At 42.3% G+C, this 57,671-nt stretch carries 52 protein-coding genes and 1 pseudogene (2 of these 53 only partly in view); 39 read left to right on the top strand and 14 right to left on the bottom strand.

Annotation, left to right across the window (positions count from 1 at the left end; genetic code table 11):
- Both MHH46_RS20025 and MHH46_RS20020 read left to right on the top strand, forming a co-directional pair.
- On the top strand, window positions 1–3,012 hold the 3' portion of the coding sequence (locus MHH46_RS20025) for a GNAT family N-acetyltransferase (RefSeq protein ID WP_076190693.1). Its footprint begins 159 nt before the window's first position; the window shows 3,012 of its 3,171 coding nt (coding positions 160–3,171); its start codon lies beyond the left edge, outside the window; its stop codon occupies window positions 3,010–3,012.
- Entirely contained in the window at window positions 2,999–3,874 is an 876-nt protein-coding gene (locus tag MHH46_RS20020) for an amidohydrolase family protein (protein ID WP_076104960.1), read from the top strand. Before MHH46_RS20025 ends, MHH46_RS20020 begins: the two co-directional genes overlap by 14 nt.
- 137 nt (window positions 3,875–4,011) lie before the next feature.
- Here MHH46_RS20020 and MHH46_RS20015 read toward each other — a convergent pair whose 3' ends face one another.
- The gene (locus MHH46_RS20015) at window positions 4,012–4,401 is read right to left on the bottom strand and encodes a hypothetical protein (protein ID WP_076127262.1); all 390 of its coding nucleotides are present in this window, start codon (window positions 4,399–4,401) and stop codon (window positions 4,012–4,014) included.
- 273 nt (window positions 4,402–4,674) lie between these two features.
- Between MHH46_RS20015 and MHH46_RS20010 the strand changes: the two genes are divergently transcribed.
- Complete coding sequence (locus tag MHH46_RS20010) at window positions 4,675–5,064, top strand: BlaI/MecI/CopY family transcriptional regulator (protein ID WP_076143756.1); 390 nt, start codon at window positions 4,675–4,677, stop codon at window positions 5,062–5,064.
- Window positions 5,064–6,890, top strand: coding sequence for a M56 family metallopeptidase (locus MHH46_RS20005; protein WP_076190695.1), 1,827 nt, complete (start codon window positions 5,064–5,066; stop codon window positions 6,888–6,890). Before MHH46_RS20010 ends, MHH46_RS20005 begins: the two co-directional genes overlap by 1 nt.
- Before the next feature lie 668 nt (window positions 6,891–7,558).
- On the opposite strand, the gene MHH46_RS20000 is transcribed toward MHH46_RS20005, so the two are convergent.
- Window positions 7,559–8,185 carry a glycoside hydrolase domain-containing protein gene (locus tag MHH46_RS20000; protein WP_076190697.1) on the bottom strand — a complete coding sequence of 209 codons (627 nt, stop codon included), beginning with the start codon at window positions 8,183–8,185 and terminating at the stop codon, window positions 7,559–7,561.
- A 254-nt stretch (window positions 8,186–8,439) separates the two neighbouring features.
- On the opposite strand from MHH46_RS20000, the gene MHH46_RS19995 reads away from it, so the two are divergent.
- Both MHH46_RS19995 and MHH46_RS19990 read left to right on the top strand, forming a co-directional pair.
- Window positions 8,440–9,129, top strand: coding sequence for a copper amine oxidase N-terminal domain-containing protein (locus MHH46_RS19995; RefSeq protein ID WP_076190699.1), 690 nt, complete (start codon window positions 8,440–8,442; stop codon window positions 9,127–9,129).
- Window positions 9,113–9,319 carry a hypothetical protein gene (locus tag MHH46_RS19990; protein ID WP_076190702.1) on the top strand — a complete coding sequence of 69 codons (207 nt, stop codon included), beginning with the start codon at window positions 9,113–9,115 and terminating at the stop codon, window positions 9,317–9,319. Before MHH46_RS19995 ends, MHH46_RS19990 begins: the two co-directional genes overlap by 17 nt.
- Before the next feature lie 77 nt (window positions 9,320–9,396).
- On the opposite strand, the gene MHH46_RS19985 is transcribed toward MHH46_RS19990, so the two are convergent.
- On the bottom strand, window positions 9,397–9,951 hold the full coding sequence (locus MHH46_RS19985; protein WP_076190704.1) for a helix-turn-helix domain-containing protein: 555 nt from the start codon (window positions 9,949–9,951) through the stop codon (window positions 9,397–9,399).
- Window positions 9,952–10,065: 114 nt separating this feature from the next.
- Here MHH46_RS19985 and MHH46_RS19980 point away from each other — a divergent pair, with 114 nt between their 5' ends.
- Complete coding sequence (locus MHH46_RS19980; RefSeq protein WP_076190707.1) at window positions 10,066–10,647, top strand: LysE family transporter; 582 nt, start codon at window positions 10,066–10,068, stop codon at window positions 10,645–10,647.
- A 25-nt stretch (window positions 10,648–10,672) separates the two neighbouring features.
- Here MHH46_RS19980 and MHH46_RS19975 read toward each other — a convergent pair whose 3' ends face one another.
- Entirely contained in the window at window positions 10,673–11,662 is a 990-nt protein-coding gene (locus MHH46_RS19975; RefSeq protein ID WP_076127253.1) for a ketoacyl-ACP synthase III, read from the bottom strand.
- A gap of 240 nt (window positions 11,663–11,902) precedes the next feature.
- On the opposite strand from MHH46_RS19975, the gene MHH46_RS19970 reads away from it, so the two are divergent.
- A complete protein-coding gene (locus MHH46_RS19970; protein ID WP_305953988.1) occupies window positions 11,903–12,763 on the top strand; it encodes a CAP domain-containing protein in 861 nt (286 codons plus the stop codon).
- A 423-nt stretch (window positions 12,764–13,186) separates the two neighbouring features.
- Here MHH46_RS19970 and MHH46_RS19965 read toward each other — a convergent pair whose 3' ends face one another.
- The 3 genes from MHH46_RS19965 to MHH46_RS19955 form a co-directional block, all read right to left on the bottom strand.
- Window positions 13,187–14,293 (bottom strand): endospore germination permease, encoded by a 1,107-nt coding sequence (locus MHH46_RS19965; RefSeq protein WP_076190710.1) that lies wholly within the window; start codon window positions 14,291–14,293, stop codon window positions 13,187–13,189.
- A 268-nt stretch (window positions 14,294–14,561) separates the two neighbouring features.
- Entirely contained in the window at window positions 14,562–15,731 is a 1,170-nt protein-coding gene (locus MHH46_RS19960) for a Ger(x)C family spore germination protein (RefSeq protein WP_175623572.1), read from the bottom strand.
- Between the two features lie 5 nt (window positions 15,732–15,736).
- Window positions 15,737–17,317, bottom strand: a complete 1,581-nt coding sequence (locus MHH46_RS19955; RefSeq protein WP_256717179.1) for a spore germination protein — start codon at window positions 17,315–17,317, stop codon at window positions 15,737–15,739.
- 336 nt (window positions 17,318–17,653) lie between these two features.
- Here MHH46_RS19955 and MHH46_RS19950 point away from each other — a divergent pair, with 336 nt between their 5' ends.
- The 7 genes from MHH46_RS19950 to hcp all read left to right on the top strand — a co-directional run bounded on the left by MHH46_RS19950 (window position 17,654) and on the right by hcp (window position 25,499).
- Entirely contained in the window at window positions 17,654–18,868 is a 1,215-nt protein-coding gene (locus MHH46_RS19950) for an MFS transporter (protein WP_076127246.1), read from the top strand.
- Between the two features lie 129 nt (window positions 18,869–18,997).
- Complete coding sequence (locus MHH46_RS19945; RefSeq protein WP_076190714.1) at window positions 18,998–19,723, top strand: LytTR family DNA-binding domain-containing protein; 726 nt, start codon at window positions 18,998–19,000, stop codon at window positions 19,721–19,723.
- Window positions 19,724–21,046 (top strand): sensor histidine kinase, encoded by a 1,323-nt coding sequence (locus MHH46_RS19940; protein WP_076190717.1) that lies wholly within the window; start codon window positions 19,724–19,726, stop codon window positions 21,044–21,046.
- 110 nt (window positions 21,047–21,156) lie between these two features.
- Window positions 21,157–21,765, top strand: coding sequence for a CPBP family intramembrane glutamic endopeptidase (locus tag MHH46_RS19935; protein WP_076190720.1), 609 nt, complete (start codon window positions 21,157–21,159; stop codon window positions 21,763–21,765).
- Between the two features lie 201 nt (window positions 21,766–21,966).
- On the top strand, window positions 21,967–22,524 hold the full coding sequence (locus tag MHH46_RS19930) for a cysteine hydrolase family protein (protein WP_076127240.1): 558 nt from the start codon (window positions 21,967–21,969) through the stop codon (window positions 22,522–22,524).
- A 188-nt stretch (window positions 22,525–22,712) separates the two neighbouring features.
- On the top strand, window positions 22,713–24,113 hold the full coding sequence (locus tag MHH46_RS19925) for an MFS transporter (RefSeq protein ID WP_143762721.1): 1,401 nt from the start codon (window positions 22,713–22,715) through the stop codon (window positions 24,111–24,113).
- 93 nt (window positions 24,114–24,206) lie between these two features.
- On the top strand, window positions 24,207–25,499 hold the full coding sequence (hcp, locus tag MHH46_RS19920; protein WP_076182902.1) for a hydroxylamine reductase: 1,293 nt from the start codon (window positions 24,207–24,209) through the stop codon (window positions 25,497–25,499).
- A 137-nt stretch (window positions 25,500–25,636) separates the two neighbouring features.
- On the opposite strand, the gene MHH46_RS19915 is transcribed toward hcp, so the two are convergent.
- Window positions 25,637–26,395 carry an SDR family oxidoreductase gene (locus MHH46_RS19915; RefSeq protein WP_076190723.1) on the bottom strand — a complete coding sequence of 253 codons (759 nt, stop codon included), beginning with the start codon at window positions 26,393–26,395 and terminating at the stop codon, window positions 25,637–25,639.
- Window positions 26,396–26,530: 135 nt separating this feature from the next.
- On the opposite strand from MHH46_RS19915, the gene MHH46_RS19910 reads away from it, so the two are divergent.
- The 9 genes from MHH46_RS19910 to MHH46_RS19870 all read left to right on the top strand — a co-directional run bounded on the left by MHH46_RS19910 (window position 26,531) and on the right by MHH46_RS19870 (window position 35,639).
- Window positions 26,531–26,902, top strand: a complete 372-nt coding sequence (locus tag MHH46_RS19910; protein ID WP_076190725.1) for a MerR family transcriptional regulator — start codon at window positions 26,531–26,533, stop codon at window positions 26,900–26,902.
- A 288-nt stretch (window positions 26,903–27,190) separates the two neighbouring features.
- The gene (locus MHH46_RS19905; protein ID WP_076190728.1) at window positions 27,191–29,122 is read left to right on the top strand and encodes an AraC family transcriptional regulator; all 1,932 of its coding nucleotides are present in this window, start codon (window positions 27,191–27,193) and stop codon (window positions 29,120–29,122) included.
- Window positions 29,123–29,532: 410 nt separating this feature from the next.
- The gene (locus MHH46_RS19900) at window positions 29,533–30,105 is read left to right on the top strand and encodes a hypothetical protein (protein ID WP_076190730.1); all 573 of its coding nucleotides are present in this window, start codon (window positions 29,533–29,535) and stop codon (window positions 30,103–30,105) included.
- A 68-nt stretch (window positions 30,106–30,173) separates the two neighbouring features.
- Window positions 30,174–30,791: a hypothetical protein gene (locus MHH46_RS19895; protein WP_076190732.1), complete on the top strand. Its 618-nt coding sequence runs from the start codon at window positions 30,174–30,176 to the stop codon at window positions 30,789–30,791.
- A 180-nt stretch (window positions 30,792–30,971) separates the two neighbouring features.
- Entirely contained in the window at window positions 30,972–31,721 is a 750-nt protein-coding gene (locus MHH46_RS19890) for a hypothetical protein (RefSeq protein WP_076190734.1), read from the top strand.
- Between the two features lie 37 nt (window positions 31,722–31,758).
- Window positions 31,759–32,325: a hypothetical protein gene (locus MHH46_RS19885; RefSeq protein ID WP_076127226.1), complete on the top strand. Its 567-nt coding sequence runs from the start codon at window positions 31,759–31,761 to the stop codon at window positions 32,323–32,325.
- Window positions 32,326–32,388: 63 nt separating this feature from the next.
- The gene (locus tag MHH46_RS19880; RefSeq protein ID WP_076190736.1) at window positions 32,389–32,940 is read left to right on the top strand and encodes a DUF4303 domain-containing protein; all 552 of its coding nucleotides are present in this window, start codon (window positions 32,389–32,391) and stop codon (window positions 32,938–32,940) included.
- Window positions 32,941–33,001: 61 nt separating this feature from the next.
- Entirely contained in the window at window positions 33,002–34,396 is a 1,395-nt protein-coding gene (locus tag MHH46_RS19875) for a hypothetical protein (RefSeq protein ID WP_076190738.1), read from the top strand.
- Window positions 34,397–34,430: 34 nt separating this feature from the next.
- Window positions 34,431–35,639 (top strand): hypothetical protein, encoded by a 1,209-nt coding sequence (locus MHH46_RS19870; protein ID WP_076190740.1) that lies wholly within the window; start codon window positions 34,431–34,433, stop codon window positions 35,637–35,639.
- 102 nt (window positions 35,640–35,741) lie between these two features.
- Here MHH46_RS19870 and MHH46_RS19865 read toward each other — a convergent pair whose 3' ends face one another.
- Window positions 35,742–36,215, bottom strand: a complete 474-nt coding sequence (locus MHH46_RS19865) for a hypothetical protein (RefSeq protein ID WP_076190742.1) — start codon at window positions 36,213–36,215, stop codon at window positions 35,742–35,744.
- 41 nt (window positions 36,216–36,256) lie between these two features.
- Entirely contained in the window at window positions 36,257–36,427 is a 171-nt protein-coding gene (locus MHH46_RS19860; RefSeq protein WP_175619925.1) for a hypothetical protein, read from the bottom strand.
- Between the two features lie 55 nt (window positions 36,428–36,482).
- Between MHH46_RS19860 and MHH46_RS19855 the strand changes: the two genes are divergently transcribed.
- From MHH46_RS19855 to MHH46_RS19845, 3 genes are all read left to right on the top strand, one after another.
- Window positions 36,483–37,751: a hypothetical protein gene (locus MHH46_RS19855; RefSeq protein WP_076190744.1), complete on the top strand. Its 1,269-nt coding sequence runs from the start codon at window positions 36,483–36,485 to the stop codon at window positions 37,749–37,751.
- A gap of 289 nt (window positions 37,752–38,040) precedes the next feature.
- Window positions 38,041–38,646 (top strand): YkoP family protein, encoded by a 606-nt coding sequence (locus MHH46_RS19850; RefSeq protein ID WP_339281159.1) that lies wholly within the window; start codon window positions 38,041–38,043, stop codon window positions 38,644–38,646.
- A 78-nt stretch (window positions 38,647–38,724) separates the two neighbouring features.
- Window positions 38,725–39,375 (top strand): polysaccharide deacetylase family protein, encoded by a 651-nt coding sequence (locus MHH46_RS19845; protein ID WP_175618995.1) that lies wholly within the window; start codon window positions 38,725–38,727, stop codon window positions 39,373–39,375.
- A 20-nt stretch (window positions 39,376–39,395) separates the two neighbouring features.
- Here the strand turns inward: MHH46_RS19845 and MHH46_RS19840 are convergent, their stop codons facing one another.
- A complete protein-coding gene (locus tag MHH46_RS19840; protein ID WP_076190747.1) occupies window positions 39,396–40,235 on the bottom strand; it encodes an AraC family transcriptional regulator in 840 nt (279 codons plus the stop codon).
- Between the two features lie 271 nt (window positions 40,236–40,506).
- Between MHH46_RS19840 and MHH46_RS19835 the strand changes: the two genes are divergently transcribed.
- The 4 genes from MHH46_RS19835 (at window position 40,507) to MHH46_RS19820 (ending at window position 46,764) form a co-directional block, all read left to right on the top strand.
- The gene (locus tag MHH46_RS19835) at window positions 40,507–41,379 is read left to right on the top strand and encodes a chitosanase (protein ID WP_076127377.1); all 873 of its coding nucleotides are present in this window, start codon (window positions 40,507–40,509) and stop codon (window positions 41,377–41,379) included.
- An 88-nt stretch (window positions 41,380–41,467) separates the two neighbouring features.
- On the top strand, window positions 41,468–44,056 hold the full coding sequence (locus MHH46_RS19830) for a metallophosphoesterase (protein ID WP_076190749.1): 2,589 nt from the start codon (window positions 41,468–41,470) through the stop codon (window positions 44,054–44,056).
- 529 nt (window positions 44,057–44,585) lie between these two features.
- Window positions 44,586–44,960 (top strand): hypothetical protein, encoded by a 375-nt coding sequence (locus tag MHH46_RS19825; protein WP_076182861.1) that lies wholly within the window; start codon window positions 44,586–44,588, stop codon window positions 44,958–44,960.
- A 172-nt stretch (window positions 44,961–45,132) separates the two neighbouring features.
- The gene (locus tag MHH46_RS19820) at window positions 45,133–46,764 is read left to right on the top strand and encodes an alkaline phosphatase (RefSeq protein ID WP_076127207.1); all 1,632 of its coding nucleotides are present in this window, start codon (window positions 45,133–45,135) and stop codon (window positions 46,762–46,764) included.
- A 131-nt stretch (window positions 46,765–46,895) separates the two neighbouring features.
- Here the strand turns inward: MHH46_RS19820 and MHH46_RS19815 are convergent, their stop codons facing one another.
- Window positions 46,896–47,942, bottom strand: coding sequence for a DUF418 domain-containing protein (locus tag MHH46_RS19815; protein ID WP_076190754.1), 1,047 nt, complete (start codon window positions 47,940–47,942; stop codon window positions 46,896–46,898).
- Between the two features lie 184 nt (window positions 47,943–48,126).
- Here MHH46_RS19815 and MHH46_RS19810 point away from each other — a divergent pair, with 184 nt between their 5' ends.
- The 4 genes from MHH46_RS19810 to MHH46_RS19795 all read left to right on the top strand — a co-directional run bounded on the left by MHH46_RS19810 (window position 48,127) and on the right by MHH46_RS19795 (window position 52,461).
- Window positions 48,127–49,275: a VanZ family protein gene (locus tag MHH46_RS19810; RefSeq protein WP_076190757.1), complete on the top strand. Its 1,149-nt coding sequence runs from the start codon at window positions 48,127–48,129 to the stop codon at window positions 49,273–49,275.
- Window positions 49,276–49,428: 153 nt separating this feature from the next.
- Window positions 49,429–50,196: an ABC transporter ATP-binding protein gene (locus MHH46_RS19805; protein WP_076190760.1), complete on the top strand. Its 768-nt coding sequence runs from the start codon at window positions 49,429–49,431 to the stop codon at window positions 50,194–50,196.
- Window positions 50,183–52,102, top strand: a complete 1,920-nt coding sequence (locus MHH46_RS19800; RefSeq protein WP_076190763.1) for an ABC transporter permease — start codon at window positions 50,183–50,185, stop codon at window positions 52,100–52,102. Before MHH46_RS19805 ends, MHH46_RS19800 begins: the two co-directional genes overlap by 14 nt.
- 5 nt (window positions 52,103–52,107) lie before the next feature.
- Window positions 52,108–52,461: a YxeA family protein gene (locus MHH46_RS19795; protein ID WP_036688737.1), complete on the top strand. Its 354-nt coding sequence runs from the start codon at window positions 52,108–52,110 to the stop codon at window positions 52,459–52,461.
- Between the two features lie 81 nt (window positions 52,462–52,542).
- Here MHH46_RS19795 and MHH46_RS19790 read toward each other — a convergent pair whose 3' ends face one another.
- Together MHH46_RS19790 and MHH46_RS19785 are read right to left on the bottom strand one after the other, a co-directional pair.
- Window positions 52,543–53,934 (bottom strand): sensor histidine kinase KdpD, encoded by a 1,392-nt coding sequence (locus MHH46_RS19790; protein ID WP_076190765.1) that lies wholly within the window; start codon window positions 53,932–53,934, stop codon window positions 52,543–52,545.
- Between the two features lie 6 nt (window positions 53,935–53,940).
- The gene (locus MHH46_RS19785; protein WP_076127196.1) at window positions 53,941–54,642 is read right to left on the bottom strand and encodes a response regulator transcription factor; all 702 of its coding nucleotides are present in this window, start codon (window positions 54,640–54,642) and stop codon (window positions 53,941–53,943) included.
- Between MHH46_RS19785 and MHH46_RS19780 the strand changes: the two genes are divergently transcribed.
- The 4 genes and pseudogenes from MHH46_RS19780 to murQ all read left to right on the top strand — a co-directional run.
- Entirely contained in the window at window positions 54,614–55,006 is a 393-nt protein-coding gene (locus MHH46_RS19780) for a hypothetical protein (RefSeq protein WP_081387783.1), read from the top strand. The two genes, MHH46_RS19785 and MHH46_RS19780, sit on opposite strands and share 29 nt — an antisense overlap.
- Window positions 54,984–55,232 (top strand): annotated as a pseudogene (locus MHH46_RS19775) (hypothetical protein); the annotation flags it as partial. The gene MHH46_RS19780 and the pseudogene MHH46_RS19775, both read left to right, overlap by 23 nt.
- Before the next feature lie 327 nt (window positions 55,233–55,559).
- A complete protein-coding gene (locus MHH46_RS19770) occupies window positions 55,560–56,423 on the top strand; it encodes a MurR/RpiR family transcriptional regulator (RefSeq protein WP_042129113.1) in 864 nt (287 codons plus the stop codon).
- A gap of 573 nt (window positions 56,424–56,996) precedes the next feature.
- On the top strand, window positions 56,997–57,671 hold the 5' portion of the coding sequence (gene murQ, locus MHH46_RS19765) for an N-acetylmuramic acid 6-phosphate etherase (protein ID WP_076182833.1). It continues 231 nt past the right edge of the window; the window shows 675 of its 906 coding nt (coding positions 1–675); its start codon is at window positions 56,997–56,999; the stop codon falls past the right edge of the window.

The following is a 57,671-nucleotide window of genomic DNA, read 5'->3' as shown; positions in this document are numbered from 1 at the left end:
TCCAATCTTAATGCCTTTCTTGCCGTTGATGGCAAAGAGGTAGTCGGCTTCTGCAGCTTCGCCCACTACCGTCAAGATGAAGGGGCTTTGTATGTCCCGCTATTGAATGTACGCCCCGATTATCACGGATACAAGGTTGGCCGCAATCTGATTCTGAACGCTGTTCGCCAAACAATAGAAGCGGGCTGGCCACGTCTTGATCTGTTCACTTGGGCAGGTAATACGAAAGCCGTACCGATGTATAAGAAATGCGGATTTTTTTGGGAGAAAAATGAAGATTACGTCCATCTGATGAATTTCATTCCAACAGTACTGCAAACGGAAGCACTTGCTCCTTATTTTGAAGAACTGGATTGGTATGCAGACAGTACCCGTGAACTTCCCATTCAGCCAGATGGCCGGCAGGAGCGTGGCTTTGATTTCTTTGATTACACTTGGCAAAAGGGAGAACTCTCCTTGCGGGCGGAATTCGAGAAGACTGGCCGCGGTCTGACCGCTCTTGATACACCAGACTATGAAATCTCTACGGAAATTGATGATCATGATCTTGTGTTTGGTTCGACCTACAAGATTCGCTATCGCATCAAGAATCGTTCGACGTCTGAGCTGGCCATTGAGATCGAAGGCCAGAACGATAAAAATATCCGTTTTGCTCTATCTGCTGCGCGAATACTCGCTCCAGGTGAAACGGTTATCGTGGAAGGTGATTTTGAGCTTGATTCAGTTCGGGAAGAGCAGAACGATAAGAAGACACACCCCGTTGTTATGAGCAAGTGGATCATCGGTGGCAAGCGTGCGGAATTCCGCATTGGCGTTGCTCCTAAATTTCCACTCAAAATGAAGATAGCGCTGCCACACCGGGAACTGTATCTGGGTCTTCCTTCGGAACTGTACCTTAATGTGGAGAATAATTTTGCTGCAGAAGCAGAATTTTCTTTTGATTTGCCCGAAGACGAATTCCTGATGTGGGCGGATCGTACAGTAAGCTTTACTGTTCCAGCTAAGAGTAAGGCTTCTATTCAAGTACCCTTTGCCCTAAATTCATACGGTCTTTATTCACAGGCTATTGAGGTAACGGCCGTTCCGGTTGGAGAGAAGGCAGTCACCTTTATCAGCAAGCTATCCGTTCTAATGAAGGGAACGAATGGCCGCTTTGGTGGGGAAAACGGGGATCAGTGGGTGGCGGTGAATGGCGCCTACTCTATTCATCTTAATAATACCGACAATGGAATGTGGATTGAATATCCCGGCTCGAGCCATAATTTCTGGTTGACCCATCCGAAGTTAGGCAAGCCATTCGCAGAAGAATTCTCTAAGAAACAGGCCAAAGAGGTAAAGATCTATTCTGAAGGGGAGAGTCAGGTTCTCGAAGCTCTTTACGAGTCGGAAGAATTTCCGGGTCTTGAGATAAAAAGAGTGGCTAAGCTATTTGCCAACGGAATCGCTGAGTTTTATAGCGAGGTCTGCAATACCAATAGTGATATCCTGGAAGAAGACATGTATCTGTTGACGAATTTCGGCTTTTTCGGTAAACAGCTCATCTTACCATATCAGGGCCAATACGTGGACATGGGCGACGCTTACTCAGGCGATCCAAGTCTTTGGGACAGTGCACAAATTACGGAGAACTGGTTGTTCTGCAAGGAAGAGAACGTCACATGCGGAATCTGCTGGGATCCTTCGCTAAAATTGCTTCGTCCGGAATACCCGCTTGGGCTGGAGCATAATCTTGGCCGAATCTCCGCTGGAGATGTCGTACGGACAAAAACTATGGTGTTTGCTCTTAACACCTTCCTTAAGTGGTCGGAATTCCGCGCCTTTGCCCTAAAACAGCAGAATTCGGTCATACCGGTGTTGGATGACCATCTTGAGCTAACGCTCGGCGGTGGAAATCCTTTTGCGGCAGGGGCACTTCATGCCGAGCTAATCGAACGAAAGATGACACCGCTTGATGGAAGCCTTGAATTGTATGTAGAGGCTGATGGAGAAGAGGAGCAAAGTGTCGCTGAGATGGAGTTGCAAAGAGGACAAAATTTGCACTCCGCTGGTTTTGAACTCTCTACTGAGGATACAGAATCACCAGAACACAACGAATCTGGCCGTAAGGTCCGGGTCGTCTATCGTGGTGAGGATCGCATTCAAGAGCGAACAGGCCTCTGGTTTCCACAAACGGAAACAAGCGTTGTTTGTGGGATAGAAGAAGGACCTGAGGGTCCCATTTACACAGTGAGCAACGGAGTTCTATCTATTGCAGCTGCTCCTGATTTCGGCAGCGTTGTGCATTCCTTGAAGCACCAAGGAGAAGAGTGGCTGGACAGCACCTTTCCGAAAGCTGAACCACGTTCCTGGTGGAATCCTTGGCATGGTGGACTCGGTGTGGGTATTTCTGGCATAGGCGGATTTAGCCGGTTGCAGGAGCCAAGAAGCGCAGCTTGGACGGAGCAGATGGATGATCACGGCAACGTCTGGAAGGGATTGAGACTGACCACTTCGATGGAGAAGCAGGAAGCAAACCGGGGGATCACGATCAATCAGCATTACCTCATGCTGCCCGGAGTTCCTGTGCTCTGTGTGTTGATTTCAGTAACCAATGAAAGTGGAATGACGCTGCCGCATTATTCGCTATCCGAGGATAGTTACTTTAAGCCTTCACCAATCTATTCGGAAGGCTGGATGGAGCTCCCAGAGGAAGGCAACTTCCCTATCGGGAAGGTCGAAGCCCATCTGGAATCCAAGGGGCTTATCCGAATCGGTGCAACTTCGCGTAAAGACATGCTGCATGTGGTGCATAGTTATCCTAATCAGAGAGCTATGTCTTACGTGAACAATAAGGTATTCACATATGGTGTGAATCACCATCTACTACTACTGAACGGAGAAACCGCTTGGACACAGCCGACCTTCATGATCATGGGAGAGCTCACTCTGGATCCAGAGGTAGTTCGTAATCTTATGAAGGTGACCTTTGCTAGTGCTTCTGACAAAAAGGAGACTATAAATGCCAATCATTGATATTCACATTCATCTGTCGGACATCGATAGCTTTCATCAGACAGCACTGGACCTCTCCAAAGTTGATTACACAGCTGCTGGGCTCAAAGCGGAGTTTGACAAGAACGACGTTGTTCTCGGCATTGGAATGGGGGTCACGGAGCAGACGAAGGGAGCCTTTCCTGACTCTGCCTCTCCCAATCCGATGGGTCTCGACTTGGAAGCCAGTGTACCGCCATTCTTAATGGAATGCGTGGGTATTAATCCAAATATGCTCGGAGGAAAGGATGCTTTGGATGAGCTGGACCGAATTGAGGCACGGCTGCAAGCTCCTGAGGTAGCTGGTATTAAGCTCTATGCCGGGTACTATCATCATTACGTTTATGACAAAATCTACTCGCCGATCTATGAGCTGGCAGCCAAGTACGGCACGCCTGTGGTTATTCATACCGGTGATACGTATTCGATGAATGGATTGCTTAAGTATGCGCATCCGCTTACCGTGGACGAACTGGCGTTCCAACGGCGCGACGTGAACTTTATGATCTGCCATCTAGGCGATCCCTGGGTGATGGATGCTGCCGAAGTGGTCGCCAAGAATCCGAACGTCTATGCCGATTTGTCTGGTCTCGTTGTTGGTGATCGGCCTCATTTTGAGCGGTTCATGAATGAACCCCTGTTTATGGATCATTTTCGCCGGGCGTTGGTGTACTCTGATCACTATGAAAAAATGTTGTTCGGTACCGATTGGCCACTCGCGCCTATTGACCTGTATGCGGAGTTCGTCCGCCGGCTTGTGCCTGAGCAGCACCACGAGAAAGTATTTTATGAGAATGCCTTTGCATTATTCCCACGCATCCAGCAGAGAATTGCAGCGCTCTGAGCGGAGCGGGACAGTATATCTGAAGCGCAGGAAAATAATATAATTACGAACAAGCCATCCTTAGTTAGTACTAAAGGATGGCTTGTTTTTACATTTGTATGATGACCATGCCTATTTTTAGATTGAGTTTCCAAATTTTAATCTTCCTTTTCTTTACTTAACAGATCAGCTAGCTCAACCGAATTCTTATTTCTTAAATCCAGCATCTTTTCGCTATTGCTAGCTTTAATCAGGAAACCATCTTTCGTTTTAAAATCCATATAAAGGCTGAATCCGGCCACCTTTGAATTAGCGTAAGTAACAGTCATTCGATAAGTCGGTTCACCCACATCAACAGACCCGCGTACTTTTTTTACAGTTCTTATAGCATCTTCGAAGATTTGAAGGCTTTCACGGTCAGTATAAGTAATTTCTGTTGTTTCGGATGCAAGATTGACACTTACGATCTTTTGCGTGGGTCTGACTAATACAAATAATAAAATTAGTAAAATTATCAGTGAAAATGATAGAATACTAAATTTTTTCATAACCTACCTCCTTACTTAAGAATAATGCAGACCAATCACTTAGTTTCCAAAATAGTTATAAATTTCAGCTGAGTGTGCGTTGGTTATCATTGTTGGAATCTTATAAAAATTCCTAGGGTTCTATTTATTATTTGCTACTGGACTTGTGAAACCTTTATTAAAATAATAAACGTCTAAGAATGTATACATATTTTAGAAATAATGTGCTTGCTTTTTAATTACACGTTTGTATAATGAATGTATTACACAAATGTATAACAAGGAGAAATATGGATGAATAACAAAATCAAACGCTTGCCAGATGCTGAACTGGAAATTATGCTGGTGATTTGGAGAGCCGAGAGTTGGGTTAGCTCCTCTTATATTTTGAATCAACTGGGGGATAAACGTAAGTGGGCGCTTGCTACTTTGATGACAGTGCTGTCACGGCTGGTTGAAAAGGGCTTTCTATCTTGCGAAAAAGAAGGGCGGAGCAACCGTTATCTCGCTGCAATTTCTGAGACAGATTATAAAGAGAGCGAAGGGAAGTCTACACTTGAAAAGCTGTTTGGCAACTCTGTGCAGGATATGGTGATGTCCTTATACAACGGGAAGGCGATTGATAAAAGCGATCTTGCTGAGTTGCGGGAACTGCTCGATAGAGTAGATAAGGAGGAATCCTGATGATAACAGGTCTTTTTACAGATTTTCTGGTTATTTCTGTGACCCTTAGTTTAGTTATTATCGGCTTAATCACATTAACTCCCTTGTTAAGAAAACATTATTCGGCTAAGTTGAGCTATTGGATATGGTTGATCCTAACCTTGCGATTATTGTTGCCATTCAACTTTTCCTTTACCAATCCTCCTGTGGCGATTCAGCTACCCGAAGGTCAGGCCATAGCAACTGTCTTTCAAAGCTCAGTGTCCCAGAATTTGCAGGCGGATACGCCAGTAATCTCTCAGCCGGTCCAGACAGGGGATGTAAGCCATATCACTTCTATAATTAATATTTTAGCTTACATCTGGGTTACTGGCGCTGTGCTTTTTATAGGGTATCATTTGCTGAGTTATTTCTTTTTCAGGAAACAGGTGTTACGTTGGAGCAGCCCTCTTCAGAGAGAGGATATGTTCGCCAAGCTCAAACAAGTCGCTAAAGAAATGCATGTAACAACCGCCATTGCGGTTCTGATAAGCAGTAAAGTTCCGAATCCGATGCTAATGGGTTTTTACAAGCCAACACTATTCTTGCCGCATGATCAATATAGTGACGAAGAACTGGAGTTTATCTTAAAACATGAGCTGGTCCATTACAAAAGGCATGACATCATATATAAGCTACTGCTACTGATTGTGCAGGCACTGCATTGGTTTAATCCATTGGTCTGGTTCATGGCACGCGAAGCTGTCCGCGAAATTGAAATTTATTGTGATGACACCGTTGTACGTAAGCAAAATGCGGCATATCGAAAGAAATACTGCGAAGCCATTTTATCGGTTATGCAAAGTAATGCTACTCGGCATGTAGCTTTATCAACGAATTTTGCAGGAGGAAAACACTCGATGAAGCAGCGATTTGGCAGTATTTTAAATATGAAAGAAAAACGAAATGGAGTAGGCGCATTTCTTGCGGTCTTAATGGTGGTTGGTGTAACAGCAGTGCTAGCAGCCTGTACGAACCTAAACGGCCAATCTTCAGATACCGAGTTCAAACCAGGTACTATTTATTCCTACAGCTCTAGTGGAGAACAAGTGGTTGTGCATGACGCTGGGAATGCGTATTCCATGGACGAGGATGGTAAGGTCTCTGTCTCCTATCGGAAAGGGGAGATCCAAGCGCCAACGCCTTTAAAACTTGATACGACTGGAACAGAAATGGGGATGGGGAGAGCGGATACCGGATTTTATATCTCCGAGGACAAAACTGCAATTGTATATGGATTTGCGGATGGTAAAGAATCCCCTCTACATGTATTAATCAGTGATGACATGGGGAAATCGTGGAATAACTACAACATTGCAGGTGCCAAGGGTTATGACGCCAAGTTCATCGGGTTTACTGACAAACAAAATGGATGGATCGTCTCCGGAGGTTCTGCAGGTGTGGGACGCTCATTAAATTATGTATACCAGACCTCTGACGGCGGGAAGACATGGACGGAGCTTGGAAATCCTAACGATTTATACGCGGAAAGTTTAGCCGGGGCAGGGTTTTCTAACAAGGATATCGGATTCTTAGGGTTCAGATATTATGAAGATAATGGGCCTGTTATTTATTGGACCAAAGATAAGGGGCAGTCATGGGAAAAGCTCGTGGTATCCCTTCCGGAAACCTTTAATGAATATCAAAAAACGCCGCTTTCACCTATTTTTAATGGAAAAGAAGGATTGTATCCTATTCTGCTCAGCAAAGAGGGCAACACTGTAGGTACCATCTATCTGTCGAGTATGGACAACGGCCTGAAGTGGACGTATGATCCAGCATATGATCAAATAGGCGATTCTAAATAGAAGCAAGTGGAGCAGGGGGTGATCTACAAAGATCTCGCCCCTTTTTTATACGGAGAGCGGACGAATATAATATGTAGCGGCTTTTAATTGTATTTTGTACAGCTATTTTCGCTCGAAAAACTCGCTCATGAAGATAGTTGTATTTTGTACACCTATTTTTTAGTTATTTGCCGCTAAAGCTGATAACTGTGATTTTTAATTGTATAGAATACAGTTAAAGTGAGAAGTTAGCCTTTTACAGACGAAATAAGTGTATAAAGTGCAGTTATCTCATAGGTTGCATAAAGTTACAGCGATAAAATATACGGGGAGAGGATAGCGGAAGCAAGCTGCTGTCAGTGAAGAAAGCAAGCGGCTGTCAGTGAGGAAAGCAAGCTGCTATCAGTGCGAAATGGATGCTCGATCGTAATTCGGCTGGGAATTGGAAAATTCTGCGTATTTTTCTCCGAGGGTTGCCCAAAGAAGACATTAAAATCGGATAGCTACGATTTATGATTATCTGCTTAAACAAACCGCTACAAACCAAAAACACCAGGCAGAGCTTCTCCATTAATCGGATAATCCATGCCTGGTTGTCTTTTTACTATTTTTATAATAACGAGACTTTATTTGAATCTATCATAATCTGCTTTCGTACGACGCCTCGTCACCGATAAAAGTGGAATAAATTACTTTTTCCAGCCTCCACCGCTATGTGAGGAGGACTCTACATAGTCTACGTTGATTTTGCCAGTGCTTGTTCCTACCTCAGTGTTGAAATTATATTGTCGCAGGTTCCAATCCTCGAAGGTTCCCTGCCAGTCATTATCTACGATGAAGGTGTAACGTGTTGTGGCGGAATTAGTGCCTCGAATATGAGAGCAGACTGCTCGTGATCCGTAGATACCCATTTTATAACCTTTGGAATTTTTAGTACTGCTGTCTAGCACTGATTTTATGCCTTGAAAATAAGGTACTATATTGTTTGTGATTTCGGTAGAGGTCATATCGCGGTCTATCGCAAAATAAATCGGAGTGCTGCTGGTTTGTCCCAAATCACTTGCTAATCCTACAGCCGTTTCAGCATCTTTAACCCCATTGGCTTTCGTAAAATGATCGAGCGATTTGCTGATTTGATAAAGGGATATGATATATAATCCCCCATCTGAAATCCGTGTAATCTCAGCTGAGGTGAGACCATCCTGGTATCCTTCGACGCGATTCAAATATCGGCAAACGAATGTGAATTTATTATTTTTAAGTGTAGTTAATCTTGCTGCTGTTACATTTGTAGCTGTATCACAACCTAAAGCCATTGTAATTGCCTTCTTTCAATTTTTTTGTTTAAGGTTTGGCGCCAACCTCCCTATCAATTTATGAGAAAACTTTCACAGATTCTTGGGGGAACAACGAAATGAGAGAAAAAGAGGCAGATGAGAGGATGAATAGAAGGAGAGACTTTGATCTTAGAATTTACTATTATTGTTAACTTCTAGGAACCTTTGAAATTAAACTGCGTCTATACCCTATGAAGAATTTATGATTTTCTAACATGGAGGTTGATCAAGATATGGATAAAAGATGGTTGCTAGCTCCAATACTTGTTGCATCATTGCTTGCTGCTCCAGTTGCGAATGCGGCATTGCCCGCTTACTTCACTTTCATTATGGATGGAGGCGGGAAAGGTACGAGCGCTGCACTAGTAAAGGATGGGATTACTTATGTTTCAGCCAGTCACTGGGAAGCGGCAGGACTTAAGGTTGTATGGGATAAATCGCATCAAAGAGCGGAGTTTACTGGATGGGGAAAAAAGATAGCCGTTCGTATTGGAAGTAAACAGGGGGTCCTTGATGGTAAATTGGTAAGTGTAGAAGGTGTTCCTTTTGAAATTAATGGTCAACTCTATGTACCTGCCCGTTTTCTTGTAAATTCATTAGGAGGAACAACGGTCAGCTGGGATGCGACGAAGAGGATATATACAGCAACTGGGCTATTGAACTATGCTAGTGCCAGCGCACAATTTGCTGGATCTACTTATACAGTGGATAAAAAAACAGGGGGTTTATATCTAACAGATTCCGCAGGACAAACTCGCTTGCTAACGAACCTTGGTTCGCAGTTATTCGATGCTGTTCAGTTCGATTTTCAGAAGACGCCGAAAGGCCTAATCTATCTGACCGTAACAGATGTTTACGGAGAACCAAGATTTTCTGCTGATTCGGTCCAATCAGCAAGGTTTCCTCATGATGATAGATCGTAAAACAGGTGCCAAAACATTGTTGTACAAGGCACTTCTTGACGTAGAGCAGCAAAAATATGCCGAAACAAACGACCTTCCTTTTTTTGGAGACAATCTGAAATTCCTGAAAAGAGAAGGGGATGCCCTGCTTTTTAATAATGAATATGCAAAAGACGGTAAGGTTTATAAGTTAATGCTGGACGGTTCATAATGGGGAGGCTGAGCGTTATCTCCGCAGGTTATCATAGTAAGATTTGATCCCAAGGTTTAAGAACCTTGGTTTTTTTGCTAACTAGAATAATATAAGATCATGCTTAAACGGGTCAATGATTGTCCTGGATTATAATATACATGGGGTTTGTCTGCGTTAAACGTGATAGAATCACCAGATTTTAATAGATATTCATTATCATCGACACGCAAAGACAATTCACCATCAAATACAGTGATTAATTCTTCAGTTCCTTCCATATGTGGATTGGCATCATGGTATCCACCCTCGTCTATCTCCACTGTATAACCCTCAAATCGTTTGCTTTCATCAAATGGGAAAGAGGGATACACCCGATATTTTCCGTTGTCTTCAAGCAGTGGCTGAATTTCATTTCTTAATACGACTCTTGTGTCAGGCTTTGGGTAATCTATCAGCGCAGAAAATGAAGTTTTTAATCCATTGGCGATCTTCCAAATGGTTGTAATGGTAGGTGCTGATTCGCCTCTTTCGATTTGACCAATCATTGTTTTGCTTACTCCTGTTAATTCTGCCACCTTTTCCAGGCTTAAATCTTTACTTCTTCTAATCTTTTTTATATTCTCCGCAATGATTTGATTTATCTCTTCCACGGTAATTCTCCTATTCCTATTTACTTTATAACGACCAGGATATACAATAAAACGCACATAAGGACGTTATAGCGTCTGATAAATACATTATAACATACAACGAGGTGGAATTCAGTGATTGTTTCTTTGTTTTTATATGCATTTGTGGCTAGCTTTACTCCGGGACCCAATAACATTATGGCAATGACTTTTGCAAACCAGTTTGGTTTACAAAAAACAATGAGATTTTGTTTAGGAGTGGGCACAGGTTTTTTCGTGATTATATTGTTATGTTGCTATTTTAATATACTTCTGATCAATTTTATCCCTAAGATTGAATCTATTATGGCTGTGATAGGCGGAGTCTACATGTTTTATTTAGCATTTAAAATTATTACAAGTAAACATCAAGAAAGTGATGGAAGTGGCGATAAACACAACAGTTTTATTGCGGGTATGCTTTTACAATTTATTAATCCTAAAGGGATATTATATGGAATCACAGTTACATCTACATTTATTCTTACCTCTCATTCTTCCTATTTTAGCTTATTGATTTACTCTATAGTCTTAGCATTCATCGGTTTTATGGGCACTTTTAGTTGGTGTTTATGTGGTTCTCTTTTCAAAAAAATGATATCTAAATATAGAAGTCAATTTAATATACTGATGGGATTGTTGTTAGTGTATTGTGGAGTTTCGATAGTGATAGGATGAATGAATGAATGAATGGAGCCCCATGTCAATAACGCCATAACATTGAACCGGCTTGATAACCTGACCCCAATGTCCAAAATAATAAGTTGTCGCCACGTTTGATCAAACCATGTTCAATAGCACAATATAAGGCCAGAAAGGGACTGCTTGTGCCTGTATAGCCATATTCGTCGGCTACATAAATAATTTTATGTTGATCCAGGTTCAGCTTAGCTTGAAGTAATTTAATATTAGCCAATGTAAATTGTGAAAAACAAAAAACTTGTATATCCTCGAATGTTAGGTGATGTTTGTTCAATAATTCAACAATAGATGCTTCCGCAAATCGTACACTGTCTATTCCGCTGAATCTCCCCCAGTGTAAGTAGCGGTGTTCAGCCCCATCACGCAAAGACTTAGCCAATCCTTGAGCGGGGTACACAATTTCTTCTGTAAAACGGCTGTCCGAAAGATACCTTACGTCAATTAATCCACTCTCTGAATGATCTTTTTCTAAAATGAGGGCTACGGCGGCATCGCCAAAAATTGAATATGTTATTGGATGTGAAGGATCAGCCCATAAATTTAAAAAATCCGAACCGATAACCAACGCTCTATCTCTATCAGGATCATCGTATAAAGTACGAGCAGCCTGTTCAACCGCAATAAACATTCCTATACAATTACCATTCAAGTCATAGCAAAGCGTATCATCTTTACCTTTGATAGCTTTGTGAATAAGCAATGAATTCGTAGGTGATAAATATTCCGGAGTTGAGCTGGAAAAAAGAATCAGGTCTATATCTGCAGATTTCAATGATGCAGCATCAATTGCCTGTTGAGCGGCATTAATCGCCATCGTCAACGAGTTCTCCTTCGTTCCTTCAATAACATGGCGGTTTTTTCTGCCTGTCTTTTTAAGAATCCGCTTAATATCTATACCTTGCTTTTGAAAATGGTCAATAAAATATTGGTTGTTAATCACTCTTTCAGGACAATAAATGGAGACTTGTTTTATCGAGATACCTTCTAACATAGCATGATCACTCCTTGTAATAATTTTGCAATCACATTACATTAAGTAATCTAAAAGTATCTATTAACCTAACAACGCCTGCTTATTTCTATAAGCTTGTTTGTCCAAATCTTATTTGATGTTATACTTTATGATCTTAACAAAGCATAACATTAATTAGTAAAAAATTCTATAAATTACTATAAATGTAACTATATCGACGCATCTAAAATATCCACTAAGATTAAGTCCACAGCAACCATGTTGCGAGTGGACTTTTTTGCTTTTTATATTTTTGAATTAGGGATGAATAAATCAGGGGTACTTTACAAAAACTTTATTCGATTAAGTCACTACTTTGCCAAATCAGGAGGGGTTCTTATTAAACCATTTATCGTAATAGTAGCGCTATTACTCGTTACTGCTTGTTCGGGTAATAACTCGGCCAACAACCAAATGACAACTCAACAAACGAAGGTTGACAATCATGCTCGTAAAACTGCCTCAAGTTCAACTTTAACGCAAGCATCTTCCATTTCCACGGAGAATGCAGGGAATTCAACAATTAAGACTAAACAAGTTCCTGGCGATGTAACGAAATGGCTGGATGGGTTCATCCGTACCAATCCACCTACAGGAAGCACAACAGATCAAACAACGTATCCGCAGCAATCGGCCAAACCACAATATTCTGCAAATCCGCAACATTCTGCTGTCCCACAGAAGTCTGCAAATCCACAACCATCCACCAATACATCCCAATCGGTACAGCAAGTATTGGATCTGGTGAATAAAGAAAGAACGAATGCAGGCTTGAAGCCTCTTAGCTTAAATAGCGAACTTTCGAAAATGGCTTTGGCTAAAGCGCAGGATATGTATGACAATAACTATTTTGACCATCAGTCTCCTACGTATGGATCTCCGTTTGATATGATGAAAGCATTCGGGATCTCATACAATTCAGCAGGGGAAAATATCGCCAAAGGTCAGTCGAGCGCAGAAGAAGTAATGAACCAATGGATGAACAGTCCTGGTCATCGTGCCAACATCCTGAATAGCAGCTTCACAGAAATTGGAATAGGTTACTATAACAGCGAGTGGGTTCAAGAATTTATTGGTTAGAGCGAGTAACGTAATAAACTTAACAGGGGTGTCCTAATAAGCTAAAGGTGGCTGTTGGGCATCCCTACTTTGCTTCGTTTGATCCAATAACAATTGCACAGACCAAGCCCATCGGACACAGCTGACCTTAAACGCGTCATTGGTCCATATTTTGCATCCTAGCGGACTGTATAGCAGCTATTCCCACAAAAAACACTCAATATGAGTCTTTTTATATGAGATAGCGTCAGTGGAGTCCGAAACTCTGCTCCAAAGGCCAAAAAATTGGGAATAACGTCCTCTGGGTCAGGAAATCTCAGAATCTTCAATCGCGATGGCAAGCAATTATGTAGAGCAATACTTTTGCTGGCGGGCTGGATTCAAGAAAAGAAGAAGCCGAAGTCTGCGAAATGAGATAGGGGAATTGAATCCGTTTAGAACGGGTTATTTTTTGTGTTGATTTATATGATAACGAATAAAAGTGACCAATAGAATCAGAAGAAACGGCAGGATGTAAGCTAGGTTAGTGAGCAAGGGCCATGTAGTATTCACGATTTTCTCAAGCTCAGACTCCTGTGTGTAAGTCGTTACAGATAACAGCAGGCAGACAAAAGCAAGTGGGAAAACAATTAAACGTTCATCATTCAATCTCAGAAGCTCCTTTAGTACTTTAATAAGAATAAGCAGCAGGATAGAAGCCTTGAAATAGAAGCCGATAATGAGTGAAAAACCAATCACGGATTCGATTCTTTCAATGGTTTCCTGAAAATAAATGAGTCTCGCCAACTGATATAATGAATATTTCAAGCTGCCGGACAGTGGTCCCAATACCATAATACTGCTAATGACAGAAGCAATTAACGTCAGGGCATTGATGATGAGTGCAAGATACATCTGTTTTCCCAGTTTAGAATTGTCTTCTTTACGCACGAACGGTAAAATCATCGAAAAAACGATAAGCTCGGAATAGGGGAAGCCATAGACTACATATGCAGCGCTTAGGATAGGCCTAAATCCATCAGGCATGATGGGCAGTAGGTACTCGGGATGATACAACCCTGCTACGAGTATCCAGACTAAGATGATAAATCCGAACATTAGTGACATTAGGACGGCTGCCATGCGGGCAATCACTTCAATTCCAGCTAGAGCTGTCATCGCAATCGTAATAAAAAACATGGTATTTACTGCGTAAGTGGGCGTTTCTTTTAACATCGTGCTTTTGAAAAAGGTTCCGATCTCAATTACAATTCCAGCGACATTCCAAAACAGTACACAAGTGAAAGGAATCAGGAGGACTAGGGTCAGTCCGTTTCCAAGTACGGAGCGGCTTTGTTCCACAAGCGAAAGATCTGGCGCTCGTCGGTTCAAATATAGAATACCGGAAAGCAGAGCCATTCCTATGGCCGAGGCGATTAAGAGGGATATCCAGGCTCCGTTGCCGGCAAAGTTAGTTAGTGACGCAGGGACGATAACGATTGAGGAACCGGTCATAAAGAAGAGAAACAGCATGGACATTTGGATCGAACTAACACGTTCTTGCTTATTCATACGTTCCTCCTCATTCTTTAAGCTTATGAAATGGCAGGGTTGATCCAATGGACGATGTGCTCAGCTGGAGCCGTGAATAAATTGAAGATGGAATCTAAATTGGGCCATGGCTTAGCTGCAATAAAGATAAATCCGAGATAAAGTACGGGTAGTAATAATACTCCATAAACTACTCGATCGCGGATGGAGGCTTGTCTAAACCTTGGGATGTCATGGGCTAGCATAGCGGAAGCTAATAAGAGAACGCAGATTATTTTTCCCACCATAGCTACTTCTCCTTTGTTCCAAATATTGTGCCTGAGTTCATTCCAGTACTTAACACTTTGACATCAACGTTGATATCGAACTGAGTCTGGGCGAATGTATCCTTCCATTGAGGCTCTAGTTGTTTCCACAGCTGCGGATTTTTCCGGTAAATCTGATTGCCAATTCCGAGTGCGTCGATCTTTTTTGTTTTCAAAAACTTGGTTGCGTGCTCAACCTGTTGTTCAACCTGAGTTATGATACGCTGCTCAAAAAGCTTCATGTCCTTATTGTTTTTTAAATGTGAGCAACGTAATTCTCCGATCATCCCTTCAATAGCAATGTTTACACCGACGGACACAGAACCGTTTTTTACGATTGGAGTAAGCGTACTGTTGAAGGTAAGCACTTCAAGCGTTTCTTTTTTTCGCAACGGTACTTCGGTCTCATCCGGGCAAGGAAATTCTAGTACTCCATAGATATATCTATCCGTCAGCATCATGAATGCTTCTGTATCCTTCTCCTTTAGAATGTCAATCATTTTACCGTCATGAATTACAGCCAGCCCAGATATCAAGGGTTTATGATCCAAACTGGTCTTATGCAGGTAAGGGATGATGGAAGTATTGGAGGGGCTACACATTTGTATAGCCAGCTCATAGAGAGGAATCTTGGAAGTTTTTGCGGCATATAGAGCACCGCTCGTCTCCATTCTCTTATACTGTTGACCAATGGTCTGCTCGATAAACGGGTTGATATCTAAAAATGGTGCCGCAGATTGCTCAGCGATGAGAGGAAGAACGGTACCACGCGGTTCTTGATCCCTGGAGAAAAAATCAAGTACCTCCCGGATGTTCGAGGTTCTGGCTAGTTGCTCCCCGATTAATATGACACGCATATGATCCCATTTGGCTTTTCGACCAAATTTTGCCGGGATCTCCCTTATTGCTTCAAAAAAGGTTTCTCCACTCGTAACAATATTAATTCCCTTGGACGCTGGATCCCCTGCTTGTCCCATTTCTATTTTGGTGGAAGGATTATAGAAATGTGTCGTAATCACAATCCGATTGTCTTCGCTTTGGTCAATGGCGACCGCCTGCACATACCCATACTCGTCCAATTCTTTATTATCCCAGCATCCGCTAGTTAGAGTGAGTACAAGAAGGGAAATTAGTATGGTAGTAAGCCGCTTCACTATATCTACTTCCTTCCTGAAGTCTTTTTATATAGGTGTCGATTTCGTGGTGAATGAAGCAGCAGTCTTCTCGGAAGTAGAAAAATAGAATCACGTACTCTTTTAAGATCTAGCGGAGCTAACGAGTCTAAATACGGTTCTCCTAAAGAGCGCAAGGTAGCCAGATGGAGATAAATTAGAATAAAACCGACCATGATGCCAAGTCCTCCGAATGTTGCCGCGAGAATCATTAAGGGAAACCGTAAAATCCGCAGCGCAATTGCCATATTGTATTGAGGTAGCGCAAATGAGGCAATGCCTGTCAAAGCGACGACAATGACCATGACCGGAGAGGCAATCTGCGATTGAATAGCAGCTTGTCCAATGACCAATGCCCCAACGATACTGACGGCCGACCCAATCGGTCTGGGTAAGCGTATGCCCGCCTCTCTCAATAGCTCAAAGAAAAACTCCATGATCAAAGCTTCAACCATAGCCGGAAAGGGGATTCCTTCGCGTGTGTTTAGAATGGCAAGCAGCAGAACTGTGGGAATTAGTTCGGAATGGAAGTTGGATAAGGCAATATAGGTACTGGGTAACAGCAGGGCGATGATGAAGGCAGCGACCCTAATCATTCTTATCAATGATGAAAAAATGGTCCGGTAGTAATAATCTTCACTATTCGTAAAAAACTCCATGAAATTCCCGGGACAGATCAGAATGGAAGGACTTCCGTTAACCATGGCAATAATCTTTCCGTCTAGCAGAGCTGTTATAGCTGTATCCGGTCGTTCTGTATAGCGGACTTGTGGAAATGGTGAGTAGAGCGAATCACCGATCCACTCTTCGAGATAGGAAACGTCAAGAATTTCTTCCTGATCAATACTTGCTATCCGTTGTTTGAATTGATTTAATGTTTCTGGTTTGACTACTCCATCCAGATAACCATAGGACAACGTTCTTTGAACCTGCTTACCAGAGGTAAAGAACTCGAACTTAAGATTAGTAGATTTCAGCAAACTACGAATAACACCTACATTACGCTCTAAGCTTTCTATAAAGCTGACGTGGGGACCTTGAACAGTAGGCTCTGAAATGGGCTCAGAGGTTTGGCGCTGTTCTACATCGAAGGCATAATAGGCAACGGCTTTTTGCCAACCTGTAAAGAAAAGGACAACTTTCCCATCAAGAATCCCCTTAATGGCTTGACCGATATTGTCCATTAATTCAAGCAGCGGTGATGAAACACCATTTTTTTCAAAATAGGAGATGACATCTTCAACGGTCACGTCCAAGGTGGGACCCAGCTCATGCGGAACTAAATTCTGCAAGACATCTTTAAAATAATTTGTAGGGTCAGACTTAGTAAGTGTATTGAAATAGACGGATGAGGCTTCATACTTAAGATCCGGGCCATAATGCCATGGAATAACCTTTAGGTCCGAACAATTCGCAAAACAATTATTAATAATCTGTAAGTTGTCTTCGAGAGACGCAGAGATAGCATGGGAAAAAAGATCCTTCATTGAAAGCTCATTTTCGGCTTCCAATTGAGGGTGCACCTTAGGATTAGACGGAGGTGTCTTGGCGTTAAAAAATTTCCGCATGCAATTCTCCTTAAATAAATGAGATGTTAAGTGATTTTTATCTTCTCCCTTATTTAGGAATTTATTCGGAAGATAGAGATAGATCAAATTTTTCGTAAAAAGAACAATTGGAACTGGCTCAGGGAAGAGATGCGATGTTATAATGAACATAATTTTTTCCAGGAGGTGCTCCTTGTGACCCATTCCATTCGTTTATGGTAATCAGTGGTGCAAGACAAGTGGACTCATTCATTTTTTTGAGATATGGAAATGAGTTTATTTGTGATGTGCCTGTTTCAGTGTGCCTATGCTCATGGAATGAGTTTATTTAAGTTTTTAATCAAAGGAGATGACCTTATGCAAATACAATGGAAAAAAGCCTTCGCCCTTATTTTTAGCGGACAGATTTTCTCGATTCTCACGAGTTCGATGGTTCAATTCGCGGTGATCTGGCACTTGACGGAATCGACAGGGTCAGCGGCAGTTTTGATGATTGCTGGGTTGGCAGCGTTTTTGCCGCAAGCGGTCTTGGGTCCTTTTGTAGGGGTCTGGCTGGACCGTTGGAATCGTAAAATAACGATGATTATTGCTGATAGCGCAATTGCGCTCTTCAGTCTGATATTAGGTATTTATTTCATGTGGGGGGAACCGGGACTTGGCTTTGTGTATGTCATTCTGAGCTTGCGTTCGGCGGCATCAGCCTTTCATGCTCCGGCTTTTCAGGCGGCTGTACCGTTGATTGCACCTGAAGAAGAATTGACAAGAGTCGCGGGCTGGCAGCAGATGGTGTTCTCTTTCTCGAATGTAATGGGTCCTGCACTTGGGATAGCGGTTTACTCGGCAACTTCGCTCGGGGCAGTATTACTACTCGATGTGGCCGGGGCTTTGATTGCGAATCTGATGCTGTTCATGGTGAAGATCCATCAGCCTAAAGTGCAGGCTACAGTTGCGCCGTCTTTCGTTCAAGAATTCCGTTTGGGTTGGAACGCACTCATTCAAGCGAAACCCATTGTGTTGATTACGGGGGCTACTGCGGTGTTTAGTATCGCATTTATGCCGTTAGCGACACTGTTTCCTTATATGACATTGTCTCATTTTGGCCGTGGAGGATACAGTGCCAGCCTGGTGGAAGCGGTGTTCAGCATCGGGATGATTTTAGGTGGTCTGCTATTGTCGATGTTCTCATCTAAATGGAGCGACATTAGCTATATGAGCGTAGGTCTGCTAGTCATCGGTCTTACCTGTGTGATCAGTGGTTTGATTGGTCCGAATGCATTTGTGATCTTTGCCATTCTCTCGTTCTTGATGGGCAGTGCGGCACCCTTCTTCAACGGTCCCTTCATGGCGATGATCCAACGTTCTTTTGAACCCGAGATGCTTGGGCGTGTCATTTCACTCGTGACCAGCATTATGATGTTGTCTTCGCCAATTGGGCTGCTGTTGGCAGGACCTGTGGTGGATCGATACGGTGTGCAGCTATGGTTCCTCGGTTCAGGAATTGTGGTGATGCTGACCGCTCTGTTTATTTTCATCCAGTTTCGGCGGCTGGCGTCCGCTCTTCCGATGAATTGACTAGGGTAGAAACTTCCCTGTAAAAAAGAGTTTATAGGCCGGTCCGAGAGGATCGGCTTATTGGCGGTTCTTCATATTTTTTCAAATTATAATATGATAGAATTACGTTCACTTGGAGGGATACATAATATGAATCTTCACATTGCAATCTGTGACGATCAGAGGCAAGATGCCTCGCGATTGGAAGAATTACTCATGAAGCAGATAACCAGCCTGCAAGGGATGACTGCCTCTATTGAGATTTTTGAATCAGGCCAAACCCTGCTTCAGGCAATGACGACTACCGCATACGATATAGTTTATCTGGATATGGAGATGCCCGAGTATAACGGTATAGAAGTCGCAGAGAAGATCCGGCTCAAAGATGCCAGGGTATTAATTATCTATGTCACCAGCCATACAAGTTATATGAGAAGAAGCTTTGCGGTTCATCCCTTTCGCTATTTACTGAAACCCATTGATGAACATGAACTGCAGACCGCCACAGTCAAAGCCATTCAGCAATGCATGCAAAGAAACAACGTGCTGTCATTCTCAATCCATCATATGAGCTATAATTTAAGGGTAGATGATATTATGTATATCACGGTAGAACGAGGCAAAAAATTGGTCCTTTGTACTGAACAAGGGACTTACTCGTATTATGGCAAACTGAGAGAGTTGGAAGGACAGCTGGGATCACATGATTTTTGTCGCGTACATACGGGATTCCTGGTAAATTGGCTGTATGTTCGTTCTTTAAGCAAAGAACTTATTCAGCTGAAGAACGGGGTGGAGCTTCCCGTCAGCCGCAGTAGAAGCTCTGATTCTTTACGGTCATACCATGCCTTTATAGAAAAGAGGCTCTTAAGATAAATGTCTTTCATCCGGGAGATTAGTCCTTACTTTTTTGGTGTATTTATGCTCGTCCTTATATATGTCCCGCAAGGGGTCACATTTTATATTTTTCTCAAGAAATTCCTGATCCTGAGCAGGAGCAAACAGTCATTTATAGGTTGTCTTATTATCTTTTATATAATTAAATCGCTTACCGCTGCTAGCTTACCTCTAGTTGATTCGGTCATCCTTCACCTGCTTGTGTATAGTCTGATTACTATTTTTTATTTCCGCGGCAGTGTGCTACAAAAGCTGTTCTTTAGCAGTTTCTATACAGTGTTTACGGTGGTTATTGAGATGCTGGTATGGTCTGGGATTCAGCATATCCCACTCAATGCCGAGGGAATAGATACAGTTAATTTCTGGTGGTTATCTTTTGCTTTCCTATTTGTTGTTTTGCTAAGCATCATGTTATGTCTGCTATTGCTGCGATTGTTCAAAGTGGATACCACAACGTTACTGTCGAATCAGGATTGGGCTGTGCTGAATCTTGTTTCGGCGGGTTCTTTGCTTATTATTATTGTGAATCTGAGACATTCCAGTGATAAACCTTTTGATATTCCGTTTGATTTTGTATTCATCCTGCTTGGGATTCTTGTAATTAATGTGGCTGTAATGTTTATATATCAAAAGTTAATGAAACGGATGCAAATAGAATTGCATAATCATGTGCTTCAGCAGCAAGTGAAGGATTACACGAGTAAACTGAAAGATAATCAGGAAGCACAGCGTTTGCGGCATGATCTGAACCATGTGTTGATCCTTATTCATTCTCTGCTGGATGAAGGAGCTGTACAAGAAGCCAAGCGATATATTGCGGAGCTTGCTTCGACACAGGAGGCAGGAGAAAAGTATATTTCTTCTGGAAATATAGCTATTGATGCCATCTATAATGAGAAGTTCGCCAAAGCCGAGCTACATCAAGTTACAATGCAATCTCATTTTTGCATCCCGCAGGACCTGTTACTTGCAGGCAAAGAGGTTGAAATTGCAATTATTTTAGGCAATGCATTAGAGAATGCAATCGAAGGGGTTCAGAGATTGCCAGAGTCAGAGCAGAATGTTATTGGGCTGGAAGTGATTTATTGCGACGGGTTATTGGTGATTTCTTTAAAGAATCCTGCATCTCTGCTTACAGAGGACGGGCAGGGCTCTTTTTTGTCCAGCAAGCGGAACTTTGGGCGTAGAGGGTTCGGAATCGAAAGCATTGAGTATGCGGTTCAACAGCTTCAAGGAAGCGTCAGTTTCAGATATGAGAATGGGCAGTTCATGATGTTGGCGGTATTACCACTGCCTGAGTAGCAATCCGCAACCAACTACTCCACCTAACCTGCAAGTTACGGTCTCTTCCCGCTGGTAAGCAGCGGTCCATGATATATTGAGGCTGTTCTTATTAAAGGGAGGGTATTCCGTTGACATTGTCATTGCTCATCAGTGCAGTCCTTCAGCTCATCTTATTCAGCATCATTCCCTATACATACTGGTTTTTTACAAGCAGAACAACTTCATCCTTTGCCATGTGGATTGGCTGGAAGAAACCCCAATTGCTTTCTAGGAAGCAGTTCATACTATGGTTTATACTTACCATGACTATATTCACCAGCCTGGGAATGCTTACAGCAATCTATATGCTGGATAAGAATACTTTGGCCAGCTCACAGTTTTATGGTACAGGTCTTAAAGGTTTGATTCCGGCATTGATTTATTCTTGGTTGCAGACTAGCTTGTCCGAAGAGATTCTGTTCCGCGGCTTCATTGGTAAACGGTTAAGTTCGAAATTCGGATTCGGAATTGGAAACTGTGCTCAAGCTTTATTATTTGGTGTCGTACATGCTGTACTGTTATACAGCAGTTCCGGATTATTGAATTCTGCTGTTGTAATGATTCTTACAGGTTTTGTGGGTTGGAGCATCGGAATGTTGGATGAGAAATTATCCGGCGGTTCGATCATTCCAGGTTGGGTTCTGCACGGGCTGACTAATCTGATTTCCACCATTTTTATGATGTATCAATGGATGTAGCAATCAAAGTTTTTAGAGAGTACATTTTAAAAATATGGTAAACTAAAAAAGTCTTAAATTATAAGATTAAAGTTTATATACCATTTTTATTGGGAGGTAGATATTATGAAAAACAATGTCAGCTTGCAAAATGATATGGGGATAACGTTTAACTGATCAAGCGTGTTGACGTTTCCCCACCATTCGAAAGGGGAAAATCATTTGAATCAGGTATTATTAATCATCGATGCACAACAAGAATTAATGGATGGAAACGAAAAGGAAAGTGCAGTATTCAATAAAGAGCAGCTTATCCGGAATATTAATAAAGTGATTGAACAAGCAAAAGAAGCCGATGTCGAAGTTGTGTTCGTTAGGGATCTAGATGTCGCTGAAGGAACAGGTACAGGCTTTCAAGTTCACAATGAAATCAACAGGTCTGCAAATGCCAAAATCTTTGATAAGCTGGCAACGAATTCTTTTCACGGAACTGAGCTGCTACAATATCTGAAAGATCAGCAGATTGAGCATGTGGTGATTATGGGATGTAAAACTCAACACTGCATCGATACTGCGGTTCGGACGGCTACGGTTAGCGGCATGGATGTTACATTGGTCGGAGATGGTCATTCTACAACGGACAATGATGTTTTAAGTGCAGAACAAATCATCAAGCATCACAATAAAACATTACATGGGCACTACAATGTCGAACATTTTTCTATGGTCAGAAGTTCCGAAGAAGATTTGTTTCGCCCAACGCATGACTCTTATAGATAATAATTCAGTGGCGGCACTTAAATGTGCCGCTTTTTGCTGTTTCGCAGGACCTCTGATTTTCCTCACCTATACTGATAGACATATTCGCCTAAACCATTTCCATCCCATCTTTATGGGATTGTTATTGCAAGGGATCTACTTATAATTGTTAGTAATTCTTAAACAATATGAGTAGGGACGGGATCAACATGATGGCAGCAAAAGATATAGAGTTTAAAAGCACACACGGGCAGCGGCTGGGAATGATGGCGGCTATTTGTATGGGGGCGTTTATTTCCCATTTTACAGCTGGAATTGTGAATGTGTCGCTTCCTTTTATTGTGAATTATTTTCAGACAGAGCTTGGGAAGGGATTATGGATCACAACAGGTTATCTGCTAGTGATTACGGCTCTTCTTCCTGTTATGGGGAAACTAGGCGACCGTTATGGTTTTCGCCGGATTCACAATCTTGGATTTATTATTTTTACTGTGGGTTCTGTCCTAGTCGCTTTTTCACCTAATCTGCCAATATTGCTAACGCTCAGAGTTGTACAAGGAGTAGGAGCTGCAATGTTTCAAGCAACTAATATTGCACTCATTACCATTCATATGCCGAAAGAGCAAAGAGGTCGTGCACTCGGAATTTTAAGTACAGCTGTCGCGCTGGGCGGGATGACGGGACCTATAGCGGGAGGTTTGATTGCAGAGTGGCTGAGCTGGAAATGGTTGTTTTTAATCCATGTTCCTGTGGCGATTGTGGCTACAATTATGGCATATCGGTACATACCGAACCGTGTGCAAGAGCGCAAGCCGGGTGCTATCAGCTTCGTGGGGGCCAGCTTGTTTATGGCATTCATCACCTTGGTCCTTCTCGTAATAACAAATGGGAGCAAATGGGGCTGGGTGTCCGTGCGGACAATGACAAGTTTGGTGGGGGTTTCCTTGTTGTTGATTACTTTTCTATTCTGGGAGCGGAAGCAAAAGAATCCTTTTCTACCCTTACAAGCATTGAAAATTCCAACTGTAGCGGGAGGCTTGATCGTTAGCTGTGCCTCTTTTATTTTATCTAATACATTGCTTGTCCTCATTCCATTTTATTTGATGGGGACTTCGGCTCCGTTCTCGTCATCTACGACAGGATATATTATGGCGGCTTATCCCATTGCCTTGGCGTTTGCAGGTCCTCTCGCAGGCTACTGCTCCGACCGTTATGGCTCTCATCGTTTGATGCTTATGGGACTGAGCTGCATGGGAAGCGGGTTTATCTTGTTACTGGTGTATTTAGATCATATACCGATTTATGGAATCGCGGCGATTCTATCTCTTATTGGCCTTGGTATGGGGCTCATTGCCTCTCCTAATAATAGCTTCATTATGCAGCAGACACCACGGGAACACGTGGGTTCGATTGGCGGATTAATTGCTTTAACAAGAAATGCGGGTATGGTCTTTGGCTCAGCACTTGGACTTGGTGTGATGAGTGGAGAGACAGGACAAGGGAGTCAGTTGCAGGCGTTCAAATTGGTTTTTGAGATTAATATTTTCATTTGTTTAAGCGTTATTGTATTAATGGTTGTTATAAATAGAAGGACATTTAAATCTGCTTGATCTAAAAAAATGTGTGTGTAATCACAACTCAAGCTTTGGTGTTCTGTTACGTTGGAAGTAACGAATGATTATCTAGATATGGAGGATAACGATATGTTTTGTTACCAATGTGAACAGACACCGAATGGCGGATGCACCGTTGTAGGGGTATGTGGCAAAAATGAAACCATTGCGAGTTTGCAGGATACGATGATTTTTGCATTAAAAGGAATTGCAGCGTATGCGACACATGCCCGGCAGCTAGGATATAGCGATCCCGAGGTGGATCGTATCACCCACGAAGCTTTGTATATGACGTTGACCAATTCCAACTTTAATACACAGGAACATTTGGAGATGGCTATGAAGGTCGGGGAAGCGGCGGTTCGCATCATGGATGTACTGGATCGTGCGCATACGGACCGCTTTGGCATTCCGCAACCGATCACAGTCAGTCAGAACAAAATTGAAGGTCAATGTATTGTTGTAACAGGACATAATTTATATGCGCTGGAGGAATTACTGCGGCAGACAGAGGGGAAAGGCATCAACATTTATACCCACTCAGAAATGCTGCCTGCGCATGGATATCCTGCACTCAAAAAGTATAAGCATCTGAAAGGCAACATCGGCAAAGCATGGTATGATCAGCGTAGATTGTTCGAGCAGTTTCCCGGTGCAATTCTTGCTACCACAAACTGTGTAATGCCGATTAAAGGCACGTATGCAGACCGCTTTTTCTCATATGAAGTAGCGGGGCTGGAAGGTGTAGAGAAAATAACGGGCGACGATTTCTCCCCATTAATTAATCGTGCGTTGTCCCTACCTGCGGCTGATGTAGAGTCAGATCTGGTACTTACGACCGGATATCATCATGAAACTGTAATCGGGTTAGCACCAGAGATCATTCAAGCTGTCAAAGACGGGCATATCCGCCGGTTTTTCGTCATTGCTGGCTGTGATGCGCCAGGTACTGGCGGGAATTACTACCGTGAGTTGGCGACTTCCTTACCGAACGATACTGTCATTTTAACGACTTCTTGCGGAAAGTTCCGCTTTAATGACGTAGATTATGGCACCGTTGGAGACACCGGTATTCCACGTTACATTGACCTTGGGCAATGTAATAATTCCGGTTCTACAGTGAAGATTGCTATGGCTCTGGCTGAGGCATTTGAGTGTACGGTGAACGAGCTGCCTGTCAGCATCGTGCTGTCTTGGTTTGAGCAAAAAGCAGTAGCCATTCTGCTAGGCTTGTTCAGTCTCGGCATTCAGGACATTCGCATCGGACCAAAGCCACCCGAGTTCATTTCACCAGGTGTACTGGATGTTCTGGTAGAGCTTTTTGGATTGAAGCTAATTACTACTGCTGAAGAAGATATGAACGCGATGTTGGCGTTGTCGTAGAGTAAAAATCAAAGGTTGCCGCCCATAAGGGATTGGCAGCCTTTTTTTGATAGGGGATTTAGGTGATACATCATTGTCGAAGCATAGCGATCCGTAATGGATGGTAATGCTTCTTAACTTGCCATTACAAGATGAGCTTATCGCGTGCTCGCCACATAATTATAGAGGGTATCTCTCAACTCGAACTCGTACGTCAAACCATTAACAATCCCCACAACATGATCGTTATCATACAGGTCAAGCATGAATCCAGCCATGTCCTTCGCGGTATGATATTTCGGCACAGTCCCATGATATTCGAATTCGGGGATATCGAAAGAAAGCTTCGCGAATTCTGTTTCTGTTGCGGCAGGTGCTAGCACTTTAGCCTGCATAAGTGCACCTTGACTCTTCAACTCATGAGAGAGTCCTTCAGTAAAGGCACTCACATAGAACTTAGTCGCACAGTACGTAATGGCATTTCCCACAATCGTATAGCCGCCACCGGATGAAACGTTGATTAATTGTGTTCCTTCAACATTGGAATAATCACGAACGAATAGAGAGGAAAGGATCGTCAACGATTCAATGTTCAGATGCAGCATTGCAGAAATTTTATCTAAATCTTGCTTGGCCACTGAAGCGAAATTTCCAAACCCCGCATTGTTGATCCAAGTTTCGATTTCGAACCCTTGTAGATCCTTATAAAGCTTATAAGCATTACTAGAAACGGATAAGTCAGTTACTCGAATAACGACATCTATATCGGGGGAGTTATGATTGATTTCAGATTTTAGCTCCTCCAGTTGCTCCCTTCTGCGGGCTGTAACAATTAAGTTTTTACCGCGAGCCGCAAAGGCTAGAGCGGTTTCAAAACCTATACCTGAACTGGCGCCTGTAATTACAGTATATTTCATATGAATTCCTCCGTTTTTACAAGAATATTTAGTGTTTCAACAACGATGTAATCATAAAGCTTAGAGTTTACTCTAAGTCAAATATTTTTTATAATTATGGGGACTCTTAAAATCAACATAGATTCGGGGGCTTGTATGTATACGATCAGCGATGTAGCCAAATTACTAGGGATTACCGCATATACACTGAGATATTATGAAAAGGAAAAAATTATTGCTCCGATGCGGAATGCGAATGGAGAAAGATTATATGATGACTCCAATCTTGCTTGGCTGCGATTTGTGATGAGGTTGAAACAAACCCAAATGCCGATCTCACAAATTAGAGAATATGCGCAGTTATATTTAGAAGGAGAGCATACGGCCCAAGCCCGCTTGAACCTTCTTGAGAATCATAGTAACTCTATACAGAGCCAAATCAGAAACTTAACAGCCACAGAGAAGATGTTGAAAGACAAAATTGCAGCCTACAAAAATTCCCTTGCGAAAGAGACAGGCATTTACTAAGCAGGCGACATAAAAGTATGCCAATGATTACGATAATTGTGAGATCAAAAAAAGGGCCCTCACGATTCATTGATAGACGCTAGTTCCGCACGTATGTTTGCGGATCAGCGTCTTTTGCTTTTGGGCTAGACTCCGGCAAAATAGCCGTATGCCTCGCTATTCGCATCCTCGTCTCATTCGGCAACACTTTATTGACAGCGCTAGACGTATTCGTTATTGTGTTTAGAAACATGATTCAATTGAGAATGATTATCTCTTGAGAATTTAAAGGGAGTTTGCGAATCAGTTATGGATGTTCTGAAACTTATACAAATATGGAACCAGGTGATTATGAGTGTACTGGACGTACGGCTAAAGCAGGCCGGAATCGACAACGATTTGAATCAATACCGTTTGCCGGCAAGCGCATTTTTATTCGCTTTTCAAGGACAAGGCGAGTTGTGGGTTGACGATGAGGTATGGCTGTGCGATCGTTTCCATGTACTGCACGCCGGCAAAGGCTCTCTGGTGACGGTTCGGAGCCGAGAAGCGCTGAATGTATATATCGTACTCTACAAAGCGTTTCTCCCCGCTTCGGCCTCGCGCGAATTTCATATGATGATGGAGGAATCCGACCCGTTTCTGGAAAGCTGGGGGTTCCCGCCTGGCGAACCGCTGGCCATGCTTGAGCTGCTTCAAACGATACGCGACGGTTGGCTTAAATCTGACGACGGATTAACCCGGCTGTCGGCCAAGGGAGACTTTATCCGCTTCGTTCACGCTGTCCTGAGGGAGCGTCTGTTCGGAGCCGGCGAGCCATCTTTATCGGAGCAAGTTATTCGACATTTGTCCAGGAATTATCGCCAGCCGATCTCGTTTGAGGAGCTTGCTCGGCAATTGAATTACAGCCAACAATATATATCGCGAAAATTTAAAGAACAGACAGGGCTCAGTCCGCTGGACTACGTCATTCGTTTCCGAATGGAAGATGCGAAGGCTCTGCTGGCCGGTACGATAGCAACACAACAGGAAATAGCATCACATGTCGGTTATCCGGACCTCATTTATTTCAGCCGCATGTTCAAAAAGCATGCCGGCATGACGCCAGGTCAATATCGTAAACGATACGGCCAGTTCGTTTCAGATCATGCAAGGAATAGGTCACAATCGTCCGTTGTTCTAAGCCGGTCATTAAGCTATCCTTTTTATGTGAGTGATATTGATTATCAATTTCAACAGGATGGGGCGAATAAAATGACTAGAGCAACCCGAAGTTTTTATGCAGTGATGCTGTTATGTTTGACCGTGATGTTAACAGCTTGTGGTGGGTCGGTGAACAACGGAGGTGCAACGAACAGCCAGGTTGCCGTCAGCGCTTCTCCAACCATGATCACTCAAGAGTCAGAGGTTTTGGCATCTTCTGAGATCAAGGTAGTCAAGACCGCTTTCGGCGATGTCGCAGTTCCTGCACACCCTCAGCGCGTAGCGGCAATTTCTTATCTCGGCACCGTACTTGCTCTGGAAGTCCAGCCGATCGCAGCCGAATCGTTCTTGATGTCGAGTCCTTATCTCGAGGGAATGCTGGACGTCGTGACGGATGTAGGCGACTCGTTAGAGAAGCTGCTGGAACTCAATCCGGATTTAATCATAACGCATAATCCACAGCCTGAGGTAGTCGAGAAATATCAGATGATCGCACCTACGGTATCGGTTCCTTACAATCAGTTTGTATCCATTCAGGAAGAAATGCTGTATTTTGGCGAGTTGCTGGATAGACGTGAGGAAGCGGAGAAATGGAACGAACAATTCGAGAAGGACATTGCAGACATTCGGGAGAAAGTCCAACAAGCCGTTCCCGAAGGAGAGACGCTTTCGATTATGCAAGAGTACGATGGAAACGTGAGCCTTTTTGGTCCGAAATCGGGACGAGGCGGCCGGCTGATGTATGAAATAATGGGGCTGAAGCCGCCGACGACGGTTCCAGAATTTATGCTGAAGGAATCCTACTATGAATTTTCGCTGGAGAAACTTTCGGAGTACATGGGTGATTATTTGATTCTGACGACGGAAGCCAGCTTGGAATCGCTGCAGGCTGATCCAATCTGGGGGTCGCTAGAGCCGATTCGCAACAATCGGGTATTTTTATGGACGGAGAACCAATCCTGGTACCGCGACCCAATCGCCGTGAAAAGACAAATCAACGATTTGACCGACTGGATCATCGAGGCAGCGAGTCGGTAACTGCCTAGAGTAAGGATTGATCGAACGGTAATATAAAATCAGAACTTGCCGTTACAGCCAGCGCGCTGATCCTTACCATAAGTGACGACGAAAAAATTTTGTTTTGGAAAGATGAAGAGTGTTGTGGGGGTGCGGAATAGCTCGACAGAGGGTGTCCTAAACGTCATAAAATGGCAGAGGGATACCCTCCTTTTTTTAAGAGCGGAGTGGGGAAGGGACTAGAGATTGTGCTGAACGGTCAAGTTTATAATTCTTTTTGTGCAAAGGTTATTTCTAAAATCCAGGTGAAAAGTAGGTAGACTCAGGACAAGCGATCACTATAATGGAAATATGAGACATTCATAGACCCGATCAATAGGATATAAATAAGAATCCGGCTGATTAAAAAAGCGATTAGAGGAGGCCATTTCGTGGGAAGATCATTCGCAAATTTGCATATCAAGTCGAACAACCTTGAGAAGACTGTCGAAGCATTAAGAGAGCTAAGCGAAGGGCATGCCAAAGTATTAGGCAAGAAAAATCATGAAGCTCCAGAGAACAAGGTTGTAATGTATGTAAGCAAAAGCAACGAAAACTGGATCAGCGTGCTCCACGATTATTTTGTATGGGGTACGGTGAAGAAGGCCGGTAAAACGTTGTCCCAGCTTACCGGGGAGCCAGTGATGACCGCCGGATATATGAATGAGGAGATATTCGAGTTGTCGTTGTTCGAGAATGGAGACATTCAAGCCGAAAAGATCTTTTGTGAGCAGTGGACGAGGGATGAATATGAACTACTCCGGGAAGAGCGTCTCAATGATGATTACTTGCGAAAAGCGTTGGATATCCGTAATGAGGATTTTGACGGCTTCATTGGCATTACGAGTCCGGGACAAGCCGTAGATAAGCTGTCAGAAATCGTAAGCATGTCTTTATGGAGTGACTGGGAGTGGATCCCGTACGAAGAAGCTCTCAAAAATCGATTTGTGAAATATGAATTTTGAAAATACACGAGTAAATGGCTAAGGACCTCTGAGATGACATTTTAATACATGGCGGTGAGCGAAAAGAAATGGATAAATTAAAGAACAGCGGATTTTATAAACTTAGATTCTTCATCAGGCCGGAAGAGTTTGAAGGCGTTTTGAAGCGTTTTGAACATAAGCAAGCGCAATTTCATCTAACCAATTATGCCCAGACAGAGCATGATCTGAAACAGGTGTATGAAGCATATCAGACCTTTTATCATTATTTTACGGCAGAGAAAAAAAGGAATGAGGGTCCCCCTTTCTTTGTTTATTCCATTTCTGTTACGTCTGATAATGAAAGCTCCGGATTTTTCGCGAGAAATGAGAGTGTCTATTTTCCATATTACGGACAATGGGCAGAGGATGAACTGCCGTGTATCTTGCTATCATTTCCTAAAGGCTTTCAAATAGATTTGGAAGATGAAAAAGGGAAGTATTATATCTATGAGGATATTCGGGATCATAAGCCGTTAACATATACGTTTTTCGATGAAATAACGGGTGCTATTAAAAAAATGACAAAGCCGCTTCGCTTCTCGGCGCATGATGCAGATGCTATGAAGGAGCAAAAGCCTTCTGTGCGTATAAGCCATGGTGCGATTCACGATTTGAGCAAATCGTGGATTTTCAATAAATATGGGCTTGTGATGGGTGGCAAATAGTCCAGGGCAAATTACACCGAGGCATTGGCCAAGCTGGAGAATTCAAAAATTGGGGATTGATATGTTGCACTCTCTAAAATTTCAGTATTATCTTGGATAAAAAAGCTGCTCAACCTGCAATATTTTAAAGAATTCTCTATCTGGAAGAGTTGCATGTTGGGGGCAGCAGGAGGAGTATTTATGTACATCGTATCTCGGCCAAAACCGCTGTCTGATGGTCAAAACCAAGCACTTGCAAAGGAAGACGCCACTGTTTATCCACCGGGCTACCTCCGTTTTTTGCGGCGATTCGGCGAAGGGACTTACAGAGGGTGGCTGAATGTTCAGTTTCCGGATGCGGAGGTGCTTAAACCTTTTGCAGAGTACGGATTATGGGAGCATGACGAGAATAGCCCCATTACTGAGCAACAGATCGGTGAGTGTATCGTTATAGGTACAACGGTGGACGGAGATTTTCTGGCAATACATCCCCAGACAGCTGGGCTGCTTTGGCTACCTCGGCATGCGGAGCACGTAAAGGCGATTTCCCTGCAAGCAGGGGAGCAGGAAGACGAAGGGTTGTACGCCTTGGTGCTGGACGAAATTTATCGTCAGGTGTATGGAATCAGTCAAGGGGAGAGCGTCTATTATGAACCGTGGACGGGCACTCGCAGCCATCGCTTTTTGCGTTTGCCACAAGGGCAGGACCAGCTTACGCTACCCGAACTGGCTGGATTGTGCCAACATGAATTTCCGCCGGATTTGTTTATTGAGAATGCCTATGTTTGTTTCCTGTTCTACCGGCAGCTGGGAGGCTATGTACGGTTGAATTATGCCTACCAGCAAGAGGTGGCCATCTTCTATGAACAGGATATGGGGCAGGCGTTTGCCGTAATGGAGCAGTGGCTCTTGTCGAAAGGCTGCGAAGCGATTTCAGAAAATAACAGCTAATCTGGGGGCTCCATAAGTCTGGGAGAGGGAGGTATGCATGAAACTAGTTTTTACTTTGGATACACATGGAACGTGTGTGGGTCAATTGAGAGATGAACTGCTGCCCTTAGAGGAATTAGCAAATACATGGGAGTTTCCCTATGATATCTTTTTTGTGTTGCGTGTTTTACCTGAAGGTTATGGTCGAAAAACATCCAGACGGTTTGATAGCAGGGATCATACCCTCGAATTAGATATCAGCATAAGTTATGAACAGTACCAACGGATGTCCAAGCATGAGCAACGTGAGGGATTAGGTATTCACCTTTTTAACTATTTGTCAGAGTCAGTTGCTAAATATAATAAGCATGCAGTTAAGGAAAACCAAAATCAACTACTGGACCTAGTGAAAAAATGGATGCTCGAAAACAATTGGCTAAATGGAAAGTTAAATCAAGCACGGGACCTACTTTCGCAAGACATGGATCTTTATGAAGTCAGCCAGAAATTGCAGATGCCATTAGAAGAGATTGAGTATATCCTTCTCCGTATGAATGACTATGAGCCAACTGATGTTCATCCTGATAACCTTGTAGTAGAAAAAGCACCGCCATATCATTTCTAGAAGGCTGGAGCAAATAGAAGACATCCTGCCTGAACGGATCCACTAACGGAAAGGAGGAAGCCGATGCAAGAAATAGAGAGGCTGGCGATAGAGATCGCCGATGCTGCTAGAACGTCTTTTCGCGCTCTTTTTGAAAATGGCGAATGTTACTATTACTGTACCCTTTACACTACTGGTGAGGGACATGCGCCAAGTATCTCCGCCTGGTCGTGGGAAGCTTTGGAGGTAGAAGCAGCCAGGCAAGGCGTCGAAAGTGACACACCGGCATCGACGATTGCGGAACTTATCAAATGGTCTTATGCGGATTCGCCCTATTGTTGTTTCGGCGATGAGAACTTTGATAATGTTAAACAGCGATTTACCGAGCGTTCTTTCATAGCTGATCTTGAGAATGACGAAGTGAATCGCGAGTTTGATTTGAGGCTGAAGGCCATGGAGCTGGCGATGAAAATACTCGATGATGAAGGTGTGTTTGCCTTGAATCAACTGCGAGAGTCAGTATGCGTCCTTGTCGAAGTCATGCCTCCGGATGAGATCAATACTGAAATCGCCCTCCGTTTGAATCGGGCAGAATCTCCAGCTATGCAAGTATGGTTGGCGGAAGCGGCGGAGTAGAAGCCTCCGCTTTCGGAAATCGTCTACTATATTCGGATTTAAAATGAGAGGAAAATAATTTATGAGCAATCTTTTCAGATTCATTCCTATTAGCCAACTAGCAGATAAATTTCCCGAAGGATCTTGGTGGGCGAAGTTTTACCAAGATTTTAGTGACGAGCAACTTGCCGCTTACTATGAAGGGGATTTGACGCTGCCTTCTCTTAATCTAGATTGGGAGCAACCTTTCCCGCAACAAAAAGAGGTAATCATCATTTTTATAGAAGGAAATTTTACTGTAGACAATCTTTATAATAAAGAAACGGATGGTGCCATAGGGCTTTTGGTGACCGGTAATATGAGTGCGAAAAATATAGCTGTAGGCGGTCAGGAAATTTATGTTTCGGGCAACCTGATGATTGAGGAAATATTATGCGGCTCCTACAATCATGGGGAAACGATTGTTAAAGGTGATCTCAGCGCTGCGGTTTTGGTTCAGGATGACGAGTACAGTTTCAAAGTGGACGGACATAAATCGATCGCCTGCTTAGTAAATGTGTGGGAGGGGGACGGCGTATTTCAGGAGCTTCCGGTAGACATTCATGAAGTGTTGATTGATGAAGTTTTTTTGGATATGGAAGAGGATGAGGAGGACTTTTCCTTTGGCACACTGGTGAACGTAATTAAAGAAGGCCGTTCTGCTCTAAAAAAAATAAAGGAATCCCCCGCTAGCAAGAAAGCTGTTCATTTATATTTCACCCATAACACAATCAATGAAGAAAATATATTGAAGTTGACGCAGTGTATTTTAATGCCAAGTGACAAGCCTTCTTTTAATTTTCGGGAGCAAGACGTTTTTTTCAAAGTTCAACTGGAGCATATTGATGCTGACGGGGATGAGCGGGATCTTAGCGTTTATATGAATGATAACCGGCATCACTATTATATTTGGCTGGAGCAAGATCATTCTGTCGGTTTGTTGAAGAGAACCATAGAAGAAGGGTCTGAGTGGGAGGACATTACAGAAGAGTCTCAGGAACAACTAGCAGAGATTAGCGATTGCTGGACGATGTTGCTGACCTGCGTTAATATGGCTGAGCTTTATTTACGAAACATTGAGGTACAGTATGTGCAAGACATTTTGCAACACACTGTAATTCAGGAATTATATTCGGAAGTGGAGGAGAATGGCGGGTTCTGGGACGGCTCTAAATGTTACAGCTTCCGTCAAACGCATACAGACGAGGACGGAGACCTTCTACATGGTCGGATTGAAATCAGGACTCCAGATGAAGCGTATTATTTTTATACAGTGGACAATGGAACTTATGTTTCCCGGCATTATCAGCCGCCCGATCAATATGGCAAGCAGGACATGTCCTATTTGGATCTTAGGCGCTGGGAAGCATCAGAGCGGTATTTTACAAGATTCAAACAATTTATTACAGAGAAGATAGAGTCAGGTGTGAATAGTTAGATCTTGATATGCATTAGAGGAAAGGATGATAGAAATGCCAAATGATAGCCAAGCTGGTCCTTCAGCTGGTTCTGTTAGAGAAGTTGGTAGTTATCCTATCAACCTGACAGGTCCACGTAGTCATACTCTTGTCCTTAAGCCCGGTGTGGGCAGTCTATCCATGGGTCCGTCGCAATTGGGGAAAAAGGTTGACCTTCATGTCGCGTCTGATGCGCCTATCGATTGGACCGTATTCGATGTCTTTGCCACACCGGCTGGCTCTCCCTGGCCGCGATTTCTGCATTATACAGGCAGTGATTCAGGCTTCTTTGACTGGGCACAGAAACGTCCCATTGAAGAGATGACATGGACTCCGATCCTATCTGCGGACACGGTGGCGGACGCCAGTCAGTCCAATTTGCATGGCTTGCATGTCGAGTTGGAAGCATCCGGGAGGTCCCTTAGCCTAATACTTCCGAAGCAGCCTTTCCGCCTGAGTGTGTCCGGCGATCTATCACGCTTCTCGGCCACAGGTGATATGCCATCTTCTCTTACACTAGCACCGCGCACCGGCCGACGTAAGAATGATCCCCCTTTTTTGCTGCCCGATATGGGGGAGCTGCACCAGGTAACGAGCTTGACGCTACATAACGCACCGCTGGGACAGCCCATCTCGCTAGAGTGTCTAAACCGGTACCCAAACCTTAACTCACTGAGTTTGTGGGGAAACTTCTGCGACCTGAATTTATTAGCTCATCATACCCAGTTAACGAATCTGGAGCTGCGCTTCATGCCTGATCTGGGGGACTTGCCGACCTTGAACGCGTGGCCGTTGCTTGACAGATTCATCGCCTACAATGTCGAAGAAAGCGCTGGCAAGCGTCTAAAAAAGCAAATGAAAACTCGCGCTGAAACCCGTCCTTGGACCGACCATGCTTCAGTGAGCCAATTACGAAAGCCAGAGTGGTGGACGACCGAGTTTGGCCGCCCATTCTCCTCCTGGGCTAAACGTCTAGCCAAGCTGGCTAATGAAGCTTACAACGTTGCACAGGTAACCTTGTCCGAAGCCCGTAGCTTTGCTGAAGCCGAGGCCGCCATTACCGCTTTCACCGTACGCTTCAACAATCTTAAGGGCATCGAAACCACCGAACGAGAAGACCTTGGTGAAGCAGTATGGCAACTTAGCCAGTCTGACCACCTGATTGGCCAGCCTATCACAGAGGAGATGGCTCAACGCTGGTTCGATGCAGCACGCGATTACTAAATGAATTGAAAGTCACACCCCTAGAATAGAAATCGGAATGACCCAGAGGTTTGTCCAATGTCTATTCTAAGGGGTGCACTTCACTATACTGACGGGGTTTTGTTATACGATCATCCCCATTTCTCGGAGTCTATCTTTAATTTTCTTTAAACGAGCTTCTTTTTCGGTGTCTTCAGTTAATACCTCTACAGATGTTTCGTTATACTTCTTAATGATCCTCTTTAAAGTTAATTCTTTCATTTCCTTTTTACTGTGGATGGTAACATGAGGGACAGTTGTATAGGTTTCTATAGTCTTGGGATCTGCAGAAATTCGTTCTAGTAAACTAAGTAGAAGCACCAGTCTTTGCTGGCCCAACCTCGGAACTTGGTATAGTTTTTTCCATGTGGAATCTAATAGATGTTCAAGATCTGTATATCCCTTCGAGTATAGAGCATTTATGAGGCCTGTTAAATTTGGACCCCGTTCTTCTGCATGCGCCACAGCAACAATACAAGCAATATTCTTAGAATAAAGATGCGCCGGAAGTGGAAAAAAATGTATTAATGCCGCATTTCCGTCGATGATGTCAATCATGATGATATACCTCCATTAAAATATGTGTTCACTATACACGTTTAGTATTCTGGCAAGGTCTGAGTCAGCAGGGTGAATTTTCCTGACTTGTCCAATCGATTGATACACTCTGCATTATTAAACCCCAAGCTACTGATCATTTTCTGAACACCAGCAAAACCCGTTACATAAGATCGTAGAATATGTAGGAGATATGATTCGCTGCGCTTCATAATCATTGCTAAGTAATGATATGATATAGGTATCAATTTTGTGGGGTGCACTGATATGGATTTCCGAATCAAAGAACTAGTTAATGCTACACAGCAAACCTATGGACTGGACAACTACTATTTACATACAAATGAAATTTATCGTGAAGTTACGATGCTGGGAGAAACCGGCTATTTGCTTAGTATGGAATGGTTTCCTTCTCACATTAAGGAATGGAAGGAAGATTATAATCCGGAAGGAACTGCAGTCATTACGCTTGACTTGCTATCCAATAACTATAAAAGTGTTATTTTTGTTGGAGGGAAATCTTATGCAAATCGAACACCGTTCCAAAACATTGAATTAAACGGCGTTATTCAGTGGATGGAAGCTGAAGTAGGGCTTGAATATGGTAAACAATTCTACTTAGTGAAGGAAGAAAGAGGAGAATATCATTTTGCTGAATGTATAGACGGTATACCCATCTCTCCCGGCGGGCGAATGGAGTTACGCTTCGATGCGGAAGGTAGAATTATTTTTTATAGTGTCTATGGCCAGTTTCCTTCCAGCTCCCTTGTGCAAAAAGAGGATTATTTTCTCACGCTTCAAGCGGTAGAGCCACTGGCTAAAAACCAACTACAGCTTATAGAATATCCAGTGTACGAGATGAAGCATCTCCTGCCGATCTATGGGATAGAAGAAATCTACATTACAAATGATGGAACAACCACAATTCTATTTGAGATGATATCAGGAACGAGAGCACGAATGAATATTGATCAAGTAATGCAGTGGGAGCAAGCGGACACGAAACAGTTCGCAAGGACGGAGATCCGTCTGCAAGAAGTGGTTACAATCGAACAGGCAATAGCACGTGAGCCGCATCCAGATTCATTTTCAATCACAGACATAGAACAAGCCCAATGTATAACCGCAGTCGAAATTGGTTTAAGCCAGCTCTATCCGGAAGAATCCGGACAATGGATATTGAAGACTTTACATCGGGAAAGAGGACATATTCAAGCGACATTGAGGAAGAATGTGTCAAGTAATCGTATGTTTCAGCGTAAGCTCCTTCTGTTCATCGATACGAACAATTATAAGGTTATAAATTATATGGATAACAAGCTAATGCTCGATACGTTTGATGAATTCAAGAGTGAAGGGAAAATTGCTGTGAGCCATGACGAAGCTTATGACAAGCTCAAGGGATGGTTCGAATTAACACCCGTATATGTGTATGATCCTGGGCAGAAGAGGTATGTGCTGTGCGGAAAGCTGGATTGTGATTATGCCGTGAAGGCCACCAGCGGAGATGTGGTAGAGTGGGGTAGTTTGGAATGATAGTGAAACCAGATTGATTTAGTCAAAAAGATAACATCCGAAACTCATGTCCAAGAGACATGGGTTTTTCTTTATGTAGTTGGATTTTCTTGCAGAAGTTGTCTAATTTAAGACCTACTAAATTTTGTCCTTTTTTTAGGTCAGAAAGTTTTTTTAACTAGATGCCAAAAATTTAGATTTACACGCAGAGAAATTCCGGTGAATAGCGTCAAATAGAAGTAGACGTTAGGAAAAAAGAAAGTTTCGTTAGGTACAATGGATGAAATGAGAGACAATAACCGTTTTAAGGATGGTGAAAAAGTTGGGTTTCAAAATACGTAAAAACACGGTGCAGTCCGTCTGGATGATGTGGGAAAAAGCTTTTGCGTTGCTTTCACATTTTCGCGGATCACATAAGTCACGCTTTGGTATATGTACCGTGATGCTAAAAAAGCACCGGGGACAGCCTATTGTATGCCAAGACGCCACGGTCATCAACCAGGGAGAGTGGGTGGGAGAACTCCACCTCGACAATGAAAGAATCCTGAAGTTGATCCGGTCCGAAGGATCGGATCGTGCCGCACTGCAAACGGCTCGCATGCTGCGCAAATCAATGCAGCAAATCAATGAAGCGTTCGAATCGCAGTCGGAGTTCAGGCAGGTCAAGGCTTTATTGGGGATTACACTGCTCCATCGGGGATTAACGCACGGTCTTGGTTTTGAACAACAAAATATAAAGTCCGGCGTTTTCGAACGCATCACCACCATCTATCTTCGATTGCTGCTGTCTGCCATGCATCCTGAAGGGAGACAAAGAATCAATCGGCGAACAGAGCAACTGGTCCCGATGTTACTGATCCATTCACGCGCCTCACTGAAAAATCGATTTTCACCCGGACAGAACTACTCTGGATAGGTCTTATGCTTGTTATAAGGAGGTGTAATCATACTTACATATCTGATAGGAGGAATACTATGTGCCGCTACTCTTTACATGTTTATTCCAAGTTTGATTACGCGAGTGAGCGGCTTTGGTGTTTTTCGCAAAGGAACGGTAGAAAAACAGGTGGCATTCACTTTTGATGATGGGCCACATCCGAAATATACGCCGGAATTGCTGGATTTATTGAAGTTACATCAAGTGAAGGCTACTTTTTTCGTGCTTGGATCGCGAGCGGAGCAGTATCCAGATCTGATCAGAAGGATGGATCGGGAAGGCCATCAGATAGGCATCCATAATTACTGCCATACCTCTAATTGGCTGATGCTGCCCAGTACAATTAGGCGAGAACATCTGGAACGCTCCGCTGATATTATAGAGTCTATTGTCGGAATCAGACCCAATCATTACCGTCCACCCTGGGGATTAATCAATCTATTTGATTTCTTTCGGCACAAGCAGTATCGAATTGTTCTATGGTCGCTGAAGGCGAGTGACTGGAACATCCGGGCCTGTCAAACCCGGATGCAGGCCATTTTATTAGGTGGAATCACCGATGGCTCCGTTGTTTTACTTCACGACAGCGGAGAGACTGCGGGCGCGGACCGGCATGCTCCTTATTTTATGCTGCAAGCTTTAGAAGAAGTGCTAAACCAACTACAGGCAAGAAACTTGCAATTTGTTAGGCTTGATGAAATGTCTTGACGTATTCCAGTGATTTGTTATTAAGACTTAAATTGTTTGCGGAAGCAGAGCGGCGAGATGCCCATTATTAATTTGAAGGTTCGTCCAAAGTGGGAAGTGTTATCGAACCCAACCATTCCCGCAATTTCAGTAACATTAAAAGAAGAGCCAACCAGCAAATCACGCGCTTTTTTAATGCGGATGTTATTGATATATTCAATGAAGCTGAACCCGGTGGATTCTTTAAAAGTACGGCAAAGGTAGGAAGAGCTTATTTCGAATTGCCGTGAAATCTCACAGAGCTTAAGCGGTTCCATATAATGTTGATTTACATAATTAACGATGTCCAGGACTTTCTTATGTGTACGATTGGATTCTACAAATGAAGCTACGCGGCTGTCAAATAGTTTACGATTAAGATAGAGAAGCAGCTCCACCAATAATATTTGTTGGTACTGTTCATATCCGCGGGCTTGCTTCTTCCCCTCCTGGATCATTTTCTGAAAAAGCTGTTCGATGAAATATTGATCCATCCCGGTCATCTTCAAAGCGCGGTAATCACTTTTGAACAATTCGAGCAGTTCCTCACATTGACTGCCGGTGCAGAAATGCTGCAGGAATTCTTTTTTAAACAGGAGTGTAACCCGTTCATACATATTGCAGCCGGAATTGACCAGTTTGTGCATTTCGTGAATATCCATAAATAGCAGTGTTCCGCCCGCAACCTGGTAAGTTCTGTCCCCTATAAAATAATAAAAATCCCCGGATATTAAATACAGAATCTCATATGCATCATGATAGTGTCTTGAAGGCATGCTGGTGTATACCTGTTTCTTGCGGCTGATGTCAAAAAGAGTAGACTCATAAAATACCGGTTTCATTCAGCACCTCCTAAGAGGATTGTAGACTTAATCTATGGTTTGTAGCAACATATGTATAAAAATTAATATTTACAAGAAAATACGTGCTGTTTGGACAAAGTTTTTGAGATAAGCTTAAATTGAATTACCAAGTGTTGGAAAAAGGAGGGCTGTCATGCTCAGATAGGTTAGGGATAAGGTTCACTGCCACTAAAAGTTAAAGCGCTTAAACTATTCAATTAAAGGAGAGATTGCGGTGCTAAATTCAACGAAGAGTAAGGTTTCCAAGAAGATGAAATTTTCATTGATGATTCTGCTCAGTTTTTCAATGATTTTTTCTTATGGCTGTCTGTCCAAAACATCTCAACAGAAAAGTTATGCGGCAGGGAACCCTGATTCTAATTTCTCACCGGCAACACTTCAATTCTTGCGTGACAACACAGGTCTGGATGGTGAGCAGTGGAACAATATTATGATGCTTGTCAACAAACCGGAGCAGGACGATCTGAACTGGATCAATTTTTACGGATATTGTGAAGATATTGATGATGACCGCGGGTATACGATTGGAATATTCGGTGCGACTACAGGCGGCTCAAATGATACCGGTCCCGACGGTCCGGATCTGTTCAAGGCATATGACGCTGCCAAAGGCGCGAGTAATCCTTCGGTTAAAGGCGCATTGGCCCGGATCGGTGTTAAGGGTTCGATGAAAGGGAAGATCCTCGAGATCAATGAAAGCGAAGAGAGCTTCTGCAGAAAAATCGGCAATTTGCAAAATGATCCCGAGTGGAGAGAGGCTATGTGGAAAACGTTCTACAATATCTATATTAAATACAGTGTGGAGCAGGCCCGCAAACGCGGCTTTAACTCGGCATTAACTATTGGTTCCTTCGTGGATGCAGCGCTGAACCATGGAGCTACCGGCGGCTCCGAGACCCTTCAAGGGCTTTTGGGTAAATCCGGAAGCAGCACGGATGAGAAGACTTTTATGACCAAATTTTATAAAGAACGGACCAAGATTGTGGATACTAATGAGTACAACTCTCCGCCTAACGGCAAGAACCGTGTGAAGCAGTGGAGCAATTTGCTGAACATGGGAGAGACAGACCTGAAGGGTGCAGATTCGGCAATCCTTCAAGTCACTGACTGGGAACTCCAATAACAGGAAGGTAAGGGTAGCAGAACCGCCGTTCTTCTCGGAGACGGCGGTTCGATGATAAGTGAGATTAAGGAAGAGGGAGATGGGCTGAATGGATAACAACCAATCTTATCTCAAAAATAGATTTTACAAGGTAATCAGTCTAATGGTTATAGGTTTGCTGCTTGCCATGGAGTTGACTGGTTTTGTCTCAGCAGGAAGGGAAGAAATTGAGGAAGACCTTGTAAATGAAGCAACTGCAGTTCAGGAAACGATTGCCCAGTGGATTTTTAAAGACAAAGGCGAAAACGGTGTATTTCCGGCTACAGGCGGGGTATATCAGACGTCTCCATCCATTCGTGATGTAGGAACTAATACGGATGCGTACACCTATGAGTCAAGTGAGAACAGCGTACGCAACCAGGGCTGGCATGAAGGAACGGGCCTAAAATACTGGCTTGCCACGCTTTCTACCCAAGGCTTCGAAGGGATCTTCCTCTCTTCACAGCAAACCTCTTCAAGTACAGGACCCAGGGATTTTAAGGTGCAATACAGTATAGATCAACAGGAATGGATAGATGTTACGGGCGGCAACCTTGTTCTAGCCCAGAACAATTTTAATTGTTCCAATAATTCCTGCAAATTAACTAACCTCGCTTTGCCTGCCGGAACAAACAATCAAGATGTACTCTATATCCGCTGGGTGGTAAACTCTGCGAAAAGCGTAAGCGGGGGAACGGTGTCCAGCTCAGGCTCAAGCAGAATCAAAGATGTGATAATTAAAGGAACACGCAGCAGCGGCGAACCTGGGAACACTCCCACACTTGAGGTAAGCAAAACTCCCGCTTCAGGGGCTGCAGATGTTCCCCTTAACGCAGAGATCACCGTGAAGTTTAACAAAGCCATCAGTCTCGACAGTAGTTATCAAGTTGTAATCACAGAAAACAATCTTCCTCTTACCAACATTTCTGCTTCACTCCTCGGTCAAGACACAGTCAAAGTCAGCCACCCTACTTTCACTGCCGGCAAAACTTACAACGTGACCGTCCCTAAAGAGCTTGTTAAGGGGACTACGGATGGCCGGACACCTGAGAACGATATTACCTGGAGCTTTAAGACGAAGTCTCCGGATACCGGCATCAAAACACCAACGCTTCTGAACATGACTTTTAATGGAGACCCGAAGACAAGTATTGCCTTTGACTGGTATACAGCCGAAACCGTCAGAGGTACAGTAGTGCAAGTAGTGGAGGCCGCCAATGCGGGAGGAAGCGAGTTCCCGGAACAACTGGCAGCTTCTTATGAGGGCAGCGTAACAGTTATTGAAACCTTAATGACATCAGGAGACAGAAGCTCCAAAAAGTATAAAAAGTTCGCTAGCCACAAGGTTATTGCAAGCGGTCTTAAGCCTGGAACTAAGTATATCTACCGGGCCGGTAACGGTGATGCGGACGGCTGGAGCGAGGGGGGTTCTTTTACCACGGACAAGGCGGATAATCAGGATTTCCATTTCCTCTATGTAACCGACACCCAAGGCTCAAGTAAATCGAATTTCGATCTGTGGCAGGATACTTTTAAGAGAGCTATTGAGAAAACGGTAGATCCCAAGTTTGTTCTTCTTACAGGGGATCTAACGGATGACGGTGATCTGGAGCAGCTGTGGCAGTGGTTCTTAGGTGTGCCGAAAAAAGAATTTGCCAATGTGCCATTTGCACCGATTATCGGCAACCATGAGATAGAGGATTATCCGAATAACAACTTCTATAACCATTTTAATCTTCCAAAAGATGTCGGGACGGGCGCTCATGACGGGTCGGTATATGCTTTCGAATACGGCGATGCCCTGTTTATGCAGATCAATTCCCAGTACGAAGGGGAGGTTAAGCCGTATAAAGCGGATATTCAATTCACGAAGCAATTGGAATGGATGCGGAATCAAGTGGCAAAGACCGACAAGAAGTGGAAATTCGTCTCGATGCATAAGGGAGCGTATTCTTCAGGGGATAATGCTTCGGCAGAAAGCGACCGGGTAGAATTTTACCGGAAATATCTAATTCCTGTATTTGATGAGCTGGGTGTGGATATGGTGTTTGAGGGACATGACCATATGTATATGAGGTCTTTTCAAATGCTGAACAACGTTCCGATTAAGAATGTCATTACCGATGAGCAAGGAAATGTGCTGAATCCTAAAGGGACCGTGTATCTGATGGGCAACTCGGCCGCTTCGAAATTTTATGCCATTAATCCAGATGCAGACACTTTTTTTGCAGCAAAAAACGACCAGCCCAATAAGAAAATGTTCGTGGGTGTTTCCATTACAAGCGACGTGCTGAAATTCACATCCTACACAGCTGTTAAAGATAAACCTCTTGCCGTCTATGATGCTTACAGTATTAAACGGACTGACGTCAAACCCGGCATTGTAGAAAATCCAAGCGCAGTAAGACAGTCAGGGAACCGTGCAGTTCTTTCGTGGAAAGCGCCAGCAAATAGCTCTGAGCCTGTGCGAGGTTACCGGATTTACGAGAAAAATGATAAAGTCAGCACAAATTGGAGCGTGTATGTGCCGACGGTAAGCGGTCAGACGAGTTACAGTTATACATTAAACGGCATAGATTCTGCTAAAGCCTACAATTTCGTGATTAAAGCAGTGGGGACAAGAAATAATTCGCTTCCAGCAGAGGCAGGAATGCAATGAATGGATAGAGGAGGCGTTGACGGGGCTTAGGCATCCGTTAACGCCTTTTTTTCATAGTTGTTGAAGCTGTCCATTCCTCCTAGGGTAACTCCTCCAAAAGATAGCTTCACTTTTTACCAGATCATGAGCAGAATCGGCAAGAGGGTTTGGGGTGGGTCCTACGAAACCTAGAATTGGGATGATAAATTTAAGTGCCATCCATATATAGACCCCAGGTAAGCCGTGAATCAAAAATACGCAGATCCATGACAGTAAAGCTGCAGCCAACATTGTACTACCTAAATACCCGAATGTTTGAGTTATTTTTTTCATATTCGCTCCTAACGTATAAGAAAGTGTCTAATAGTTAGATGAATATAACTGGAAAATCACTTCGACTGCTAACCTATCCGAGGCTCGACCCGGTGATTTGGATAATACCACCGTAGGGAAATCTGAAAAACAATCATTTGTACAACTGTATTTGTCTTGTACCGTTCTTTGAAGTTAGTAATAGACTATATCAATCTCAGAGAAGGAGTTGATTTAGTTGGCTAACAGTGATATACGTCTTACTCTTTGGTCGGGTACTAATTTTACCAATCGCCGGATTCGATTCAGACGTGGAGGAGTTGCGGTTCGTGATCTTGGAGCGTTTCGGTTTAACAACGTTCTCTCGAGTTTCCGTCTCAGAAATGTTGTGCAGAGCTCTCAAGTAACGCTTGTACTATTTTCGCGAATTAACTTTCAGGGATCGTTCCGTGTATTCCGTGGCAGCCAAAACGTAGCGAACTTGAATAATTTTAACTTTAACAATGTCACATCTTCGTTGATATTGGTAGGCCGTATCCTTACAAGCTCCGAAATTTCCCAAATTCAAAGCACGGGTAGAGCGCCTCGAGATGTCCTCGTAATAAGACAATAATAATGCAAAGGGTGCCCCTAGGGCGCCCCTTTTTTACAAATATCAGTAGCACAGGTCAAGACAAAATATGCATAGAATTTAATATAAAATAAGAGAATAGGTGCTGCTCCCGCAAACAATCCTCCTTTAAACTAGTAACGTACTTAACAAAATCTGCTAGAGGAGGATTCAAATGCGCAAAAAGGTTATCGGGACAATTTGCAGTACAGTTATGGTTTGCAGTCTGCTTGCAGCAGGCAACGGAACATCCTACGCCAATAACTCTGATGCTCCTACCAACAAATCGGTCAAAAACGTAATCCTGTTTATTACGGATGGGATGAGCTTATCCGATGTGAACTTGGCCAGATGGTATCAGGGAGGTCAGGCGCTTGCGATGGATAAGTATTTCAGCGGGCTGGTGAGAACCTATTCTACGGATTCACTGACCACAGATTCCGCTGCGGGAGCTACGGCTTATGCCACAGGCCATAAGGTTAAGAGTGAGACGGTATCCATACTTCCAGACCGAATAACGATGCCTTTCGTAAGCGCAGTTAAACCAGAGGACATGAACAAACCTCTGCCTACCCTTATGGATGCAGCGAGAATGGCAGGGAAAAGTACAGGAACAGTATTCACTTGTGAATTAACGGATGCGACACCAGCTACATTTTTAAGTCATGCATACACGCGTGACAATGCGCAGTCTATTGCAGAACAGATGGTCTATAGTGGTGTAGATGTACTACTTGGGGGCGGTTCCGGGTATTTGGTACCCGGCAAAGAAGACATTAACCGCAAGGACGGAGAAGATTTAACCAAAATCCTGAAATCAAATGGGTATGAATACGTAACGGATAAAGCAGGTTTAATGAATTCTAAAACGAATAAAATCTGGGGACTATTCAACCCCGAAGCACTGGATGCTGATTTTGACCTGAACCCGCAAAAGCAACCGAGCCTTGCCGAAATGACCAATGTAGCGATAGAGAAGTTGTCACAGAACGAGAATGGTTTTATTCTGATGGTCGAAGCAAGCCAGATTGACTGGTATGGTCATGATAACGATCCAGTGGGGATTATGAGTGAAACCTTAGCGTTTGATAAAGCCTTCAAAGCCGCTGTTGATTTTGCAGAAAAAGACGGGAATACAGCAGTCTTATCGGTTTCGGATCATGCTACCGGCGGGCTCAATATGACGAACTATGATTCTACCAAAGACCTAATCTCCGTGCTGAAGAAAGCGAAGCACACCAGTTATTACATTGAAGGCAGTATTAATGAGAGCAATTTCAAAAAGGTCCTTGCGGATAATTATGGACTTAGTGATCTAACCAAAGAAGAAGCGGATCAAGTCAGATTGGGAATGCAGGACAACCTTTCGCCAGTCATCGGTAAAATTTTGGGGGATAAAATAGGAGTAACCTTCTCTACGGATGATCACACATCGGAAGAAGTTGGATTGTTCGCCTACCATCCGGCTAATTTTAAACCGACCGATTTCATGAACAGCGGTGTAATCCAGAATACGGATGTGAATAAGTATATTCAAGAAGTAACCGGACTCAATCTGGCGCAGCTTCAGGATACACTGTACGTATCCAGTGATAAATTCAAGGCCAAAGGAGCTACGATTACCCTAGATAAGACCGATAAGACTAATCCGGTGGTTGTAGTGAAAAAAGCAGGCCAAGTTCTCAAGCTGCCTATAGATAAAAATATCGCCATTCAGGATGGCAAAACAACGAAACTAAATGTGCTGACAGTAATGATTAAAGATAAAGTGTGGATTTCGCAGGATGCGTTGGACTTAATTCTCTAATTCTTAAAGTTCATGTTGTGATCTGTCGCCTAAAAGTTAAAGCGCTTAAACCCAAAACCCCCTTTTTAAAAGGGGGTTTTGGGTTTAGATAAGAAATTTCGACTTGAATTGAGGCGAGGAAAGCGAAGCTTTTATCGTTTGATTGCAGGCTTTGTTCCATAGGTCATCAAGCGCCAAACCTTTTCTAAAGGGCCCATGGAAAAAAACTTGAACCAAATGGTGCTAAAAATGATTTGAATCATATAAATCAGAACTGCGATGTAGAGAATATCTTTTGGTGAAACGACTTCGAGACCTATCATTGAAATGATTGCCGTCCCTATAATGCTTTGTGCTACATAATTTGTAAACGCCATTTGACCCACCCGTGATATGGGTTTCAGGAATTTCACCATTTGTTTATTTTCTAATAGTAGAAATAATGTTGTTAAGTAGAACAAAGTGGTTGGGAGAGATCCTAAGCCCGTAACTGAATCTACATTGCTGTTCCCATTTTGAGAAGCGTTCCAAATCCATAGTGAAAAACCAATGAACAACAGAAATGATACCATTTGAATCCATCTAATGGGTCTTGTTAATTCTTGTATATGTGTCAGCCAACCTAACTTTGCGGTTAAAAAACCAGCTAAAAACATAATAAAGATTTGTATAGCGTCATTAGAAAAAATATCAAGAATAGATGAGATTGCCCCTTGAGAAGGCAGGAATATTTTTACCACTAAGGAAATGATGTAAATGGATGTCATACCCATAAGCCACTTTTTAAGTGTAGAAACCGTTGTGTGATAAAAAGGGATCAGAAACAATCCGATAATGGCGTATGCGGGCAGAATGGTTCCCCAAAAGATAAATACATGAATGATTCCCAGCAGCAAAAGGATTAGTAAACGTCTAGCCATACGCCATCTGGGTTTATCTCCCCGGCTTTCGGCTCTTGAGGCGAAAATGTATAGACCTACACCAAATAGGAATGAAAAAATAGAAAAGAACTTTTTTTGTACGAAGATGATTATCAAGCTATGGATGATTCCATTAATGCCACTATAGTCTGGTAAGGGATCTCCTTCCATAATAACTTTAAAGGCTCCAACATTTATAAGCAGAATGCCAAAAAGAGCAAGTCCGCGAATGATGTCGAGTGAAATGATTCTTTCTTTTTGCGAAATGGAGGGATTCATTAATAGTGCTCCTTTGAAAATATTTTTATTTGCCTAGGAGTCAGTATAAGTTGCGAACCTTACATTAAATTGATGCCAACATTACAGGATCCTTAAATTTGATAAAATGTTCCAACTCCAGTTGAATTAGAATCAGTTTTATGGTTAATATGAATACTAAATCATTTTGGGGTGTGAACTAGAAATGTCAGCATATACTCAACCGATCTTTGTGGCAGCGATCTTTTTTGTCGTTTTAGCATTTGCCTTTTTTATCCCATGGCTCATTTATACCTATAGAAAATATAATTACCTTCCCTTTTCTACCACGTTAATTTCGTTTTCGTTTATCTTTTACTTTCTAGCAGCGTTATTTTTAGTATTGTTGCCGTTGCCGGAAATACGTAACACTTGTTCTCTTCAAAAACCGGGTACACAACATTATTCACTTATGCCATTTCAATTTATAGTGGGCACCTTTGGGAATAGTGGCATCGTGTTATCACAGCCTGCAACTTATAGGCTATTATTTAGCCAACCCTCATTCTATCAAGCGTTTTTTAATTTCTTGCTATTATTACCTTTTGGTGTTTATCTGCGATACTTTTTTCATGATAAGAAATATTGGAAGAAAGCTCTAGGCTTCACGTTCTTATTAACTTTATTTTATGAGATAACACAGGTAACCGGCATTTACGGGATTTATAATTGCCCTTATCGTATTTTTGATGTGGATGATTTATTGTTAAATACTACTGGCGGTGTACTGGGGTTCTTTATTGCTCCAGCTGTGTTGGCGTTATTCCCGTCAAAAAAGAAAATTAAGGAGAAAGCGGAAAGATTATTAGCGCTTGATGAAGTAAGAGGGATGTCTGTGTTACTGGCTGTTATTATTGATCTATTTATCAGCAACCTAGTAGTTAAAGTTGTGTTGAGTATGACCAACGTTAATATGGTTAGTGAATTTATTGCAAGCACCATTACACTTTCTGTAACCTTTTTTATTATTCCGATGATTTGGAATGGATCGACAATCGGTACGAAAATAATGCGTTATCGCTATGACAGTAAAATAAGTCGAGTGGAAACGAACAAGCGATTATTTAAACGCTTTGGTGCCATTTACGCGATGTACTTCATAACAGTCATTGCGAAAACGTTGAATAATGTGGAAATATCAATGGATTCTCCATTTTATAAGGCATCTATATTCTTAACGCTAGGTGCTGGATTGACCTCTCTCATTTTAACGATCGTATTGTTCGTTCATGTTATATTAGTCGTGTTTGGCAAACAAAAACGCCGCTTTTACTTTGATGAAGCTTCTGATTTATATACAACCAGAAAAAAATGAATGCTATTCAATAGCAAAGGGATACTCCGTAGTCTTAAATGGCTACAGGGTATCTTTTTTTTGTAGATTTAAGCTTGTTGTAAGGTTGGCATGAATTTGCTGTAAGGTTCGGTGCCTATAGTATAAGTATCAGCAAATTATGAGGTGAAATGAATGGAACCATTATTAAAAGTAGAAAACGTAAAAAAAGTGTACGGGAAGTTAAGTGCTGCTTACACAGCGTTGGAAAACGTGTCTTTTGACATTCATGAAGGTGAGTTTGTAGGGATTATGGGACCTTCCGGAGCGGGAAAATCAACCTTGCTAAATTTGTTAGCAACCATAGATTCTCCAACAGAAGGAAAGATATATATGAAGAACATGAGTATTCATGATCTGAAGGAAGCAGCTTTGTCAGACTTCCGGCGTGAACATCTCGGGTTCATCTTTCAAGATTACAATTTACTCGATTCCTTGACGGTAAAGGAGAACATATTGCTTCCCCTGGCGATTGCTAAAATTCCAGCGAAGAAAATTAATCACCTTGTGACTCAGATCTCTAAAGTATTTGGGATTGAAGATTTACTGGGGAAATATCCTTACCAAATCTCTGGGGGTCAAAAGCAAAGAACCGCTGCGGCTAGAGCGCTCGTGACAGAGCCAGCACTGATTTTGGCTGATGAACCAACAGGTGCACTTGACTCCAAATCAGCAACAGATTTATTGGAAAGCTTAAGTACTTTAAATGAAAATAACAATTCGACCATTATGATGGTGACCCATGATGCCTTTGCCGCAAGCTTCTGCCGCCGGATCATTTTCATCAAGGATGGTTCATTTTCAACAGAAATCTATCGTCGTGATCAGACACGCAAAGCCTTCTTCCAAGAGATCTTAGATGTTCATGCGGCCATTGGGGGTGAGGTAGATGACGTTATTTAGTCTAGCAAGAAAAAATATAGCCAGAAACTTCTCGCAATATTTTTTATACATCGCATCGATGGTGTTTAGTATCATCATTTACTTTACATTTGTGACCTTAAAATATAGTGATACGATAGCTGAACAGACGGCTTCATCCCAAAAACTGGGTTCCCTAATGAGTGGAGCGGCAGTCATTCTTATCTTTTTCGTGTTCATATTTATAGCTTATTCCAATTCATTTTTTATGAAAAAACGTAAAAAAGAAGTCGCACTGTATGCGTTGCTGGGGGTACGTAATCGTCAAATAGGCTTTATGCTCTTTTTCGAAAATTTATTGTTAGGATTATTCTCTTTAGTAGTAGGAATTGTACTTGGGTTCCTATGTTCAAAAGGATTTATGACGATTTTAATTCATTTAATGGGTTATGACGTTGTAGCACCCTTTACATTTTCAGCGGCGGCAGCGATGAACACGGTTATCGTATTTCTAGTTATATTCTTAGTAACATCGTTTCAAGGCTATCGCTTGATTTATCAATTTAAGTTGATTGATTTATTTCATGCTTCCAAAAAGGGAGAAGTGGCGCCTAAACCATCTATGATAGTAGCTGTTCTTGGAGTGTTACTCATTGTCTTGGGCTATTGGCTTGCAATGCAGGACCTTTTCACTTCTAAGGTATGGGAAAAAATTGGATTGCCCTTGACTGTATTAATTATTTTAACAACGGTTATTTTGGGTACATTTTTATTGTTCCACAGTGTGACTGGCTTTGTGTTAGCAATGATTAAGAAAAATGAAAGGTGGCTTTGGAAAGGCCTTCATGTCATTACTATTTCGCAGCTGCTCTATCGTATTCGTGGGAACGCACGTACATTAACTGTGATTGCCGTGTTGAGTGCTACGACAGTAACTGCCGGTGGAGCGGTCTATGGCCTTTATTACAATACGAATGACTCGGCGAAAACGATTAATCCGAATACCTTTATGTATCAATCCACAGATGCAGAAATGGACAAGCAAGTGAGTGCTGTAGTATCAGATACAAAATACGATAAAAATATTGAAGCACTATCCATTACGTTTCATACGAAAGAGTTAAACTCGCCATCAACATTCGATAGCTCTGATAAAAGAGGATATACAGTTATCGATGAAAAAACATACAACCAATTAGCAAGTTTACAACATAAAGAAAAATTAGATGTAAAGGACGGCTACGCGGTTATTTTAGATATCGGATATGACAAAAGGTTCTCACCTATATATACAGGAAAAACTATAACAACAGGAAACGGCCATCCTCTCACATTCCAAAGCTTTAAAACGCAAAGCGTATTGAATGTAGGTACAGCAGGTATAACCGTGGTAGTCTCGGATGACCAGTATAAAGTGTTGCAAAATGATGGGGAAGTGCTACGCTATCGTGTTCTTGGGGTAGAGGATGCCTCTGTGGATTTATCTGCAAAAATTGCAAACCAATTACCTGAAGAAGCGCTATTTTCAAGCAGGCCTCAAGATTTCCAAACAAGCTTGGAAAGTGTGGGTTCTCTACTTTTTATAGGAAGTTTCCTTGGACTCGTATTTCTGGCTGCAACAGGCAGTATCATTTACTTTAAAGTTTTAACTGAGGCAGAAGAAGATAAAGCACAGTACAATATGCTGCATAAAATGGGTGTCAGTGCAAAAGAAATGCGGAAATCCATTGCGTCACAGGTATTCGTTATCTTTGTTGTACCGCTTATAGTAGGGTTATTGCATAGTGTAGTGGCTTTAAAAGCATTCTCTAGTCTACTGATGATAGATTTAGCAAAGCCAGTGTTGCTCTGGATGATTGCTTATACCATAATTTATGGGTTGTATTATTTCTTAACCATAGCTTCATACAATCGTATTATCACACTAAATAATAGAACAGAAGGATGATTGAGATGAAAAAATTTCTAATTACTATGGGTATTTTGTTTGTTATTGGGGTTGTAGGTGTCTTTGCTCTAGCAAAGATTGATTTCAATCGCATGAATGCCGAAAATTACTATTTACAAATTACAGAGGATGGGGAACCCCATGAATATAAACTGAGTGATGGTACAGTGATGACTTCCTATTCCTATACACTAGAAGCTACAAATGCCAAAGGTAATACAATTCCACTGGAATTTAATGCACAAAAAAATCTTCGTAAAGGCGCCTACTTAAAAATGTATGTAAAAAAAGGTGATCAAGTCTCCTCATATGATGAAGTGAAGGTAGAGGATATTCCGCTAAAAGCAATAAAAAACTAATAAATTGAAGAAGGGCTGTCTCCAATAAAGGTAATGGAGCACAGCCCTTTTCTCTGCTAATGAGTAGGTAAGTCATTTGTATTATAAAAGTATAGTAATGGTGGTACCGGTATTTTCATCGCTCGTCAAATCGAGTTTCCCCTCATGAGCCCAAATAATATCTCTGGCGATGGCCATTCCTAACCCAGTTCCATGCTTGCTCGTTGTGTTTGTACCCCGATAGTAGCGTTCGAAAACCTGTTCCAGATCTTTAGCTGGAATACCCTGGCCATTATCAGAAATTGTAATTTGGGTATGCGGACTAATGGTTTCCACTCGAATCTTCACCACAACATTTTCATCGTTATGCACCAGCGCGTTGTAGATCAAGTTAAGGATCGCTCGTTTTAGTAATTTTTTATCTACTTTATGTACAGCTTTAACCACATTTGCCTCAAACTCTATCTTCCGTTCACCAAAGGTCGGGTCATTTAAAAGTTCAATCGTCATTTCTCGTAGAAACTGAACGAGATTCACCTCTTCAAATTGCAGGGATAGCTGGTGATTACGCAAACGTGTCGTTAAATTGAGGTCATCTAACAGATCTTTCATATACATCGATTTACTCTTGATAATTGACGTGTATTCCTGTAATTCTTGGGCTGTTAAATCTGTGGCACTGTCGTTAATAAATTCTGCATAACCTTGAATAGAAGCAAGTGGTGTCTTCATGTCATGTGAAACATTGCTAATCCATTCCTCACGCATTTGATCGAGACGTTTACGTTCCTCTTCATGTCGATCGAGCTTTTCAGATAGTTCATTCATATTACGAAAAACATCTTCATAAACACCTTTGGGAGTAGGCATTTTCTTAAAACGTCGTTCCCTGAGCTGTTGAATACCCTCTATTAATGTATGAAGGGGTGCAGTTAACTTTTTCCCAAATAGAAATCCAATGAGGATTACAATAAGCACATCAACGATTAAAAAAATGAAAAGAAAAACATTAACATCTTTGAAAATTTTAGCGTAGTCATAGGTCATTACGTACCGGCCTATTTTTGGATTATTAATCCCTAAAAAGTAACTGAAATTTTGGGCTTCGCTGACAAAAACCGTCGTGCGTGCATCTAATTCTTTATATTTATACATTTGTACAATTTCAATAGGAGAATACTCTGTTTTCAATTCTTCAGGGGTATAAAAGGCAGCTGCTTGCTCCCCTTGGTCATTCAAGAATTGTACCCAGGCACTCATTTCTTGTAGTTTTTTGAGACCTTCTTCATTCACAACAGGTTTGCCGGCCTGTAATTCTACGTATTGTGAAAAGGTCCGGCTAAAGGTTTCTGCAGATGCTTCTTCAGTGCCAAAGTTATTATTATTTACCTTTATAACGAATAAGGAAAGGAACAAAATCGCGTTTACAATACCAACGATCACAACAATAGTCATAACCGATCTTAAAAAGCGGAGTGTCAATTTCCATTTCAACTAGTCTCACTCCTTGGTATTTAATTTATAACCTAACCCTTTAACCGTCAAAATAAAGGAAGGATTTGAAGGGTCGGCCTCAATTTTTTCGCGTAAGCGCCGAATATGTACCATCACTGTATTATCGGAACCAAAAAAGTCCTCACCCCACGCCTGTCCAAACAAGGTTTCTTTGCTTAGAATCTGATTGGGATGATGCATAAAACAGCTCATTAAACCGACTTCTTTGGCGGTTAGCACGAGGACCTCGCCATTCTTTTTTAATTCTGTCTCATTGGCACTAAGCTCAAAGGGGCCAGCTTGTAAGCTTTTCGGAGCTTTTTTTTCTTCTGTAAAGCCAGCTCTTCTCAGTTGTGCCTTTACCCGATAAGCGACTTCTTTCGGACTGAACGGTTTAGTAATATAATCATCGCCACCTATCGCCAGTCCTAACAGCTTATTAATTTCCTCGTCTTTTGCAGACATAAATAAGATGGGTGCATTTGATGTTTCCCGAATTTTTCTGCATAAGTCATATCCTTCTCCATCTGGGAGCATAATATCTAGCAATATAAGCTCAGGATTATACTCCTGGAACTTGTCCCAACCCTCTGCAACGGTCCCGGCAGTTACAACGTCTGGAACACCTTCTTTATGTAAAACAGCCTTCATCAGACGCGCTAAATCATCTTCATCGTCTATGATTAATACCCATTTACGACTTGCCATTTATTTCCCTCCAAATCCGTCTTTATGTACATTATTACATTATAAAGAACTCTTTATTTCTTGCGCAAAAAAATCGCAAAAGAAAGACTTGCATGAAGATGGATATTACTTAGACGAACATAGCAAAGCAATATTCGGTCATTTATTAAAATTCATTCTAGATATAGTCAAATCCGGTAAGGAGGAGAACTTGTTACGCCCCCTGCCTTCCATGGCATTGATCTGCACTGTATATGGCCCTTTGAAGATGTTCGCTAAAATGATGGAAGAAGGTGAGTTACTGTATTCGCTTGAGCTCGAAGAAGAACTTGCAGACAGCTTTTGGAATGCCATTAGATGGCTTGATTGCAGCCCTGGGCGTTGATTACAGCATATTCCTGATGATGCGGTATAACGAGCTTGAAGGGGATGTTGGATCACCTGCGCCGCGTTGATTCCTTCGGGTAACGACACTTATACAGGTAGCATTCGTATTAATCATTGCACTATTATTACTAAGTGTAGCGGCCATGCCGGTGTTCTTGACTACATTAAAGCAGCTTGCTAGCAAATTAAATGGTTCAAGTACGGTGCTACATCACAGGATGTAGTTGACAAATTGAGTCATATTTAGACGGCAGTGAAATTTAAAAATACATGCGTATTACGTATGCTGAGAACAATAGAAAGAATCTTCGGGGACCTTTGTGGTCCCTTGTTTCACCATATCAGAAAGTATATAATTATCGACTATACCTTACAACTTTATTACGCTATAATCAACGTAAAGTCACCAGATGTCCTAAGAGTAGGATGATTTTAATAGATTAATTAATATTAGCTTTGATATGCCGAAACGTATTTTGTTATTGAAATAGGTTGTTTATATTGTTTATGATATTAATAAAGGTGTTAATTAAATCTAGAGTAGGTAGATTATGAGTCTAAATGACAACGTATTAATTAAAATTCGTGATATGCGAGAGAGTTTTACACCAGTTGAACGATTGGTCGGAGATTACATTTTAGAAAATACGGAAGAGATCCCTCATTTGTCGATTAAGGAATTGGCTCAATCGAGTAAGACAAGCGATGCATCTGTCCTTCGTTTCTGTAAGACGATGGGTTACAGCGGATACCGCAATTTTATTGTGAGTATATCGGCATCTTTGGGTTCTCGTGATGAGGATTCAAAGGCTCAATATACAGATATTCAGCCAGGTGATGATCTCTCGACAATTATATCAAATATTTCATTGAATAATTGCAAGTCCATTGAGGATACGCTTAGTGTTATTGATCGAAAAGAAATTACAAGAGCTGTAGAATTACTATGTCATAGTAAGCGAATTGTTTTCTTTGGAATAGGTGCTTCGGGACTCGTTTGTATGGACGGGGAACAGAAGTTCTCGCGAATTAATAAGATGTGTCATGCCTATACAGATGGTCATAGTCAGCTCACGGCAGCAACTTTACTTGAGAAAGATGATGTTGCCATTTTCATTTCTAACTCTGGAGCAACTAGTGATATTATTGATGCACTGGAAATTGCCCAAAAGAATAGAGCGAAATGTATTGCGATTACGAAGTACAATAAAAGTGAGCTTGCGGAGCGGGCGGATATTGTACTGAGCATATCCACACCTGAAATAACAATCCGCAGTGGGGCTATGGGCTCGCGTATTGCGATGCTTACGATCATCGACATATTATTTGCTGGTGTCGCAAGTGCAGAATATGAAGAAGTAAAAACCTACTTAACAAAAACGCATAATATATTAAAGAAAAAACTTAGAAATTAGGTTCTGATAGAATGAATGTGAAGGAAAGCATTGATCATGGATCAATGCTTTCCTTTTTTTGTATTCCATTCGCTTATTCGTGTACTAAAATGTACTACATATCAATCCATGTTAGATTATCTACATGATGAATACGTCGATCTAATGAATATAATAAGTAGTTTAATTCAATAATTAATAGCTTGGCACACAATAATGAGGAAGAAAATGAATGGAATCGAAGACGAAACATCATCCGGTTGAACGCGGATGATGTAACTTTATGTTTCGTTTAGAGCGATAATCAGCAAATAATACATTTTTTTAAATCGCTTTAACCTTAGAGCCATAGCGATCAAAGCAATTGGTAAAAATTTAAATTGTATCTTGTAAGCGCTTTATAAATGTGGTATAACATAGTATGTAAGAAATGAAATAAAACATCAGAATTTAATTTCTTTATGAAATTATATTTCAAAATCTATTGACGAAGCGATGGTGTTGTATTAGTATAAGAGCATAATAATTGTAAGTTAATATAACACATTTTGTTAACTAGGTGACAGATTGAGACTGGGAAGAAGGAGGATGGCTATGAATGACTACCTTGCGGGATTGACAACAGAGGCTGTGAATCCAGACACATTAATGATTGATGAATGTACTACGGAAGAAATGATCCAGTTAATGAATCAACAAGATGCACTGGTCCCCAGAGCTATAACTGAGGAGATTCCGCAGATTGCAAAGGCGGTAGATATTCTACATCATAGGTTGTCTAATGGTGGAAGAATGTTTTACATAGGAGCTGGCTCATCAGGAAGATTAGGTGTTCTGGATGCTTCCGAATGTCCTCCTACCTTTGGTACAGATCCTTCCTTGGTGCAGGGCTATATCGCTGGTGGTGATATTGCTTTGCGTACTGCGGTTGAAGGCTGTGAAGACGATATGGATGAAGGGATCGCATTAATCGAAAGCATTGGTGTAACAAACAAAGATGTACTAATTGGGATTTCGGCAAGCGGTAGTGCAAACTACGTTATTGCAGCTTTAGCGAAAGCAAAGGAACTTGGAGCAGCTACTATCGGTGTTTGTAACAACAGAGGCTCAAAGTTCGAACCCATTGTAGATGTTTGTATAACACCTGTTGTAGGACCTGAGGTCATTAGCGGTTCGACTCGATTAAAGGCAGGAACTGCTCAGAAGTTGGTGCTTAATATGCTGACAACATGCACAATGGTCAAGTTAGGAAAAACGTACAACAACTTG

It is taken from the genome of Paenibacillus sp. FSL H8-0175 (assembly GCF_045040615.1).
In the GTDB taxonomy this organism is placed as follows: domain Bacteria; phylum Bacillota; class Bacilli; order Paenibacillales; family Paenibacillaceae; genus Paenibacillus_AQ; species Paenibacillus_AQ odorifer.
The sequence above is the reverse complement of the archived record's forward strand: the minus strand, read 5'-3'. Positions and strand labels throughout refer to the sequence as shown.

What these genes read in the sequence shown, in the direction of transcription:
- MHH46_RS20020 (WP_076104960.1), top strand. Translation starts at nt 2,999, where the DNA reads ATGCCAATCATTGATATTCACATTCATCTGTCGGACATCGATAGCTTT.
- MHH46_RS20015 (WP_076127262.1), bottom strand. Translation starts at nt 4,401, where the DNA reads ATGAAAAAATTTAGTATTCTATCATTTTCACTGATAATTTTACTAATT.
- MHH46_RS20010 (WP_076143756.1), top strand. Translation starts at nt 4,675, where the DNA reads ATGAATAACAAAATCAAACGCTTGCCAGATGCTGAACTGGAAATTATG.
- MHH46_RS20005 (WP_076190695.1), top strand. Translation starts at nt 5,064, where the DNA reads ATGATAACAGGTCTTTTTACAGATTTTCTGGTTATTTCTGTGACCCTT.
- MHH46_RS20000 (WP_076190697.1), bottom strand. Translation starts at nt 8,185, where the DNA reads ATGGCTTTAGGTTGTGATACAGCTACAAATGTAACAGCAGCAAGATTA.
- MHH46_RS19995 (WP_076190699.1), top strand. Translation starts at nt 8,440, where the DNA reads ATGGATAAAAGATGGTTGCTAGCTCCAATACTTGTTGCATCATTGCTT.
- MHH46_RS19990 (WP_076190702.1), top strand. Translation starts at nt 9,113, where the DNA reads ATGATGATAGATCGTAAAACAGGTGCCAAAACATTGTTGTACAAGGCA.
- MHH46_RS19975 (WP_076127253.1), bottom strand. Translation starts at nt 11,662, where the DNA reads ATGTTAGAAGGTATCTCGATAAAACAAGTCTCCATTTATTGTCCTGAA.
- MHH46_RS19970 (WP_305953988.1), top strand. Translation starts at nt 11,903, where the DNA reads ATGTTGCGAGTGGACTTTTTTGCTTTTTATATTTTTGAATTAGGGATG.
- MHH46_RS19965 (WP_076190710.1), bottom strand. Translation starts at nt 14,293, where the DNA reads ATGAATAAGCAAGAACGTGTTAGTTCGATCCAAATGTCCATGCTGTTT.
- MHH46_RS19955 (WP_256717179.1), bottom strand. Translation starts at nt 17,317, where the DNA reads ATGCGGAAATTTTTTAACGCCAAGACACCTCCGTCTAATCCTAAGGTG.
- MHH46_RS19950 (WP_076127246.1), top strand. Translation starts at nt 17,654, where the DNA reads ATGCAAATACAATGGAAAAAAGCCTTCGCCCTTATTTTTAGCGGACAG.
- MHH46_RS19945 (WP_076190714.1), top strand. Translation starts at nt 18,998, where the DNA reads ATGAATCTTCACATTGCAATCTGTGACGATCAGAGGCAAGATGCCTCG.
- MHH46_RS19940 (WP_076190717.1), top strand. Translation starts at nt 19,724, where the DNA reads ATGTCTTTCATCCGGGAGATTAGTCCTTACTTTTTTGGTGTATTTATG.
- MHH46_RS19925 (WP_143762721.1), top strand. Translation starts at nt 22,713, where the DNA reads ATGATGGCAGCAAAAGATATAGAGTTTAAAAGCACACACGGGCAGCGG.
- hcp (WP_076182902.1), top strand. Translation starts at nt 24,207, where the DNA reads ATGTTTTGTTACCAATGTGAACAGACACCGAATGGCGGATGCACCGTT.
- MHH46_RS19915 (WP_076190723.1), bottom strand. Translation starts at nt 26,395, where the DNA reads ATGAAATATACTGTAATTACAGGCGCCAGTTCAGGTATAGGTTTTGAA.
- MHH46_RS19910 (WP_076190725.1), top strand. Translation starts at nt 26,531, where the DNA reads ATGTATACGATCAGCGATGTAGCCAAATTACTAGGGATTACCGCATAT.
- MHH46_RS19905 (WP_076190728.1), top strand. Translation starts at nt 27,191, where the DNA reads ATGGATGTTCTGAAACTTATACAAATATGGAACCAGGTGATTATGAGT.
- MHH46_RS19895 (WP_076190732.1), top strand. Translation starts at nt 30,174, where the DNA reads ATGGATAAATTAAAGAACAGCGGATTTTATAAACTTAGATTCTTCATC.
- MHH46_RS19890 (WP_076190734.1), top strand. Translation starts at nt 30,972, where the DNA reads ATGTACATCGTATCTCGGCCAAAACCGCTGTCTGATGGTCAAAACCAA.
- MHH46_RS19885 (WP_076127226.1), top strand. Translation starts at nt 31,759, where the DNA reads ATGAAACTAGTTTTTACTTTGGATACACATGGAACGTGTGTGGGTCAA.
- MHH46_RS19880 (WP_076190736.1), top strand. Translation starts at nt 32,389, where the DNA reads ATGCAAGAAATAGAGAGGCTGGCGATAGAGATCGCCGATGCTGCTAGA.
- MHH46_RS19875 (WP_076190738.1), top strand. Translation starts at nt 33,002, where the DNA reads ATGAGCAATCTTTTCAGATTCATTCCTATTAGCCAACTAGCAGATAAA.
- MHH46_RS19870 (WP_076190740.1), top strand. Translation starts at nt 34,431, where the DNA reads ATGCCAAATGATAGCCAAGCTGGTCCTTCAGCTGGTTCTGTTAGAGAA.
- MHH46_RS19865 (WP_076190742.1), bottom strand. Translation starts at nt 36,215, where the DNA reads ATGATTGACATCATCGACGGAAATGCGGCATTAATACATTTTTTTCCA.
- MHH46_RS19860 (WP_175619925.1), bottom strand. Translation starts at nt 36,427, where the DNA reads ATGAAGCGCAGCGAATCATATCTCCTACATATTCTACGATCTTATGTA.
- MHH46_RS19855 (WP_076190744.1), top strand. Translation starts at nt 36,483, where the DNA reads ATGGATTTCCGAATCAAAGAACTAGTTAATGCTACACAGCAAACCTAT.
- MHH46_RS19850 (WP_339281159.1), top strand. Translation starts at nt 38,041, where the DNA reads ATGGTGAAAAAGTTGGGTTTCAAAATACGTAAAAACACGGTGCAGTCC.
- MHH46_RS19845 (WP_175618995.1), top strand. Translation starts at nt 38,725, where the DNA reads ATGTTTATTCCAAGTTTGATTACGCGAGTGAGCGGCTTTGGTGTTTTT.
- MHH46_RS19840 (WP_076190747.1), bottom strand. Translation starts at nt 40,235, where the DNA reads ATGAAACCGGTATTTTATGAGTCTACTCTTTTTGACATCAGCCGCAAG.
- MHH46_RS19835 (WP_076127377.1), top strand. Translation starts at nt 40,507, where the DNA reads ATGAAATTTTCATTGATGATTCTGCTCAGTTTTTCAATGATTTTTTCT.
- MHH46_RS19830 (WP_076190749.1), top strand. Translation starts at nt 41,468, where the DNA reads ATGGATAACAACCAATCTTATCTCAAAAATAGATTTTACAAGGTAATC.
- MHH46_RS19820 (WP_076127207.1), top strand. Translation starts at nt 45,133, where the DNA reads ATGCGCAAAAAGGTTATCGGGACAATTTGCAGTACAGTTATGGTTTGC.
- MHH46_RS19815 (WP_076190754.1), bottom strand. Translation starts at nt 47,942, where the DNA reads ATGAATCCCTCCATTTCGCAAAAAGAAAGAATCATTTCACTCGACATC.
- MHH46_RS19810 (WP_076190757.1), top strand. Translation starts at nt 48,127, where the DNA reads ATGTCAGCATATACTCAACCGATCTTTGTGGCAGCGATCTTTTTTGTC.
- MHH46_RS19805 (WP_076190760.1), top strand. Translation starts at nt 49,429, where the DNA reads ATGGAACCATTATTAAAAGTAGAAAACGTAAAAAAAGTGTACGGGAAG.
- MHH46_RS19800 (WP_076190763.1), top strand. Translation starts at nt 50,183, where the DNA reads ATGACGTTATTTAGTCTAGCAAGAAAAAATATAGCCAGAAACTTCTCG.
- MHH46_RS19795 (WP_036688737.1), top strand. Translation starts at nt 52,108, where the DNA reads ATGAAAAAATTTCTAATTACTATGGGTATTTTGTTTGTTATTGGGGTT.
- MHH46_RS19780 (WP_081387783.1), top strand. Translation starts at nt 54,614, where the DNA reads ATGATTAATACCCATTTACGACTTGCCATTTATTTCCCTCCAAATCCG.
- MHH46_RS19785 (WP_076127196.1), bottom strand. Translation starts at nt 54,642, where the DNA reads ATGGCAAGTCGTAAATGGGTATTAATCATAGACGATGAAGATGATTTA.
- MHH46_RS19770 (WP_042129113.1), top strand. Translation starts at nt 55,560, where the DNA reads ATGAGTCTAAATGACAACGTATTAATTAAAATTCGTGATATGCGAGAG.